The sequence below is a fragment of the Nitrospira sp. genome, assembly GCA_024998565.1.
GTDB lineage: Bacteria > Nitrospirota > Nitrospiria > Nitrospirales > Nitrospiraceae > Nitrospira_A.
This window is the reverse complement of the sequence record JACOEM010000002.1, coordinates 403,701-460,991: the sequence shown is the minus strand read 5'-3', so window position 1 is coordinate 460,991 and position 57,291 is coordinate 403,701. Positions and strand designations below refer to the sequence as shown.

Genomic DNA, 57,291 nt, shown 5'->3' with positions numbered 1-57,291 from the left:
GTCAGGGTGACCAAGAACCTCCGGTCTTCCCACTTCATGACATTGCTCAGATAGTTCCGCCAAAACTCGAGATCGGTCCGCTGCTGGTCCGGTCCGGCATAGAGTGTATGACTAATTGTCAGGCACGGCAGCGGTGTGAACGTCAGCCCAAGGCCGTAACTGGGGTGGTCGTTTGGCCGGGACAGATGGGCATAGCCGTTCACGATGAAGCCAGTAAGTGTCACACTTTTGTTCATGTGATAGACGGCGTTGACGCCGAACATCGCATAGGGGCTGTAGTCCGAGGTCCAGGCCCGGGTGTAGTGGACGTTGTCCTTCGCGTAGAGTTTCTCGGAGCCGAGAACACTGCTGAACAGGCCCGCGGTCAACGTGAGGCCTTCACCTTCACCCTTCGGGACCCGGTACGACACGTTCGCGAGGCCAACATGGCGGAGTGTGTCGGCGCCGGAAAGTTTCGGCTCGCCCGGAAGGAACGCGAATTCCCGTGAGTCGTAGCCGCCTTGCACCGCTAATTCCATGCCCCATTCAGAATCGGGGGATGCCTTCTTACGCACATAGGCCATCCCCATATTCGGGCTGAGTTCGTTGTGACGTGGCACGGTGGAGCGGTTTCGCCAGAGATGGTTCTCCGGGAAATTGAAGTTGAGCGGGTAGCTGACATCGAGAGAGGCTCCATACTGCCAGCCATCCGTGGACGCGCAGGAGATGGACATGCACTGCTCATCGGCCAACGCCGGCAACCCCATGGAAGTGTAGACTGCCGTGCAGAGCGTCCAGGTCAATACCGTGACGCGGGCAACCCAAGAGCCGTTGGCTGGAGTAGCGGTTAGGGTGATCACAAAGGCCAATTTCTGAATGGTTTCATGCCTTACCGCAACCATGCTGCACAGGTCGTAGCTTGGAAAGTGCCGCGGAATCCAGGATACTATCGCACGCGCTGTTGAGGGTTACGCGTCAGAGATGTCTCGGCAAGAGGCGTTGCTCAATCGCCCAATGGGTGAGTGCGACTGTGTAAAAGTCCATTGACTGATTCCACTGACCAATGTCAGATGCAGTCGGTGCATGACGAGGCGGGACGGTAAACGGGGCGAGGGGCAATGTCAAGAACCTGTTCCCTGATTCTCTCGGCCAATGGCCGCAGAGGCAGAACGGAGGCTCCACACGCCAGATCAAGAGCCTGCAGCGGGCAATGATTCCAACTCGGTGTTGAAAAGCCTGTTGTGTCAGAATAAGGAAGCGCAACGGCAGGCACTATCCTCGGCAGAGCTCCGCACATTCTCGCTAATACTCAACTTTCGCAAGTAGAACGGAACGATGCCGGTCTGCAGAATACGCCGATGAAGCAGCGTGGGGAACATTGACAAATGGTTGAACATACGCAAAAATCACGCCCCAGCGAGCGATCAGTCAGTGCGTACTATGCTGGGCAGTATACTCAAACATTAGGCGTCACAACTGAGTTCTCATGTCGCGAAAACTGTATTTCGCTATCATTATCGGCTCCGGCGGCGGCGCCATACTGGCAATAGTACTGGCCAGCGCTGTGCCCAATCCTTGGCAATTGCTGTCTGCTGGCCTGTCCGGTGCGCTCGCATCGCTTGCCGCATCGACTGTAATTCAGTCGTTAGCGTCCGCCGAGCAAGATCAGGCCTTGCGCCAGATGGCCTCCGACCAGGAAGCCATGATCCGCTCGATCACTTTGAGTGTTTCTGGCATTCATGCAATACCGAGAGATTTCCTCAGCCTGCAATGGATAGCGTATACAACTCAAGTTGCATCTAACGACGCAGATAAATCCGCTGTCGGCCGATTCTCCCCATTGCGAAAGGTCCGAGTCGTTGGCAAACATCTCGTTGAGTACGAATTGTTGGCTTTGAACCCCAGCAAGAGGGAGGTACCTTACAACTGCACTTTTATCGGGCTCGAGAATTGCGTGGTTGGCATTGTCGCGAAAGACGGCGAAACCACCTCAGTAATTGTCATAGACGCGCCCGTTCCTGATGTCGAGTACTATTTCGGCGCCGGCTACGTGACTACGTGGCTGGGGGGACGATCAACCAGCTTTCAGGTGGTAGGAACTACTGCGTTGCCGAAGAGCTTCAGAGACTTTCCAGTCGCCGAACAAAGAAGGTTCAACCAGTGGTTCGGCAGAGTTGAATGGAATGTTCGCGATGCTCACTCTTTGTTTGCAGAGCAGTGAGGCTTACTCCGCGGGCCAGTTAGCTCGCACGTTAGCGGGTGATACCAAGAGATATTTGTGACGAGCATATAGGGTCAGGTCTTGCAATCGCACATTCTCCCTACCGCCGTAGAAACTCACACCAGGCACCGTTATCTCGTCCTTGCCCGGTTCATTTTCCAAACGAGAACGGCAGCAACCATCGTGAGCGGCACCAGGAGCAAGAGCCCGATTGAGAGACTGTACACGGGCGCGCCGAGCAAGCCGGAGTTTCGGGAATCGTGATAATCGACCCCGTTGGCCGCGATAAACGAGGCGACCAGCACACCGACAGACGAAACGACCACCACGCGCAAGAACCAGCACCAGCCGCCCCCTCCCGGCAGATAAGCCGTCAAAAATGTGAGGGGAATCCCGGCTAACGGAATCGCGAGCCAGAGTGTCTCGAGCAACTCGTTGCCTGCAGGTGTCGAAGGGTCATTCCCCGCCGCAACGAAATAGACCACAAGGCTGATGGCGATCCACAGTCCTTCGGGCCCAAGCAGTATAGAGACGACAGGCCGCATCACCACCTCGGGGCGGCACCCCGGCTCCGCGACCAGGACACTCGTCTAGCGTCGTCCGGCCTTCCGGACCAATTCTTTCTTGCCGCGCGGCAGGTGAAAGTCGCACTGCAGCCGGCGGAAGAACTCCACTCCTTCCAGCCTTGCGAGGGCCACCGGTATCGCGACTTCTTTCAACGACTGCCCTTTCATCGGCTCGAGCCGGATATGCACCGGCTTTCCCTTGTGATCCTTACCGGGGATAAGCACGCCTCCCCCCACGATCGCCCCCTTCTTATCCGTCAACACATGCATGGTCTGTTTGGCTTTCACTTGCGACCTCCTTCGGAACGTCTATCAGGATGCGGAAAAAGTCCGCCGGCGGCGTTCACAAACGTGACGCGCGTTATTCCGCGCGTCGTGAACCTCAGCGGCTCACCGTACGGCCACGAGACAAGAGCCTGTCTTGGCAGGCTCGGGGTGGGCGGGTATGAAGTACAATTCACCCCTTCGCTTGCTGCGGTCTTGCCGGACGGGCTTTTGCGCATCCTGCGGGTTCTTGTCAAATCGACACGCCGCATGAGTGGATCGTAATGTATTGCGTTCCCATCGAGTTTTTCCGCAGCCTGCTATACGTTGCCCCCGCCTTGAATAGTAAAATGGGCCAGTTCCTCGCCGATGTTCGTCACGGTCACAGAATAGACGATGGGGCTTGGCGAACCGGGATGCAAGCGAATGGGTTTCTTCTCTTTGGTGTGCTGGCTGACCATGAGCCGCACCGGATTGATCCCGACCCCATCGGCCATAATCCATTGTGCACCGAAATCGTGCCCGCCCCATTCCGCCTCATTCACCAGGCCCCCAAGGGCGATATGAATACGCGTGGATTGACCGGGCGCCAGCCAGAAATCTCCGACCTGATTAAATGCCATAAAGCACCTCCCTCCAAGAATTCGGGCGCATTATAGCGAACGGGTATGCGCAGGGGAATCCGAATTCCCGTCGGACATGATCGTTCCGACTCTGCAGCGATCTTCCGTCATTGGGAACGTCGCGAAGTAGCCTCGTCGTGATGCCTCCGACTATAATGAGGTCGCGGAAAGTCCCGTGAGGAAAGACAGCGCATGGATATCATCTCGCATGGTCTCTGGGGAGCGTTCGCGTTTGGACGTCGCAACCGCACAAGCTTCTCCCTCGCCTTTGCGATTGGGATGGCGCCGGATCTGTTCTCGTTCGGCATCCTGTGGGTGGCGGCCACACTGGGTCTGTCGCCGACGCCCGATTTCAGTCACGGCACACCGCCGGAATCCACCATTCCGCCCTACGTTCATTATCTCTACAATGTCACCCATAGTTTCGTGCTGTTTCTCGCCGTCTTTGCCTTGTTCTGGCTCTGGACGAAGCGGCCGGTCTGGGAACTCGGCGCCTGGGGCTTGCACGTGTTGGTCGACATTCCCACCCATTCCTTCGCCTTCTTTCCGACGCCCTTTCTCTGGCCTCTCTCTGATTGGAAATTCGACGGGTGGCAGTGGAATCAGTCAGCCATTCTCATCCCGAACTTCACGATGCTGTTTCTGCTCTATGCCTGGTTCCTCCTGCAGCAGGGACGTCCCGCCCTCAGGCCGGAACGGGTGCGCGAGTGAACTGACCTGATTCCGATCCCACGTCCCAGCCGGCCATTTCCCCCACTTCGCACCGACCACAAATCCGCAGGCCGAACCTCTCGCTCGCACTCATTTCGCCGGACTGGAATGACGTGGTGCAAGCGCTCTCGACGATCTCAGATGTATAGCGGGGAAGGCAGTATCAGACGCTGATCGAGGTGGAACGGCTCAAGATGGACGCGTTCGTCGCCGCTGAAATGACGCCCAACCTGTGAGCTGCCGGTGTGACGATGCCCGGACCCATGATGCGAGTGCTGAAGGATGCCCGGACGAGACATCCCGAGAACGCGTAGGGGACCATTGGCCGAAGCTCCACCGATGAACGGCTAGGCCGGAGTCGGGTCCGCCTGGGACGGCTTACGACGCCGCCTGGCAGCCACGAGGTGCGCACCGAGCACACTCATCCCAGAGGCCGTCACAAGGAGAGCCGGCCATATTAAGGACTTCAGCCAACCGGAGCTTGAGATGGTCGCGGGCCACAACCAGGCCACCCAGGGTAACGCCGGGCCCACGAGGGAGAACGCCGCATGAATCGGAGGCAGGCGGAAGAGCCACACGAGGAGCGCTCCCGATAGCGCATACACAGGAGGCAGGAACAGCAGGAGAACAAACACGCCGTTAAACATGGCCGCGAAACTGAGAAAAAACCAGAGGAAGCCTGTCAGAAACCCGGCGAACATTCCCACGCCTGTCCGCCCGCCCCGCTGGTGCCGGCTGTCCATGGACCCAGTGTAGCTCCGGACCGGAAGAGCACCAAGGAGTTTTACGTTCGACGCCTATTTCCCCGCATGCGCGCGGCCCGACTGTTTCGTTCAGCCCGTGCCTTCGACACTTCGAGCCAGGCAGCGGCTGCCGGCGAGGCCCTGGAGGACGGCTTTGGCCGCCGCATCGAACCACGTCTGCCGTGCGGCCTCTCCGATCCTTCGACGTCCATCACCACATTATGCGCGGCGAGTTCCTGCAAACAGGACTCCAACGCCCCCTCCAGCGCCAATGCGGGAACCTTGCCTCTCTGCCTGAGCAGAGACGTCTTGCACGACCGTAGCGGTTTCACTAAGATCCGCCCATGACGCCACCGTCCCTACCTCTCCCGCATGACCATCCAGAACGGCCGTCGACTCACGGTGCACCCGCCCCCCATCCCGATGCGCCTCGCCCGAGCGAGGCAGAACTCGATCGAGTTTTCGAGCTGTCATTGGACATGCTCTGCATTGCGAACGCGGAGAGCTATTTCACTCGCCTGAGTCCCGCGTTCACGCGCACATTGGGCTGGAGCCTCGAGGAATTGATGAGTCGACCGTTCCTCGACTTCGTCCATCCCGACGACCGGGCCAACACGCTCCAAGAGGTCGAGCGTCAGATCGGCAGGGGCGAACCGGTCCTGGAATTTCAGAACCGCTATCAGCACAAAGACGGCTCCTGGCGATTGCTGTCGTGGAAGTCCTCCCCGCACCCGGATGGCAGGCTCTATGCCATCGCGCGAGACGTCACCGACCGTGAGCTGGCAGCGCAGGCGTTACGACGCTCCCATGAAGAGTTAGAGCGGCGCGTGCGGGAGCGCACGGCAGAACTCCAGCAGCGCAATCGTGATTTGGAAACCTTGCTGTACGTGAGCTCTCACGATCTGCGTGAGCCCCTGCGCTCGATCTCGAACTTCTCGCAACTGGTACGTGAACGATACGGCGCATGCCTAGACGCAAAAGGCCTCGATTACATCGATCGCGTGATTCGGGCGGCGCAACGGATGGATCAGCTCATGGAGGATCTGCTCATACTCTCGAGGGCACAACGCATGGAGATGCCCTACGAAGAGGTCCGTGGCGAGGACTTGGTCAAGGCAGCATTGGCACAACTCGATGAGACGATTCGACGCACGAGAGCACGCATCCAGGTGGCCACCGACTTTCCCTCGTTCCGCGTCAATACAACCTGGGTCACGCAAGCGCTCTACAATTTAATTGGGAATGCCTTGAAGTTTCATCGGGCCGGCGAGGCCCCTGAGATCGACCTGGCCCCTTACAGCCTCATGGAGGGCTCGGACCACCGGGTCGGCCTCGTGGTGCGGGACCGGGGAATCGGGGTTGAACCGGAACAGGCACAGCGGATCTTCCATCTGTTTTACCGGGCGGTAGGGCGCGAGGTGCACGGCACCGGCGCGGGACTGGCCATTGTCCAACAAGTTGCGCATCGGCATGGAGGCCGGGCCTGGGTGCAACCACGGGAAGGCGGCGGATCTGAATTTGTGCTGCTGTTCGGCAGCCACTCGACCATCGACACCAAGCCTACGTAACGCACTCACCAAATACGGGGTCAGGTCTTGCAATCGCACATTCCTCGGCGCACCGCGGGCCACTCCTCCCCCTTCCACCTCATTCGGTCTCGTTCCCCGATCGACTCACTCGGCAGCTCGGCCTATGGTTTCCCCTGCTCGCCCGCCTCATCTCCCGGTCCATCCGCTGCTTGAACAACTTGTCGGCGCATGGTCGCGTCCCATTCGATCTGCTTGCGACTGTCCGGCTGCCCTGTAGAACGGCAACGTAGCCCGGCACGGGTTCTGAAATTGGAGCATCGTCCATTCTTGAAAGAAAAGAAATTTAATGAGACGCCCATACCGTGTATAACGTTTTCCCGAGGACAGGGAACATCGGCTTCATTCACATCATAACCGGAGGAACCCGGCATGCCTGAGAACAATCACAGCAGCGCTCCGCTGCCACCCCCGCACGTCCAATTGATACAGATGGCCATGGCCCACTGGGTCTCCCGCATTGCCTACGTCGCCGCCAAACTGGGATTGGCCGACCACCTCGCGAGCGGGCCGAAGACTGCCGACGACCTCGCCGGGCCCACGGGAACCCATGCGCCCTCGCTTTATCGCCTGATGCGGGCACTCACGAACCTCAATATCCTCACCGAGGACGCCACGCACCGCTTTGCCCTAACGCCGCTCGGGGAGGCGCTCAAGACCGGCGCGCCGGGATCTGCACGGCCTTCGATCCTGACACTGGCCAGCGACTGGATGTCGCGAGGCTGGGAGCAATTGCTCTATTCGGTGCAGACCGGGGACTGTGGATTTGAGCAATCGCTGGGGATGCCCCTGTTCGACTGGCTGGCCAAGCATCCCGAGGATGCGTCGTTGTTCAGCGAAACGATGATGGGGTTTCATGGCGCGGAGCCGGCAGCCATCACCGCCGCCTACGATTTTTCCGGCTTGTCGACCCTGATCGACGTGGGCGGGGCCACGGGACATCTCCTGACGACGATTCTCACCGGCAATCCCGCATTGCGCGGTATCCTTTACGACCTGCCTCATGTGGTTCGCGACGCACCGGCGCTGATTCAGGCCCGGGGCCTGGCGGATCGCGTGACGATCGAGGCCGGTAGTTTTTTTGACCGGGTGCCGGGCGGCGGCGATGCCTATTTGCTGTCGCACATTATCCACGATTGGACCGAGGCCCAATGCCTCACCATCCTCGGCCACTGCCGCCGCGCGATGCCACCCGGCAGCCGCTTGTTGATCATTGAGATGGTGCTGCCGTCCGGTAGCGCTCCGCATCCGGGCAAGATGCTCGACATGATGATGCTCGTGGGTCCGGGCGGACAGGAACGCACGGAATCTGAGTACCGTGAGCTGCTCGGCAAAGCCGGATTCCGTCTCACCCGGCTCGTGCCGACGGACACAGCCGTGAGCGTCGTCGAAGCGGTGCTCGCATAAAGTCACATCCGACGTGAGCGAAGAGTACGGCGACAGACAGGGCTCCCGCCGTACTCCTGGCGCTTTTTCGACTCAGGACGTCCCCTCCGGCTCAGTCGATGATGCGACTGGCCCGCAGGTCGCCCGGCTGATTCGGCAGCAGCATGATACAGTTCGGATTGAACCCCTGCGCCTTCAACGTATCGATGTTCCCCAGGACTGTATCCGACTTCAGATCGATCACCGTGATGGACCCATCGCTCATGCCGTCCAGATTGAGAAAGCTGTTCTGGACGAACAGGTAGCGCTCGTCCGGCGACAACACGCTATGGTGCGCACCGCCCGCGGCTGCAATGGTCTTGAGAAACTTCGGTTGCCGGGGATCGCTGTTGTCGTACAGATTGACGAAGCCAGGTTTGGCAGTCGTGACAAACAGTCGGTCCCCTTTGGCGTTGTAGAGCATTTCGAGCGGCATGCCCTGCTGGCGGGGGCCAAAGTCATCGACCTGATGGAACGAAAACGCTTTGCTCGCCGGATCCCACACCCCGGCCCACAAGGTTCCTTCGAGCATATTGGTGATATGCACGACAGGCGGATTCGCATTGGGGCTGAACATCACTTCCACGGGAGCCGCTTTGGCCGGAGACGGTTTCGACGAGACCTTGTGCGTCGAGAGCACCTTGCCGCTGGCGGCCTCGAGCACCGTGATCGAATCACCCGCATCAGACAGATCCGGCTTGACGGTACTGGTCACGAGCAGGCGATCGATGCCGTTGTGAATCGCAATGCCGTGCGGATACCGGATCGTCGCCACAGACGGCTCCGTGGCGCTGACCGCTTTGATCGGCGTATCGAGAAGCGCGTCTCCTACAATGACGTTGTCCGAACCCATGCAGGTCAAGTACCAGGTCCGGTTATCCTCCGACACGGCGAGATCCTCCCCCATCTGACAATCCGGCACGTCGATCGCCTGAAGCCGATAGGGAAACGTCCTGAGATTCACGACATGCAGAATGCTTTTCCCCAGCGCCGTGATATAGGCTTTGCTCCGATCGCGATTGAAGAAAATATGGTGCGCCACGAGATCGGGCGGCAACGGAATCTCCATCAGAATCTTCCCGAATTTCCCGGACTCGGGATCGATGTCCATGATGGCAATCCCCTCCCGTCTCACCGGCTGGTCCGGCTTACTCTCATAGTTGAGCAGGGCCAGGATTTCCGCCGAGGCGAGCGTGGAGCATGCAAGCAACAACCCCAGAGTGAACACAAACAGTCTAGATGGTTTCATGATGGCCTCCTTTTCAATGGTCGACATTGGACTCACTTAGGCTGAGTACGTTGTCCAGGCATATGCACGGCCGGCTCTCTCGGCCCGCCGCCCCCCTCACATTCACTTCATCGCATGTGTGCCATGGGTGATCGCCCCGCCGGCGCGCAAGGCCGCTGCCACGAGCACCGATTCAGCGATCTCCGGGGCCGATGCACCATACTCCCTGGCCTTGTTCACATGCAGTTCGATGCAGTAGGGACATTGCGTCGTGAAGGCCACGGCCAGCGCCATCAACTCCTTGTACTTCACCGGAATCGCGCCGGCCGCCAGCGCGGCCCGATCGAACGCCACGAATGCCTTCATCGCCTCAGGTGCGTGCGTCCCCAGATCCTTCATCCTCTCCAGATTCGTCATGTCATATAGGCTCGTCGTCTGATCCATCCCGGTAGTGGTCGCGTTCGTCATGATGCGTCTCCTTTATATGAGCAGTGGGGGTTTACGCTCGAATACCGACGACTTCCAAATATTCGCCGTACACCGTCGTGCAATCCGGCCCTGCCTGATTGTGCGCTGTCCAGAGCGTTTCCAGATCCCGGCGCAAGTGCGCTTGCCCCTCGGCGTCGAGGGACGCAAAGGCTCGGTTGGTCGGTCCGTAGTACAGACGGAAGAATTCCACGACCTCTGAGGGAGGAAACGGATAACTGAACAGATACTGCCGCCTGATCAGGCTCAGCGTGGACAATCCATGACCGAGCCGTTCTTGCACCGTGGCCTCGTTGCCCCACAGCACCGGCGACGGCATGCCCGAGGGCCCGATGAATTTCGCGACGTTCTTGAACATCTGCCCCACGAAGCCCTCCGCCGTCCAATTGGCCATCGCAATGGTCCCTCCCGGGACGCAAACCCGCAACAGCTCCTTCGCCACCAAATCGGGCCGCGGAGCAAACACCGCGCCGATCAGGCTCGCGACGACATCGAACCTGCCCGCCTCAAACGGCAGCGCTTCGGCATCGGCGACTTTGAATCGGGCATTCACCCCTTCGGCACGAGCCCGCGCTTGCGCCCGCTCCACCCAATTGGCGGCGATGTCCACCCCCGTCACCTCCACCCCATCCTTGGCGGCCAACAACGCGAGTTGGCCCGAGCCGCATCCCACGTCCAGCAGCCTACATCCCGGCGCAATCTGGAGACGCTCGTAAAACTCCCTTGCGCCGCCTTCCATGTAGCGCGAGAATCGATCGTAATCCCCTGCCGTCCAAATGGTATTGAGACGAGTCTTCAGACCGTCCATTTCCGATACCACCGTGTGCGTCGTCATGGCCTCCTCCTTCCTGTGTGTGTCCTGCGCGCCGGTTTCCGACGCCGCGTTCTGTCTGGTCGCACTATAGGGCAGAGGCCGTTTCGAGTCTTATCAGGGCGTCTGGCTCTCTTATCAGGAGCATGCTAAGCTGCAGTTCGTTTATCCGGGCGTCCGGATGGCTTTGCTCAGCATCCGGCCTCGCCGAGGAAATTCCTATGGACGTGCTGTCCGAAGTCCTCAAGGCCGTGAAACTCGACGGCGCAGTGTTTTTTCACGGGGAATTTGCCGCACCCTGGTGCGCTCGAGAGCCTGACGCCGCGACTATGGCGGCATATCTGCCCACTCAGGCCGGCCACATCATCATTTTCCATCTGCTGCTTGAAGGACAGGGTTATGTTCGCCTCGAGCAGGAGGACCGTGCCGTGCCGCTCACAGCGGGCGACATCATCATTCTCACGCATGGCGATGCGCATCTCATGGGTAACGGCCCACCCGTCACACCGGTGGACACTTCCCTGCAGATGCGGCAAATCCTCTCGGAGGGACGCATGCTGTCCCAACTCGCCGGGGGTGGTGAAGTCACGAAGTTGATTTGCGGGTACTTGACCTGCGACGCGCAGCTCTGTCGGGTCGTCCTGGCCGGGCTGCCTGCGATGCTCAAGGTCAATATCCGGGATACCCCATCGGGACAGTGGCTGGAGAATACGCTCCGCTATTCAGTCGATCACGCGGAGGCTTCCGGTCCCGGAGGCGCGGCGGTCATCGCCAAGTTATCCGAAGCGTTGTTCGTGGAGACGTTGCGCCGCTATATCGCGCAGTTGCCGCACACCCAGACCGGATGGCTGGCCGGGGTGCGCGACCCGGATGTGGGCAAAGCGCTGGCGGTCCTGCATCAACGGCCGGCTCAGCCATGGACCATCGCCACGCTCGCTGCTGAGGTCGGGGTTTCCCGATCCGTGCTTGCCGAACGGTTCCAGCATTTCCTCACGGACACACCGATCGGCTACCTCACCCGCTGGCGGTTGCATCTCGCTGCGCAACTCCTCACCTCCACATCCAAGAGCGTGGCCGAAGTCGCCGGCGATATCGGCTATGAGTCCGAACCCTCCTTCAACCGCGCCTTCAAACGCGAGTTCGGGCTTCCGCCTGCCCGCTTCCGCACTCAGGCCAAATCGCCCAAGCAGTCGTCAGTCACTCGCGACGCCACGACCGCCGAGTTGAAGCCCATCCAGACGACATGACCGGTGATCGCCGGCCTTCGTCAGACGCACACCCGGCCGGCTCCGTTTTTACTGAAACATGATGCGACCGTTCTGAGTCCGATCGCGGATGCAGGGCGGGATGCGCACCCGGGAGTTACGTGCGAGATTGATCGAGGTCGCGGGCCGGGATGTCATTGCTCAACTGATTGAAGCAGGCCGATCGACAGGGGGCGGTAAGATTCGCGGCAGGTCTCGTGTTTACATCGTTGAGCCACGATTGAAACTCCGTGAACACGCGACTCTGCATCCCCACCTGCCAACTTCTACTCATGAATCTCCGCTTCGACCAGTTTCGCGAGAAGGATCAGCGATTCCTGCCAGCCCAAATAACAGGACTCAGGAGGAATCACGTCGGGAATCCCTTCCTGCACCACCGTCATCTCAGTCCCGCATGATACTTTCTTCAACGTGATCGTCACCTGGATCTCTCCGGGAAGATTCGGATCGTCGAACCGATCCGTATAGCGCAGTCGTTCGTGCGGCACCAGTTCCAGGTACGTCCCGCCGAATGAATGAGTCTGGCCGGTGGTGAAGTTGGTAAACGACATTTTGTACGTGCCGCCTACTTTGGCGTCCAGATGGTGCACCTTCCCGGTGAACCCGTTCGGCGGCAGCCACTTCGCCTTGGCATCCGCGTCCAGAAATGCGCGGTACACACGTTCCGGCGTTGCCCGAAAGACGCGGTGAAGCCGGACGGTATTCGTGGACATCTCTCACACTCCTTTCAAGGCACATTCAATGCGCAGGAAAAATCCCACCACGCGAGATAGGTTCCAAAGGATGCCGCATTCATATCCGGATGTCTAGACGCCGGGCTCGCCAGCGACGGCCGCAAGAACGAATGGAACAAGCCTTTCCGGTCTGCTAGAGTACGAAAGTTGTCGGCTTCAATCGGCCGACTGCTTCGGGATGCTCACTTACACTGACGGTAGCACTCACTTCCCGGGTCCACTGCCCGGCTGCATCAACCGCATAGACAAGGATGGCACCATGCACTGTTCGAATCCCCTCGTCTCCCGCAGACTGATCTCCTTCTCGCTGACCTGCGCGCTGCTCTTCTCCGGGCTGATCGGGTCCGGGTGCCAGACCGCCTATTATGAAACGATGGAAAAACTCGGCTATCACAAGCGCGACCTGATGGTCAGCGACGTGAAAAAGGCCCGTGACGCTCAACAGGACGCGAAGGAGCAATTCAAATCGGCCCTCGATCGCTTCACCAAAACCTTGAATATCCAGGGCGGCGAATTACAGGACAAGTACGATGCGCTGAACGAGGAATATCAGCAGAGCGAAAAGAGAGCCCAAGCCGTTCGGGATCGCATCGCGTCGGTGGAGAACGTGTCCGACGCATTATTTGATGAATGGACCGCTGAATTGAAGCAGTATTCCAACGCCGCGCTGCGCCAAAAAAGCCAAAAGCAACTCACCCAGACGCGCAGCCAGTACGCGCAATTGATCAAGGCTATGAAACGGGCGGAAGCGAAAATGGATCCGGTCCTGGCAAAGCTGAAAGACCATGTCCTCTTTTTGAAGCATAACCTCAACGCGCAGGCCATCGCCTCGCTCAAGAGCGAATTGGTCACGGTCGAAGGCAACATCGACTCACTGATCAAGGATTTGAACGCATCGATTCAGGAAGCGGATTCCTTCATCTCGTCCATGGAGAAGGATAACGCGTGATCGCGGGAGATGGACGCGCTGCCAGCCGCTCGTTCGGTGTTGATCGACGACAGCAGGCTATCAGCGTCAGGTCGTCGCCGCGCAGATCTTCCGGACATGGCCCCGCAGCCAGCGATGCGCGAGATCGGCGTCCAGCCGCGGGTGCCAGAGCAACGATACCGTAAACTCCGGCGTGGAGAAGGGCAGCGAAAAGCTATACGTTCCAGTGCGCAAAATTCCGGTATGTCGTTCGGGGACCGTGGCAATCAGATCTGAAGCACGGGCTAGAGCAATCGCCGTCGCGAATCCACCGACGATCGTGACAATGTCCCGTTCCAGTCCAAGCCGCTGCAAGGCTTCCTCTATCGGTCCCTTCCCCTGCCCCTGCCCCTGCCGCGAAACGGATATGTGCTGTCCCCCGGCATAACGGGAAGGCGTGATCCTGCCTTTTACCAGCGAGTGCCCCGTTCGCACGACGCCGATCAGACGATCCCGGAACAAAGCTTGAACACGCAACTCCTGCGGAGTGGTCTTCTCAATCACCCCGGTTTCCAGATCGACAGTGCCGTCGCGTAGCGGCGCGCTATCTTTAGTCGCCTTCTGAAGGAAATGCAGCCGCACCCCAGGAGCTTCCTCCGCAACACGCGCAATGAGCTCCGGCCCGAAGTTTTCCACGAAGCCTTCGCTGGTTCGCACGGTGAACGTCCGGACGAGCCGTTTCAGATCGAGCTTCTCCGCAGGGCGGAGAACCGCTTGTCCCTCTTCCACGACATGACTGACCCGTTCACGAAGTTCGACCGCTCGCGGTGTGGGGACGAGACCGCGGCCGGCCCGCACCAGGAGTGGATCGCCGGTCGCCTCACGCAATCGCGCGAGCGCCCGGCTCATGGCCGACGGGCTCAGACGCAGCCGCCTGGCGGCGCGAGCCACACTGCCCTCCGCCAATAAAACATCCAGGGTGATCAGTAAATTGAGGTCGGGGGTGGACATGCGCCGACCATACCATAGCTTGACCGTGATATGGCGTCTCGCGCACGAATACAGTGCAGAGGATGCGCCTTCCGCCCTATCGTGTGGATGGGTATACTTCCGACAGTTCGATGACGACTCCGCCCGGACAACAAGCGGGTGCGACGTAACTCACAGAAAGGCCACTGACGATGGAACCACAATTTTGGCATGACAGGTGGGCAAAGAATGAAATCGGCTTTCACAAAAGTGAGGCCAACCCGCTGTTAGTGACGTATTTCAAGGAGCTCGCCCTGGCGAAAGGCAGCCGGGTTTTTGTGCCCTTGTGCGGGAAGACGCTGGACATTCCGTGGCTGCTGTCCGAAGGCTATCGCGTTGCCGGAGCCGAATTGAGCTCACTCGCCATCGAGCAATTGTTTGCAGAGCTCGGAGTGAGACCGACGATCACCAGAAACGGTGGAATAGATCACTACCATGCGCGCGACATCGACATTTTTGTCGGCGATATCTTCGAGGTGACGAAAACGATGGTGGGACCGGTCGATGCGATTTATGACCGGGCTGCGCTGGTCGCCCTTCCGGAGAACATGCGGAGTCGCTACACCGCGCACGTCACAGACATCACGGAACACGCGCCGCAGTTGCTCATTTGTTATGAATACGACCAACGCGCGGCGGAAGGCCCTCCGTTCTCAATCAGCCACGAGGAAGTCCGTCGACACTATGCCCATCGGTACCAGTTACGGCTCCTCACCAGTGAAGATGTGCCCGGTGGACTCAAGGGAAAATGTTCGGCAACCGAACATGTGTGGCTGCTTCGGAAGGACTGAGGACGATCATGCGATTCACGCCAAGACGAGATGTGGCACAAGCAGGAACGACGGATCTGACACCTTCGATTCGGTGGATACTCGCCGGCCTGTCGTTATCCATGTTGTTGTCCTCGATCGGGACGAGCATCGCCAATGTGAGCTTGCCGACGTTGGCACAGGCGTTCGATGCCTCGTTTCAACAGATCCAGTGGGTCGTCATCGCGTATCTGGTGACCATCACCACCATGATCGTCAGCGTGGGTCGGCTCGGCGACATGACCGGTCGCCGACGGCTCCTTCTGATCGGGATCTCTGTGTTCACCGTCACTTCTATTGTCTGCGGTGTGGCTCACACGCTCTGGCTGCTGATTGCCGCCCGCGCGGCGCAGGGTCTGGGAGCGGCCATCATGATGGCCCTCACCATGGCATTTGTCGGTGAGACGGTTCCCAAGTCACAGGTCGGCAGCGCCATGGGACTGCTTGGCACGATGTCTGCGATCGGCACCGCACTCGGCCCATCGCTCGGCGGCATGCTGATCTCCGAATTCAGTTGGCGGACAATCTTCCTGATCAACCTGCCGCTGGGTCTGCTGATTTTTCTTCTCGCGTATCGATTCCTACCCGTTGATCGTCCGCGACAGCAAGTTGATCGGCTCGGGTTCGACCATGCGGGTACGCTGCTGCTTGCGCTGACGCTTGCCGCTTATACGCTCGCCATGACAATGGGACGCGGCAGCTTCGGGCCGCGCAACCTGGCGCTGCTGGTGGCCGCCCTACTTGGAGCCGGCCTCTTTCTGTTTGCCGAGACAAGGGCTGCATCACCCCTGATCCGATTGACGATGTTCCGCAATCCTCTGCTGAGCGCAAGCCTTATCATGAGCGCACTCGTCTCGACGGTGATGATGGCGACGCTGGTGGTCGGGCCGTTTTATCTTTCGCGCACGCTCGGGCTCAACGCGGCGCTTATCGGACTGGTGTTGTCGGTGGGCCCTCTTTGCGCCGCGCTGACCGGTGTGCCGGCCGGTCGCCTTGCGGACCGCCTAGGCCCCCAACGCATGACCGTCCTTGGGCTTCTCGGAATTGCCGCCGGGGCCTTCCTCCTGTCCGTACTACCGGCGACGCTCGGGATCTACGGCTACACTGCCCCCCTCATTGTCATCACCGTCGGTTATGCACTGTTCCAGACTGCCAACAATACCGCCGTCATGACGGATACTCGTCCGGAGCAGCGGGGCGTCGTGTCCGGGCTGCTCAACCTCTCCCGCAATCTCGGGCTGATCACCGGGGCTTCCGTCATGGGGGCTGTGTTCGCAGCCGCGGCATCGACGATCGACCTCACAACGGCGCCTCCCGATGCCGTTGCCACCGGCATGCGGGTCACATTCGCAGTCGCGACGTTTCTGATCCTCCTCGCGCTCGCCATCGCCGTAGCAACGTACCGCCGTGATGTGTACGACTGGGTCGTCGCTCCGACAACAGAGTCATAGGCGGACAACCACCATCCCGTCCGCGCCACCTGCCATGTCTCGCTCCTCACGAGTGCCAACTATTCCCAGCCAGACCTGAAGGGCACCTCACCGGCTCGCGATAGACTCGACCGGCGATACCACGTAGAATAGCCCCGGTTCTTCTCGTCATCCCCGCGCAACACGGCATCAATTGGTCGGCTGCCGCTCAGCCCTAAGCAGAAGCGGCCACTGCCCCAAGGGAGCTCCATGCAAAAGACTCGCATCATCTGCACCATCGGCCCCGCCACAGAATCCTACGAGATGCTGCACAAGCTCTACGAGGCCGGGATGAGTATCGCCCGTCTCAACATGTCCCACGGCGACCACGAGTCTCACGCCAAAGTCATCCAGCACATCAAATCCCTCAACCGGAAGGTGAAGTTTCCCATTCCCATTCTCCTGGACACGCAAGGTCCGGAGATCCGCACCGGCGATCTCTCCAACGAGCTCGACCTGCGGCAGGGCGATATCGTCTCGGTTACCACACGCGGGCCGATGAACGTCGAGGAAAGCTCCATCCACATCAACTATGCCGACCTGCTGGAGGCGGTCAAGGTCGGAGACCGGATCACCGTGGACAACGGGCTGATCAACTTCGAGGTGCTGGAGAAGCACGAACGTCACATGCAGTGCCGCGTCCTGGACGGCGGACTTCTGAAGAGCAAGCGCCATGTAAATCTCCCCGGCGTCCGCGTCAATCTCCCGTCGATCACGCAAAAAGATATCAAGGATATCCTTTTCGGTTTGGAGCGGGATGTGGACTTCATCGCCCTGTCGTTCGTGCGCGAGGCCGGAGATATTCAGCAGCTCAAAACGTTGATGGGCGACAAGGTCGGGCGGGTGAAAATCGTCGCGAAGATCGAGGATCAGGAAGGGGTCCGGAACCTGGACTCCATCATCAAGGAGTCGGACGGCATTATGGTCGCGCGTGGAGATCTCGGCGTGGAAATCAACCTGGAGGACCTACCGAACGTCCAACGCACGATCGTGCGGCTCTGCGCGGAGTACGGCAAACGCGTGATCGTGGCGACCCATCTCCTGGAATCCATGATCCACAACCCGCATCCGACCCGGGCCGAAGTCACCGACGTCGCCAACGCGATCTATGAGGAAGCCGATGCCGTCATGCTGTCCGGCGAAACCACGGTGGGAAAGTATCCGGTGAAGTGTGTCGAGTTTCTCCGGAGGATTGCGCTGAAATCCGAAACGATCCCCGGCCTGCAGTTTGCGAAACACCTGCGCAACACGGAAAATAAGCAGCAACTGGCGGCGGCGGCGGTCCAACTCGCCGAGGGGGTCAAAGCCAAAGGCATCGTCGTGATCACCCGGCGAGGCATCATGGCCGATCTCGTCGCAAACTGCCGCCCGTTCGCCGTCAACATCTACGCCTTTACCAACATGAGCCAACCGCGACGGACCATGATGCTCAATCGTGGCGTCCTCCCCTTCAAGATCGATTTCAGTTCAGACCCCGAAAAAACATTACAAACGGCGTTTCGAATTCTGAAGGACCGCGAAGATTTTAAGGTTGGCGACAAGGTCGTCATCATCTCGGACGTCCTCGCCCAACAACGGGTCGACTCGATTCAGATTCGCGATGTTCCCCCGGACGACCTCATTCCGTCTGACACAACTTCAGCGACTCACTGACCGAGTTCCACATCCAGGATGTATGCGAAGGGCGCACGAGAGTCTTTTGCTACTGGACCGAGGCTGGAACAGTGGAAGGAACCGGTTCCGGCGCGTTTGGCCAGATGAATACTCCTCGACTTTTTAAACCCCTTGACGGAACTTCCTGACGCGAATACAGTGAGATGCGCGGAAAAGCTACAGCCTGCCTGGTGAAATCAAACCTCTTGCAAAACTCAACACACTTTCGTGTTCTTCCCGGCCTCCCCGGCTATGGGCCGCCGCCATTGCAGTTCAGCGCAACTGGTCAAGGAATTCATCGCGAAGGGTTTGTCGTGGAGTTCACCCCGCCGAATGCACCACCTTGGGTCGGAAACTTTCAACCCGGACTCAGCTCGTTCTGCGGGATCGTGAATGATGTCACAGCGCATGACATCATCGTGGTTTCAAGCGGTCAAGCATATGTCGTCTCGCTAGCCACTGGTGAACTCGTACGTTCATTTGGCGGATGCATTGAACTACTCTTTCCCATCCACGATCTTCAAGCCGTTCTGATGTCCAATGGCTTGTGGTTTGAACTTTGTCGCGGGGAACTGGAGCTATGGCGCACAAAGCGACTCTCCTGGGACGGCATCCGCAATGTGACCATGGTTGCGGGCGTGCTGCATGGTGAAGGCTGGAGATACGATGAGTCGTGGCATCCGTTTGAGATTGATCTCTCAACAGGAGCAACTAGAGGCGGGGCATACGATGAATCTGACTTTTAACGAGACATCCCTGCTGGAGAACGCGGAGTCCCGCTCCACTCCCTAATACAGAGCAATTCATGCGCACGCAGGCACACTACGACGAGGCCCTACCCACGCGGAACACGGTATCGCAACTCAGCGAAGCCGGGCCCGATCGCACGAACCGACTCAAGGATGAGGGAAGGCGACGTGATCCTGCGCGGCAGGAGCGGCTTGCCTGATCCGAGGGTGACCGAACCAACCTGCACGATCAGTTCGTCGAGGAGTCCGGCGTCATAGAACTGCCCGACCAGTTCGCCTCCCCCGACCAGCCACACGTTCCGGCCACGCGCCGCTTTCTTCATGTCAGCATGAACCGGGCGAACGTCCCCGCTTACAAATCGGATGTCTGTACCTTCCACGGGGGGAAGACGACGCCTTGAGAACACCCAGGTGGGCTGAGCATAGGGCCAGGCGACCGGTTCACGCCCCGTAACGTTGATGACGTGGCGCAGCATCCACTCATAGGTGGCAGACCCCATTGCCAAGGCGCCGACCGCCTTGATGAAGGACGGATACCCCGTCTCGTTGATATCGCCAAGGGGAAAGAGCCAGTCGAGAGAATCGTCGAGCGTCGCGATGAATCCATCGAGGCTTGAGGCCGTGTAGTACTGGGTGGTCATGGGCGATACATCTCCTTGCCGGCACTCACCTATTCAGCTTGTTCGGCAGCACGAGGCAGGCCGAAGAATTCGTCGGACGGCGCACCTTGCGATCGCACAATTCGCACGCTCACCCTTGTCGCCAGGATGACCCGCCGAATGCGCGGACGGCCAAATAGGCCACGTTGCGCTTCCAGTACGCGACCTTGCTCCGCGTCATCAATTCCAGAAAGAGGTCATCGGCCTCCTTCCGATCAAAGCGCTTGTCGGCGGGCATGACTTCGCCGTCAGGCAATGCCACGGTTCCGGCGGAGCCGTAAATCAAATCGTGCACGATAGGCGCAACCAGCGAGAGTTCAAATGACGCGATGAAGCCCCATAACAAACGTGGAATACTTGCCAAATCGGTCTTGAAGCCGCGCTTGGCCGTCACCATGAACCCATCCAATGCCACATACCGACAATCGTCGAGCAAGACCCATTCGGCGTTGTTGTATGTCACAGCCGGTTCGGGTAACTCCAGCGCCAGGCGTAGATTCGCCCCGGAGCCGACGGCTGGTTTCGACGCTGCCGCGTTTGTGAGATGAGATTGAATCTCGCGGGTGGAAATCTTCCGATTCCCTTCACCGATGTCGAAGCTGAACGATTTGGTGAGAGCGGCTACGAGACTCTCGTTCTCGGCCAACGCCGGAGCCTTGCCCGTCGCGGGCCCCTGCGGTGGAGTAGCACGCTCAACGACCTTGTCACGACTGACCGTGAGGGACATCGATCGGTCGCCGTCGCTCATGTTGATGGTGATCGTTTCCCCATTCTCGATTTGCTGGTCGATCCGGGCAAATTGCTCGATGAGTTGCGTGAGGTACGCATTCGTGTGCGTAAATTGCGCGTGGACGATGTCCGGCATAGAGTCTCTCCTTAAGATATCCTCAGCAGGCTGCCGGCGCGTTCCGACGCACTGCCGGCCCACACCGCCCCCGTTCACACGCTCGAAAGGCGGTCTGGCCTCGCTGCGCTGGTTAGCGGGGGAGCGGAAGGGTCAGCAGGATTCCCCCCATCACGTCATGCGGCTTGAAATCTTTCTTTGGACTGTTGGGGTGCGCGTTGTGGCAACTCACACAGGTCTGGGACAGGGCCTTGTCCGGGTAGAGAGCCTGGAAGACGGATCTGCCCCCCTCGGTCGTCACACCGGTATGGGGACGATCAGGATTGATCAGGATCTCGGTCAGACCGGCTCGCTCGAAGTCGGTGGCCGGACGATTCGTCTTATTGATCGCCCAATTGCTGATGAGCCGGAATCGAATGCCATTGCGTTGCTGCGCAACGAGCCGACCCGATTCGAGCAAGAACTGAGCAGGAAGGGGAAGCCTGGAGGTCTCTCTCCAGTTTTCTGCGGCAAAGACGATTCCCCGCAACTGCATCCGCTCCACAATGTCGGTGGTGTAGAACTCCCGATCGGCTTGGATCACGCTATGCACATAATCCGCGACCATATCGGCCGGCAAACAGGGGGCTGTCCCCGCCTCCTTGCTCGCGACACTCATCGTCCCCTGACTCAACAGAACGGTGGCCACGATGCCGACTACGAGACCGGTGAAAAATCCTGTACCCTTCATGCTGCACCCGTTTTTCTTGTCCGCGCGTGGTTGCCTCGCTCCCCGACCGCAGCCATACACCCGCCCGGCCAGAACTTGCGGGTCGCCTCCCGCAAAAGCATACGCCGACACAGTAGAGAAATCGAGATTGTGGACCGGTCTGTTCCTGAACCGGTACAATGCCGGTGGTGAGGTCGTCTGAACAATGTGATTTCAATTCGTGGAGAGAAGAATCAGCAGTCGCCTCAGCGGGAATGCAGCCAATGACAGGCAAATTTGATCCGGAATCTCATGAATGGGCCAGGCACGAGCACGTCGTTGTGTTCGATGGTGTGTGCAATTGGTGCCATGCCTGGGTGAGTTTATTGATCGATCACGATCCCCACGAGACGTTCAAGTTCGGCACCCTTCAATCCGACCAGGGGCAACAGATTCTGCATAGACGGCAGCTTCCGACCGAAGACTTTTCCACCTTCCTCCTGCTGGAGGAGGCCCGCGTCTACACCAAATCCACGGCCGCGCTGAGAATTGTGCGGCACCTCCCTGGCTTCTGGCCCCTCTTCTATCTCGGCATCCTGATTCCACGCCCCCTGCGTGATGCGCTGTACGATTATGTTGCGCGTCATCGGTACCGGTGGATGGGCAAAACCGATGCATGTCGGGTCCCCTCCCCGAACCATCGCAGACGCTTCGTATAGGCCTGCAGGCAGGGAGTTTCTCCGCACGCCATGTACGTTCGTGCCTTGAGCCATTCGCGGGAACGGCGTAGACTCTGCGTTGTAACGACCACGCCGGCATCGGAACCGTTCCCATTCTCATACCTGATGAAGAGGAAGAACCTATGAACCACTTGTTCACGGCATCCATATTTGTCGCGATCGCAATGGCGCTGTCCGGTCCATCACCGGCGATCGCACAAAACTTTCCTCCGTCGGTCACACAAAAAATTCACGCGGCTCGGAAGCAAGTCAAAACGATCGGCCTGGAGGAGTATCGGAAAGTCGTGGAGAATCCTGGCGAGGCATTCATTATAGACGTACGCGAGCCCCAGGAGTTTGCGGCCGGACATGTGCCGGGGGCGGTCAACATTGCCCGTGGGCTTGTCGAATTTCAGATCTGGAAACAGGTCGGGTTTCCAGCCAACCCGGACACGAACAGACCTGTCTACCTGCAATGCCAAAACGGCAACCGCGCGTCCCTCGCGGCCCAGTCACTTGCGGAGTTGGGGTTCACCAATACCACGGCCGTCGTGATGAGCTTCGATGAGTGGCAACAGGCCGGCCATCCCCTGGTGAAGTAAGCCGTTCCTTTTACGCACGATGAGCGCTTCGTGACACCACTCACAGATCCGCCGGCACATGCCGTCTTGCTTGGTTTCTTTAAACGGGAACTGCTTTCCTCTGACACCTAGCAACCGCGTTCGGATGCGTTGCTTCGATTGTGAACGGGCACTGCATACGTCCGGCGTCAGCAGCCGGTGAGTCGGTCGACTGATCCAATCAATGCGAAACGCGGCACGGTTCGGAGAGGCTCAGGACGACCCGATAGGCATCGGAATGATAGAAGTGAGGCAGCGTGAACGAGAGCTCATCATGTTCCACTGAGAGCGCACGATCGAGCGTGACGACAGGCGCTTCGAGGGGACCGGATCCTACATCTGGTATTTGCTCAGCGCAGAGATGCACCGTCCCGCTATGCTGCGAGGAAAACAGACGCCCGATATTCTTCAGCACGACTTGTGTGTCGCCAGGCGAATCGTCCTCGTATTTGCCCAACAAGAGTCGTAACGTGCCGGCGGTCTTATCCAGCGCGGCGAGGGCATGGAGCTTGGGACTATCCGTCATCGCGTACAGCCGGACACCCTCCATCTCCGCATAGGTCTTGTAGACGTGCCACCCCGGCCGTTTCTGCTTCCGATCGACATACAACAATCCGTCCAGCGTAGGGTTATCACAGGTATTTTCCACGTAGCTCCGGCTCATGTCCTGAGGATCAGGCCAACAGGAGCGCATCGCGCTGAGGATGTCCGCCCGCTCATAGGCGGCAATCACCCCCGCTGTATAACCGGCAATTGTCCAGGACTCCTGCCCCAGGATCTCGTTCACTGAAATCGGCCGCGCCAGACCGTGAGCCTTCAAGTAGTCGCGCAAATCATTCACGTACCTGATGGCATCCGATGGATCCGCATATTCATGATAGGCCACGACGTCGGGAAAGACCCCCTGCGAATCACTCCACTCCAGAAAGGGCTTGAGTAGCCGGTATCGACTCACGCTCGGCCCGACGATCTGCGCGCCGGGAATCCGCTGCTTGATGCGCTGATAGGCCAGCCGCCAGCCTTCTTTGAGTCGTTCGTTGTCATTGAGAGGAACCGCTGCAAGATCGGGTTCATTGTAAATATCCCAGATCACCGACAGTTGCCGTTGCAGCACTTGATCGATCACATGATCCACATGCACCAACCAGGGCTGATAGTTCCCGTCGAGACCGATCTGATTGATATCAAAAATCTGTAGGGCGCGATGCTCGAAGACCAGTCCGAGGGTCAGCTGAAACTCCGTCACCCCGGCCTGCTTGAGCCGGTCATAGTTGTTCAACACATATCCGGTGTTTCCGCGAAAACTGGTGGGCTTCAACGGAAGAATCAGCTCCATCGGTGGGTCTGTCGGTTCGATGCTGACCAGATACCCGTTGGCTCGATGGTTCATCGGGCCCTGCTCGACCCCCAGATCGACCCTGATGGAGCCGGCGAGACTCAGGGGCGCGCACAGGAGCATGAATCCGCATGTCAGCAGACCGATGATCGAGGCAAGTCCCACAGGGCTCCTCCTATGAAGCTTTTCAATCACAAAAAAACGAAGATGTTCGGTTGTACTGCCGGCCACGCGCGGGGGTCAAGATGGAGCGGGTAGAATCAGGCCGCGATACAGAGTTCGCGCCATCGTGTGAGCTGAGACTGAAACTGTTCGCGCACCAGGTACTGCTGATCCAGACCTGGGACTTCGATCGTGTTCTCACCTGGCAGGGCCTGTGCTTCAGCCATAGCATTCGCCACATGCACGGCGGTCACGGCGCAAAAGCCGGATCCCTTGTAGTCGTCAGGATGATGGTGATAGGCCACCGCTTCCACGATGCCGTCTCCCAGGCCCCAGATTCCAAGCAGATAGGCCCCGACATGAGCATGATCGGCCCCGAACACCTGCCGCTCGGCTTCCCAATCAGGCATCTGTTTCATCTGCATCAGATCCAGGACTCGCGCGTAGTCGTCGGGTTTGTTAGCCACCAGTACCAATACCCCGACGTCATGGAGCAAGGCGGCCGTAAAGGCTTCGTCCATCACCGCTTGACTCGAACCGGCCTCCTTCGCAATTCGTCGCGCGCAGGTGCCGGCGAGCATCGCATGCCGCCATAACTCATCCAACGAAAACGACGGGAGCTGCGCCTGGTCGAACTGCGCGAAAACCTGACTGGAGAGCACCAATGACTTGATCGTATCGAATCCGAGCAGCGCCACCGCCTGCTCCGGATCGGACACATGGGTGCGAAGGCCGAAGAACGCGGAATTCACCAGCTGCAGGATCTTCGTGACCATGCCGAGATCTTTGGCCACAATGCGGGAGGCCTTTTTCAACGAGGCCTGCGGAGCCTGCATCTCCTTCGTCAACTCCCGGTAGATCGACGGGAGACTCGGCAGCGTTTTGATTTCGTTCGCCAGGCTGCGAAGCGCTGGATTAGCCAGCACGTCCCGCAATGCCTCCGCCTTCTCAATGGTCGCTTTCAACGTGGCGACGTCGAACGGCTTCTGAAGAAATCGATGTGCGACCGACGCGGACCGCAGATAATTGGCAGGGCTCTGGTCGCCTGACAACACGATGCGGGTCGCCTGTGGACAGACCGTGCGCACCTCGCCGAGAAATTGAGCGCCGTCCATCCCCGGCATCGTCATATCCGACACCACCACGTCGCAGGGGGTCTCACGGATGGCGGCCAATGCGGCCGTGGCGGAAGGGTAGAACCCCATCGCCCATTCACCCTGCATCGGGGCCAAGGTCCGTTGTAGATGCTTCAAGATCTCGGGCGCATCGTCCACAAAAACCACACGTCGCATCAGCCTCTCCTCCCGGCAGGATCTTCCTCCTCTTCTCATCGGTCAGCGAGGTCAGAACCTTGAGTCGGTTCAGGGAAGCCCGGAAGGAAGACGGCGTGCGCGAATGTTTCGTCACAACTACCGGGTCAGAGGGAGGGGGACGGCAGGAGGATTAGTTGCGATCGAGATCCCAACTTACAATGTCGGCGTTTTTCCCTTCACCGCCCGGGACCCCGTCGGCCCCAAAGGAAATGATCTCAAACTCGCCGCCCTGTGTGGACGGAGTCGTGTACTTGTAGGGAGCGCCCCAAGGATCGACCGGCACTTTGGGAAGATATCCGCCGGCCTTCCAGTTTGGGGCAGCAGGACCTGACGCAGGTCGCTCGACCAGGGCCTTCAAGCCCTGCTCGGTTGTAGGAATATTGCCGTTGTCGAGCTTGTAGAGTTGAAGGGCACTGTCAATATTCGAAATTTGCGCCTTGGCCGCGGCTCGTTTGGCATCTTCGGTGCGCCCCATCACGCGAGGAATCAACAGCGTCGCCAGGATCGCGAGGATCACCACGACGATCATGACCTCGATGAAGGAAAATCCTCCGCAGGATCTCAGTCTATTGAGCTGAGTGCCCCAAGAATCGGTCACCGTCCCGGTACGACGAGAGCCTGAACTATTCAGATCGTGACGCCATCTCATATGCACGCTGCTCCTTCTGTCGAGAAACCTGGAGGACCCTGTAGCCGCACACACATGCCGAGCCGGAATTGTAACAGGAACTTCGCGCTCACTGTAGCTCAATTCAATGGGACCATTCCATCGCACATCCGTTCAGGGCCGCGCGATCTGAAACAGCATGACGCCGGGCTTCAGCTGCGCGCGGGGAAGCACGCTCTGATGCATCCGAAACGTCGGCAGCGATGCCACCGGCGTGATCGCCTGGACGTGCATCCCGGCGGCTCGACATCCGTCTGCTACCGTCGAAGGGCCGACGATAAACGCGACGGCGCCGGGCAGGAGTTGCCGGGCAAGTTGCTGCATCCGCGCAGCCACTGCATCCGGTTTGTCATAGTGGCTGAAGGGTGTCCACTCGTAGGCGAGATCGTACGTTCTGTTGTTCGGATCGCTGCTCTCATCGGCACGGGCGATCATGCGCACCAGGGAGAACCAGTCCAATCGTTGTGCGCGGGCCCACAGGTTCCATAACATCTGCGCCTGCCGCTGCGCGAACGCCGGGTGGTCGTAGAGCACGGTGCAGGCACGCGGGCGGTCGCTTCCAATACAGGTCGTTATTGCCGCGTCGAATCCGCTGATCAACTGATGACCTGCCCGCCCTACCTGCGCAGCCAGCGGGCGATCCTGCTCGATGAGGTCCTGCAGATAGTCCGCTACGAACGGCTGCGTCGGCAATTCACCGATCTCACGTTCATCGTCCGGATAGAGCAGCACCGCGCCAAACGCCTCGTCCGGCCTCACCACCGGCGCGGCCCCTCCGAATACAGCCGTCCAATCGATGCCAACCCGAGCAGCGCCGACCAGTGGCGGTCCGGTCACAATTCCCCAGCTGTGGCCCAACGGAAGCAGCCGGCGGGTACCTCGATCCACCAACAGGAGCTGCTCCTGCTCAACCGCCACTCCACGCTCGCAGGGCGCCGCGCCTCGCCGGTCGAACGGTTGATAGGAGAGTCCGGCCGGATCATCCCAGCAGGTGGCCTTCAAGATTCGTTGCCCGTGAATCGTCACACAGAGCTTCTGTGTCGCATCGACATGCCGTCTGGGCGTATCCGGCATCGGAAGCCAGGTCACCATGTGCGACCGGGGAGGATCCATGAACAGGGGAAAGGGATCGCCCCCGCCGGGGATCTGCGGGGAGAAAAAGTTGCTGAACAGCCGGTAGGCCGCCTCGGACGGATAAGTGGGGATGCCTCGATACCGCAGAGCCCGTGGCGCGGGTTTCGTCCGGTTCTGATCGTCATACAGCCCGCGAATCAATTCAAACAGCGCCGACCCGGTGCCGGGCAGCAGCGAGAGAAACAGCTCCACCACTGGAAGAAAGTCGATCTCCTCCCAATGCATGGCTCCCATACAGGCCATGAATTGCTTGGAATCGAACGTCCCGTCCGGCAGAAAGTAGATCGCGTCCTTCCGATGCCGGATCGTGGCGGCGCCTTTTTGACCGATGGTCACGTCCTGATCAGTATAAAAGAACCGGACTTCCTCCAGCGGAACCCGCATCGCTTGCGCCGCCATGCCACGAAGATCGTCCGCCCTCAGTCGTTGCCACCCCGGCTTGCGCGACAAGTCCAGGGTCATGGTATTCACCAGGCCACTGGGAGTCAGCCCGACCCACGCGCCCCAGTCAAGATGCACCCTTGCCCGCAGAAGGCGGAGCGCACCATCGACGGGCCCCCATTCACATTCATGCAAGGGATGACCGTCCGGATCGGTGGCACAAATACGGCGGCCATGGCTTCCATAGACGACGAGATGGCCGGTCGGTTGTTGAGAAACGGATCCCGCCACAGCCGTCAGGTGTGGCAGGTCCGTGAGATTGGAGGGAAAGGTGAGCGTGCCGGGACGCCTGAGAATCTCGTGTACCAAGGAATCAGGCGGCATTTACTCGCGGATTTGACCGCTCCCGAGCACCACAAATTTTGAACAGGTCAATTCTTCAAGCCCCATCGGGCCTCGGGCGTGGAGCCGCGACGTGCTGATGCCGATTTCCGCCCCTAGGCCGAATTGGTAGCCGTCGTTCAGCCTGGTCGAGGCATTCACGAGTACCGCGCCGGCATCGACCTCGCGCAGAAACCGCATCGCGCGGGCATAGTCCTTGGTCACAATCGCCTCGGTATGCTGGGATCCGTAGGTGGCGATGTGCTCCAAGGCTTCGTCCATGGTCTTGACCACTTTGATCGCGAGGATCAGATCCAGAAATTCGCGGCCGAAATCGTCGTCAGCGGCCGGCGTCACCTCTGGACACAACTGGCAGGTCTTCGCACAACCACGGACGTCCACCTTCGCCGCTGTGAGTTTCTCCACCAGAAGCGGCAGCCAGGTGCGCGCGATACTGTGGTGGACCAACAGGGTCTCCATGGCGTTGCACGTCGAAGGGCGCTGCACTTTTGCATTCAAACAGATCCGCTCGGCCACCTCGGGATCGGCATCCACATCGACATAAGTGTGGCAGACTCCCTTGTCGTGTTTGAGCACCGGGATCGTCGCATGTTCGGCGATCGTCTTCATCAGCGATTCCCCGCCTCTCGGAATGATGAGATCGATATACCGGTCCTGCTTGAGCAACAGTTGGACAACTTCACGCTCCGCACGATCAACGAATGTAATCGCGCCCGCCGGCACGCCAGCCTTCTCCGCCGATTCGCTCAACACCTTGGCAATGGCCACGTTCGAATGCAGGGCTTCGGATCCGCCTCGCAGAATACAGACGTTTCCGGACTTGAGACACAGGGCGGCCGAATCCGCGGTCACATTCGGACGCGCTTCATAAATGATCCCGATGACCCCGATCGGCACACGCATGCGGCCCACTTGCATCCCGTTCGGCCGCGTCCACATCTTCGGCGTATCTCCGAGCGGATCCGGCAATCGCGCAATGTCACGAATCCCTGCCGCCATCTCCCGGATACGTTCCGCCGTCAGCCGCAAACGGTCCCCCAAGGCTTTTCGCTCCGGCGTGGCCTCGAATTGCTCGAGATCCTTCTCGTTCTCGGCCAACAGCTCCGCCTCATGTTCTTCAAGTCCGTCGGCCATGTCCTCCAAGGCCTGATTCTTGACCGCCGTGGGAAGACTGGAGAGCCGGCCTGCCGCTCCCTTGGCCTTTTTGACCAGTGTCGCGACATACTCTTCAGGAGTGAGCACTTCAACGGGAGCTTCCAGCTCCGGAACCGGGGATTCGGTGAGATCTTGTTCCATGTCGTGAATTCCTGCTGCTGGCCGCAGCGGAGGCCCGATGCCTCAGCGTATCGGCCGATCAAGATGGTGAACGAAGGCGCGACGATCTATGGCAGGACAGGATACTGTGGGGTTCGGAGTCGGGTCAAGGGTTGCGAGCAGGACCAGGCGGCGGGGCGCCAGGAGCAGCCCCTTGCGGCCCTGATTGCATCGGCATTGTGCCGGGAGCCAGGCCCATCATCGGCGGCATCAACATGGACATGGATGAGGGATTGGGATGTTGAAACATCCAGTCGTTATACGTTTTCCGGCCTTCGAAGTGACGGACTGCGAGGGGAAAATCGCGCTCCTTGATCGGTTTCACTTTGCTCTTGCTCCGGACCCCCATGATACCGCCGGTCGGCGCGCGCATATACTCCCAATCCCCGCCGCTCATCGGGTCCTGATAGACCCTCCGCAGATACGGCTTGGGGGTCCGCGTCAACTCCGCCAGCGACTGAGGATAGATTTCGGTGGGCAGGATGCGCCCGATTTTCATGGTATTTGAATAAAGGGCAATGGCGTTTTGAATTTCGATGCCCTTGGCCATGAGATCGGCTTCTTTCTCGCGCTGAACCATGACGGTCCATTGGCGGGCAGCGGCGGATACGGAGATTCCGATCAACACGATCGAAAACATCAAGGCAAGATAGGTAATCCCGTCACTATTTCTGAGATGACGACGCACCCCCATCACCCGCCTAATTCGGTTGCCCCTCAGCCCCTGGCGCATCCGTGACCGGAATCACCTGCGTGATTTTTGAAGCCACATCCTGGAGCGTAATCTCACTCATCGAGACCGCCTTCACCAACACCTCACCGGCGATCACTTCGCCGACCTGCACCACATGCATCTCATCATTCTTCACGACCACGGCCATGTTCTTTTTTTTCTGCGAGCCCCCTCCCACCGCCATAAACCCCACATACCGGAATTGGTTCAATTCCGTCGCAATTCGCAGCCGTTCAATTTCTTCCGGTGTCGGACCCTTGGGCTCTTCGACCGTCGGCTCCTCCTCGTTCTGTGGTGCTTCCACCACCGGTTCTTCCGCAGGCGACGGAGGCTTGGCAGGACCGCGCCCACGACCGCGACGAGGGGTAGGAGGCGGCGCCACGACCGGCTCTGGCGGCAGGAGACTGGCAAAGATATTGCGCGGAGTCGAAAACGTGGCTTCCCGCTGCCCTTTAATGGCGGCCAGCCGTTCAAGATGCACTTGCAGATTGCCGCCGGCAGCGACGGCCGCAGCCGGCGCCTTGCCCACCGCCCGCTGTCCGCTGACATGCGTCAGGGGGACTCGCTCCTGTTCGCTGGAATGGCCGAATTGCCAGACGAGCAACCCGATCCAGAGAACCACGAGGGTCATCAGCAACAACCCTTGATTTTTGCTGACTCGATTCATATGAGTTACGGAGTCGGGGATTGCAAATGTTCCCCGCGCAGATAGGTCGAAATTCGGATATTGAAGGTCAATTGCTGGTCTTGTACGTTCCCCGATCGAATCAAGTTGAGGTCTTCAATGAACAACAGTTCTTCGGCCGATTCCAGATTGTGCAGAAAGCGGCGCAAATCCTCATATCGACCGGTCACCGTCCCCTGCAGGACGGCTTTCGTCGCGTCGGGGACGGCGGTCTTTTCCGTCTTGTAGGAGAGAGCCGGCAACGTCACCTGGTCCCGCTTCGCCTCTTCGGTGACACCCAGCGCCAGCGGCGCGAAATCGCGGAACAACGGTAACACGGCCCATACCCGTTGCAGATCCGCCTTCGCCTTCTTGGCTTCCTTATGCCGACTCAACTGTTGGCGGGCTTTAAGCCAGTCGGCCTCAAGCCGCACCTGCTCCTGCTCTGCCGCCCCCAAGACCAGGGCATGAATGCCGTAACTCAGGACACACAGCCCCGCCACAAACGCCACCCATGGAAGAATGGGCGCATAGGGTTGCCGCCAGGTCAATTGCAGCCGATCGAGTCCTGGAAACATCATGGGTTGCGATTCCGATAGCGTAACGAGAGGTCGAACTCGACCAATCCATTTCCCATCACCCGGTGCTGCCCGAGGACCGGTTCCTTGAACTGAGGATGATCCTGAAACGTGACCGTCAAGGTCGTCACGTCTTCCAGCGCCCGGGCGGAGCCGGTGAGCATGATCGTGGCATTAGCAGGATCAAGCCGGATGCTGTTGACGGCGATGCGTTGGGGAATCGCCCGCTCCAACTCCGTCAGAAACCGGGTCCAGGAAAAACTCCGCTTCTCGATCAGGTGATTGGCAAACTCAATCTCCTTGGGCAGGACCTGCAAGGCGGCCTCAGACAGATCCAAGCCTTCCTGTTGCGCCTCTTTCAATAGGTCCCGATCCCGGTCCTGCACCTGGCTCAGAGCTGACTCCATGGATTGGACATCCTGCCAGACCAACCAGGCCTGCGAAATATCCCACAGCATCGCCAGGCCGATCACCCCGGCCAACAGCATGATCACCAACCGGGCCGGAGCCAGGTACCAGCGATACCGGCTGCTCAGATTGATCGCGAACGCGCCGCTGCGTGCCGAGGGTTGTCCGATACGCAAGGCGACATCACGAATCGCTGAGACGAAGTTATCCAACGACATGGTTTATACGACCCCTGCAATCGCCGGTAATGCGGCACTCGTCCGCGCCCCCGAGATGGTGCCCCCGCCGTACTGCTGCACGCGGTCCCATTCCAGTTCCTGCACCGGCACGCCCAATCCCTTCTCCAACTGCTGCCGCAACCCGGCGCCCATGGCTTCATCGGCGATCAGCACCGCATGGCTGATGGCTAACTCCGGCGTCTGCTGCTGACAGGCATAGATGGAGTCCGCGCACTCTTGTACGATACGATTAAGCGCCACCTGCTCGGAACCCGATGCCAAGACGCCCCCCGATCCGATCCCGCCCTGGAGTTTCGACCGGAGAAAGACCAACGTTCCGTTGTGAAAAATCAACGCCGTGACGCCTCCGTCCGTGGCATTCACCCATAAAAAGTCAGCGGTCGAGCGAGCCGCACGCCCCGTCCCGTGAGCCCACAAGTTATAGAGCCGCAAACTTGCGACATCGACTTCCTGGGGAATCAACCCTGCGGCTTCGCAGACCGCTTCATACTGAGTCAGCACCGCTTCCTGCACCACAACCGCCAGCACAGTACAGGGCCCATCACCGGATCCGCCGGGATCGGACAATACCTGTGAAAACACTTTGGCGCCGCTGAGGGACAACAGCTGCTCCTGCCCTAATCGCCACCGCACCAACGCATCGCGCTCATCGGAGCTCCAGGGAAGGTCTTGCAATCGTAACACCGCCAGTCGTACGGCCAGATCCGGCAGAATGATGGTCGCGGCGCGCGGGACACCCGGAGTGGAAGAACGACCGGGGGCCTGAGTGGTTGCCGACCCGGCAATCGCCCGGATATGTGTCTCCAGTTCGTGTGGAGAGAGGATGTTTTGTTCCAACGGAGACAAGCGAATGAGCCCCTCGGGCAACGCGGACACCACGCACTGATAGCGCGGCCTCCCGCGCCAGTTCCGATGCACCTCCGCCCACGCCAGATCGCGCGCGCCGATTTTCAGGCAGTACTGCGGCCGGCTGGTGATCCAATCCCACATCGGTTATCGCTCTTCGCTGAACGTCACGCGGTTGATCTCGCGCAGTGTCGTCTCGCCGGCCAGCACTTTCTTCACGGCGGATTGCCGCAATGTGATCATGCCGTCCGTGACCGCGCGGTACCGGATCTCGGAGAGTGCGCGATCGGCCAGAATCATTTCCTTGATCTCGTCCGTCAGGTCGAGGAATTCAGTAATACACTTGCGGCCCCGATAGCCGGTGTCGTGGCATTCCGAACACCCTTTCCCCTCATAGAACGGCGCGCTCTTGAACTCATCGTAGTCGATTCCGGATTCCTCAGCGAGTGCCTGGTCAAGCACGACCTGATGCCGGCAGTCGGGACAGATCACCCGAATCAGCCGTTGCGCCAGGACGCAGGTCAACGCCGCCAGAAAGTTGTAGGAATCGATGCCCATCGACGCGAAACGTCCGATCACATCGAACACATTATTGGCGTGCACCGTCGTCAACACCAAGTGACCGGTCAAGGCCGATTGAATGGCGATCTGCGCCGTTTCCGCATCACGAATTTCACCGACCATGATCTTGTCCGGATCGTGTCGCAGAATCGACCGCAACCCTCGGGCGAACGTCAGGCCCTTCTTCTCGTTCACCGGGATTTGCACGACCCCCGGCAACTGATACTCCACCGGATCTTCGATGGTGATCAGTTTATCTTCCTGAATATTCATTTCGCTGATCGCGGCGTAGAGCGTCGTGGTCTTTCCGCTTCCGGTCGGACCGGTCACGAGCACCATCCCGTAGGGTCTCGTAATGGCGCGACGGAACCGCTTGAGGTCCTCCGGGTTGAAGCCCAGACGATCCAGTCTCAGGGTAGACACGCCCGTGGTAATCGCCTCGCGGTCCAGAATTCGGATGACGACGGATTCCCCGAACACGCTCGGCAAAATCGACACCCGGAAATCAACCGTCTTCCGGTCGAGCCGCATGCGAAAACTGCCGTCCTGCGGCACCCGCCGTTCGGCGATATCGAGGTCGGACATGACCTTGAGGCGGGACACCAACGGGGGATGCAGCTTCACATCGAGCGGATCCATCGCCGAGACCAGAATACCGTCCACGCGAAACTTCACCGTGGTGGCCCGATCCGTCGCCTCAATGTGAATGTCGCTGGCCCGGCGCTGCATGGCGCTCAACATGATCGTGTCGAGGAGTTTGACCACCGGGCTCTGGTCTTCACCGAAGTGATCGACGGTCAGGACTTCTTCGCCCCGCTCGTCTTCCTTCACCAGGACCGATCGGTATTCCGCCTCCAATTCACGCAGCGCCTGACTCGAGCCTTCGCTCCGTTCCAGCGCCGATTGGATGGCGCTTCGCGAGCTCACCACATAGTGGAGCGGACGATTGAGCAGAATCTCCAATTCATCCAGCGCCAGCAGGTTCTGCGGGTCGGAAATCGCAATCGTCAACGCGCCGGCCTCGTCCTTCACCGGCACGAAAGGATGTCGCCGCATCAACTTGACGGAAATCGTGTGATAAAACTCGGAGTCCACGCGGAACCCGGTGAGCGGGTCATAGGGTAATCCATACTGGGCTGCCAATGCCTGCGCCAATTGCGCCTCGGAAATGGTCCCCTCTTCGACGAGCGTCTGCCCGAAGGCGGTGGTGCTGCCTCCCAAACGGGCAACGACCTGGTCCACGGTCCGTCTCGGCAAAATGCCCTCGCGCACCATCACATCGGCGAGCGACGGGCGAGTGAGATGGCGTTGCATCAGCATATTCAGTCCCTCCGACTTCGGCACGGGTCACGACGCGTCGGGCACAGGGTCCCGCCGTATCGTCGGATTATTGAATCGTCCCGGCCATCTGGAAAATCGGCAAATACATAATGATGACGATGCCCCCGACCAGGAGCCCCATCACCAGCAACAACACCGGCTCAATCCAGGTGGTCAACTGACTGAGCCGTACATCGAGGTCCCCTTCATAAAACTCGGCCACATCCCGCAGCATCGGTTCCAGCGAGCCGGTTTCTTCACCGACCGACAACATTTCAATCGCGAGCTTGGGCAGGATCTGCGGCCGCTCAATGGCCGCCGCCAGCGTGCTGCCTTCGCGGATTTCGTTCACCGCCGACACCAACCCGCGCGACACGAAGCGGTTCGAGACCGCACCACGCGCAATTTCAAGCGCTTCCACTAGGGGCGTGCCGCCGGCTAACACCGTGGCCAGCGTGCGGGTCAATTGGATGGTGTGGTGCTCGACAAGAATCATCCCGAGTAGCGGCAATTTCAACAGGTTCCTATCCACGGAGAATCGACCGGCGGAGGTTTGATACCACGCCCGTCCCATCACCACCGCCACAACCGCCACGATCGCCACCGGAATCAACTGCGCCTCACCCATCTGGATCACCGAGATGAGCATGCGGGTTGCCGTCGGCAAATTAGCGGACGATTCACCATACACCGAGATGAATGTCGGCATCACGTAACTCAGCAGAAACCCCACCACCGCAACGCCGACAACGACGAGAAAGGCCGGATAGGCCAACGCCTTGGTGACTTTCTGGCGAAGGCCGATCATCAGCTTCAGATACGCAATGTAGCGTTGCAACACCTCCGCCAGATTCCCGGACTGCTCACCGGCACGAATGGTGGCGAGGTACAGATCCGAGAAATAGGTGGAATGCTTGCCCAAGGCTTCGGAGGCCGACGCCCCGCCGCGAATATCCTGACGGACGGCTTTGAGCGCTTCTCGAAACGGGGCTCGTTGGGTGCGATCGATGAGTAGATCCCAGACCCGTAAGACCGGTAGCCCCGCTTTGATCAGGGCCAACAACTCCTGATTGAACACGAGGAAATCTTGAAGGGGAAGCTTTCCCCAACGGCCTGCCGCCAGACCCGGCACACCGAACCCCGCTCCTCGCCTGGAGAGCCGGAATACCAGCAAGCCGTCCGACTCAAGCTTGGCTCGAACCAGGTGCTCATCTTCGCCTTCGATGTGTCCCTCGAAGGTCGTGCCGTCCGCGCGAGCCGCTCTGTATGCGAATACCGCCATGAGTTCATTCGGGTGGACACATCACGCGCTGCCCCGGTCTCTATCGAACGAGGGTTTTCAGCGAGACCGGCTGCATAGCCGCCTGCTGCAGCCGAGGCTCCGGCAAACGGAGCGTCCGTCCAACAACAATGAGATTCGTCGGCAAACCATTCAGTGATTTCAGCGCTTCCAGGCTGACTTTATGCCGGCGCGCAAGCCGCCACAACGTATCCCCACCCTGCACGACAATCGTCCTGACCGGCTCCGCGGCGATCGGGGTCGACATCGCAATCGGCGAAGCCTGAGGAACGTCTGAGACCGGTGCAGCCTCGCCATCGGCAGGTGAGGATTGTGGGGCCGCCTCCTCTCCATTCTCAATCGGCTTCACGGCCGACTGTTCCTGTGTCTCCGTTGGGGCAGACACCGCTCCATCCTGGCTGGATGAAGCACGCTTCCGTTGAAGGCGAACCCCGATCGGTGACTGCTGGGGCCGGCTGTGCAACGGAGCAACCGTCTGCGCCACCCGCTCCCGTTCTGTGTGAGCCGAAGTCAACTCCTCACGCTGCAATTCGATGACTTGGCGGGCATCCGCCAATCGTCGTTCGGTCTCCCGCAACATGCCCTGCAGTTGCGCCCGCGCCACTTGGGCATCCGCCAATTCCTTCCGCTGCTCCTCAAGCTCCGTGCGCAATTCGGCCGCCGTGCGCTGCGCTTCACGCACCGCCGTCTTGAGGGAGTCCGCCGCAACCTGAAGATCGGTGGGGGTCGATTCCGGACTTGGCGTGACCCGCGCGCACCCTCCCCAGAACAACAGACTCATCGTCGCCACTATCGAGCACCCGAATCGTAAGCCCACGACCGTCCGCCAAACAGGACCCGCTTGTTGGATCATGGTATTCATTGCCTTACCATTGGTTGTAGGGAACTCCGTTGGTGCCGACCAGATCGGACCCGGAAAACACATCGACCATACCGCCTTCCCCTTCGTCGACCATTTCCTGCCAGGTCGTCGTCGAGCCGGTCAACGGATCGGTCGGCACCCGCCGAAGATAGCCGGCCGACACCAACGCCTCGATGGTCTCGGGGTACTTCCCTTTATCGGCACGGTGCTGGTCGATCACATCGCGCAGCGAAAATAAATCCTGGCGCAGCGCCCCTTCTTTCGCCTTAATAATCGCCGCATGGTAGGACGGCACGGCCAACGTGGCCAAAATTCCGACGATCGTCACCACAATCATCAACTCGATAATCGTAAACCCATGCGGTGACGAGAACGGCCATGAGCGCTTACCAGTCGCGGTATTTCGTGCCATCCAGTGCCAGCTCTTGACTATTAGTCGTAACATCGTACACATCTTCTCCGCACCAGTCCTTCACACTGGCGGGATCTCGGTAACAACGCAGGCGCCAATCGGCGGCTCCGGTCACGGGATCCAAGGGAATCGATCGCAGGTATCGCTTGATCGTCGTCCCGCGCACCGTTGCCTGCTCCCCCGTCAGCTTGACTCCCAACAATACATCCAAGGATTTCGGGTAGCCATAGGGCCCGGTGACGTCTTTGCAGCTCAACTTGTTCTTAACGCATGCCGGCCCCGTCAGGGTGTCTCCGTCACGCGACCATTCCAGGTGAAACGTATCGATCGCGGCCCGGATCACCCTCAAGTTCTGCCGCAGTTCGATCTCTTTCGTCCGCTTGGTCGAAACCTTGGTGAACGGCAGGGCGACTGTGGCGAGGATGGTGAGAATGGTCAGGGTGACGAGCAGTTCGAGCAACGTGACGCCGGACTGTTTCACCGCACTCTCACCACTCCCACGGCTTCACCGGTTCCCTCGGGACTGTCGAGATCGTCATGCTTGGCCATCTGCAGGCGCAGGGACGACACTCCCGGAGATTTGGCGAGAAACGTCAATCGCAACAGGCGACCCTCATCTTTTGTGGCGCTTGCGGACCGATGCAGGCGCAATTCGATCAGGCCCTCGGTAGAGGATGGCGTCGCCGTTACCGCGGCTTTACCGGCTTCGGTCCCCAACACCTCGCCGAGGGTGGCATCCCGAAACTCGAGAATCTTCGGATCGAATTCCAGCGTAAAGGTCTCGGTATCCAACCCGCGGGCCTGTGTCGCCAACACGTCCACCCGTAATTCCTTATTCATTTGAGCCGTGACGTCTGCAGGCTGGATCGCCAGCTGAAGTTCGAGAGGAACAAGGTCGGCGCTCGCCGCCGCCCCCTTGGATTGTTTCAAGGCGCCTTTTTCTGCGAGCTTGCCGGAACCGCTCAACGTGGACATTCGTGCCGAAATCTTTTTTGGCTGCATGGCGAACAAGGGCGACGTGGAGTAAACGGATTCCGTTCCGGACCAGAAGGCCTGCCCCTGCGGACCCGGAAGCCGCAACGAATTCACGATATGCGGGGTAATCGTCAGAATCACTTCCGTCGTCACCCGTTGGGTCTTGAACGAACTCAACAGATTGCCCAGGAAAGGGATGTCACCGAGCCAGGGAATCGTCACCTTGGTCCGACGATCTTCTTCCTGCAGCAGGCCTCCCAGGACAATGGTTTCGCCGTCGCGCACATTCAACATCGTCTCGGCGGACCGGTTGCCGAACTTGAATTGCGTGATCGGGGGAGATTGTTGCAACAAGACGACATCACCCAGGCGAATTACCTCGATCTTCATTTTCAACGAGAGTTCATTCGCCAGGTGGATGTTCGGCTCAACCGTCAGTTTGACGCCGGTGTCGCGAAACTCGATCGATGTGACGGTTGAAGTCGTCGGAACGGCGCCGGTTGCGGCCTGCCCGGGCAACACGTTCGTGGTGGAGAGCAGGATCGGTTGCTTGTCACCGATATTGACCTCGGCCTTCTTGTTGTTGAGCACGCGCACTTTCGGCGCTGCCAGAGTCTTGGCGTCGGTGACCTGCTTGAAGAAATCCAATTGCACATTGGTGGGAAGCTTGAACAAATAGCTGTCCTGTCCCAGGCTGGCCAGGTTCCGATACGTGAACTGCTGCGCGATATCCCCGGCAATCGCTCCCGTAAATCCGGGCGGGACCAGAGCAGCGCCGATTTGTTTGGGATACGACAATCCATAGGTCTGATCGACGGTTCGATTTACTTCCAGCACTTCCACATCGAAGAGGACCTCTGAATCTTCACGATCGTTCGCCTGGATAATTTTCTCCGCCAATTCCACCTTTTCCGGCTGGTCCCGAACGACAATGGTATTCAGCGCTTCATTGCCATGAATGTGCTTCACATCCAGCATGGACTTCAGCAGCGCCACCATGTCCTTCGCCTTCGCGGATGACAGGTAGAATGTCCGGATCATCAGATCCTGATACTGTTCCTGCTTCTGTTTGGTGTTGGGGCTGATGATATAGAGCGTGGGACCGGCCTTCTGGGCAAACAGACTGTTGCTGTTCAACACCAGCGACAAGGCCTCATCGAAGGGCTTATCCTCCAACGAGATGGTGACGGGATCGTTACGCACATCCTTGTCGAACACAAAATTGACATGCGCCGCCTTCCCTAATGCCTCCACCACTTCCTTCAGCCCGGCATTGCGGAATTGCAGCGTCACCGGCTGCTTCTGCCGGTCATCGCGATCCACGGCATGCTGTTCTGCCGACAGCCTGGCCACGCCCTCCAGCGCTTCTTTATATGTGGGATCGAGTTCCACGGCCCGCATATAGACCGCCATGGCCTCGCTCGCCCGACCCAATTGCGCCAGACGCTCTGCCTCGCGATACCGCTCACGCGCTTCCTTGAGTCGCAAGGCTTCGGTCAATCCGGCCTCGTGTTCCTTACTTGTCGGCTCGATCGCCAGAGCGCGTTTGAATTCTTCGGCGGCCTGATCGAACTGGTGATCCTTCAGCAGCTGCCGGCCTCGCTCATCGTGCGCCGCAGCTGCACGCTCCCGGGCTATCGAGTATTTGTTTTGTAGTGACGGTTCGAACGGATCATCCTTGAGCGCCTGTCGATAGGCGACACTGGCCTCTTCCCAGTTTCCAGCCGCGAGATGCTGATCGCCGCGTTTGACGTCAGGAGAGACAAACGTGCCACAGCCGGTGATCAGGAGACCACACATAACCACCGCCGTCGAGATCAGAACCCGACAGCACCAATGGTCTTTCGTTTCGACGTGTGTCGTGCGGAAGGATGAACGCATAGATCGGATGAACAAGATGGTAACCTCTTTGGTATATCAAACTGACACAGACGCGACAATCAGTTTCTCGCTTTGGACGGCAAGTGCCATGCCATCGTCTCGCACCTCTTTCGGCAGATCTGTGACGAGGCATTAGTCGGTCAGCACTATGGAGTCAGCTGGAGGGCCCCTGAGGCCGGACGATCTGTCCGGCCTCAGGGAGAGAGAAGGATCACCAATGGGATTTCGGCAGACACTCTGGAGCGCGGTTGAGGAGTCTCCGTCTGATGATATCGACGCAGCCTAGAGCCTCCAATACTTGACCGACCCAGGCAAACTGTCCGGGTTCAACACACTCTTTACGTCGACCACCACATTGTTCCGCTGCTTGCGCAACGGCTTCAGTAGTTCTGAGACGCTCATCTGCATGTACTCCCGATGGGCGACAGCCAACACAATTCCGTCCAGTTGTTTGAGCTGATCCCACGGCGAAAGGCGCAGGCCATACTCCCCCACCGCCTCTTCCGGTTCCGCGAGCGGATCGTGCACCACGACCTGAATGCCATACTCCTTCAGTTCGTTCACAATATCCGGCACCCGGCTGTTCCGCAAATCAGGAACATTTTCCTTGAAGGTCAGCCCCAGGACGCCGACGCGTAAGTCGCTGACGGGTCGTTCCACCTGACTCAACAGCTTCACGGTCTGCTCGGCCACATACTTGCCCATACTATTGTTGATGCGCCGACCGGCTAGAATCACCTCCGGGTGATAGCCGACGGATTCGGCCTTAGCGGTCAGATAGTAGGGATCGACTCCGATGCAATGGCCCCCGACCAGGCCTGGGCTGAATTTGAGGAAGTTCCACTTCGTTCCCGCCGCCTCCAGAACGGATCTGGTATCGATTCCCAAGCGATGGAAAATCAGCGACAACTCGTTCATCAGCGCGATATTCAGATCTCGTTGGGTGTTTTCGATCACCTTCGCCGCTTCGGCCACCTTGATGCTGGACGCCCGATGGATTCCGGCCTTCACCACCATGGCATATGTCTGCGCGACAATCTCCAAGGACTCCTCATCCTGGGCAGAGACGACCTTGATGATTCGTTCCAGCGTATGTTCCTTGTCTCCCGGATTGATGCGCTCGGGCGAATATCCGATTTTGAAATCAATGCCGCTCTTCATTCCGGATGCTTTTTCAAGTATCGGGAGGCAGTCTTCCTCTGTCGCACCAGGGTACACCGTTGACTCATACACGACGATGGCCCCCGGAGAGAGATTGGACCCAATCAGTTCAGACGCCTTTTTCAAGGCCGTCAAATCAGGCTGAAGCGCCTCGTTAATGGGGGTAGGCACCGCCACGATGATAAAATCGGCGGTTTTGAGATCACTGGGCTCGGAGGTATACCGGACGCGACTGGCCTTTAAATCTTTGGATGACACCTCTCCGGTCCGATCAATTCCTTTGCGCAGCTCATCGACCTTCGCCTTATTGATATCGAACCCAATGACCGGAGCAGACTTCCCGAACGCCACCGCGATCGGCAATCCCACATACCCCAACCCCACGACTGCAATCTGCCGCTGCATCTTCTTCGCCATGTCACTCCCCTCGTCAGTCATCGCCGCCACGTCACCGATGTCGTAAAAAAGAATGGCAGAATATCTCCCATCCGTCAACGATTTCCCATAAGCGCCGGGGTGCGCGGAAGGCAAACACCTCACACAACATCTCTGGCCGGAAATTCATCAACTGCTGTTCGAATGGGCAGGCTCAACCATTTCCTCGTTGTCTGACCGATGGACGGTTTCGCCACCTTGCCAGCAGAATTGCGTCATCTGGTTGCCTGCACGAGCACGATTTTGACCGGTACTGACCTCTTCCCCCCACAGCATTCATGCCTAGGAAGGATAAGAGGCCAATGAGTCGCCCTAACCGAGCCCCCATGAATTGTGAAAGCATTTGCAAGGTTATGTGAGCTATTGCTATGGTAGGAGCCCTAAAGGCTGGGGCAGGCACTAATCTTGCTCAAACAAATGGACTAATAGACTCAGGATACTCGTAGGACAGGAAGTCGATTCAGTCAGGACCTCCACACTCGCCTCACGAGAGACGCACAGCCGAACGGATGGAGTCACATGACCACAAGACCATTTCATACACTGTACACCACCAACAAGAGGGCAAACATGGATGGTAATTCGACGTCTCAGGCCTCTAAGAGGTTGGCTACATTTGTGGCCGTGCTGACTCTCTGTGCGGGATTAGTCGGGGCTCAGCAGAGTCATGCTGCAGGGGTCTGGACCAACGAACCGGCGGGGGCATCAGTCGTGATGGACTGTCCCTTCAACAGCGTGGGCGGATGCGGCATTTTCGATGCCTACTCCTCATCTCAGATTGCATCCGATTCGTCTGCTCCCATCTCACCCAGCAGCGCAGTCAAGTCCTCAATTTTCCCGGGTAATTCGGCTGGCGGCATGCAACTCAATTATCAGACATCGCAGCTGAACCGCGAGATGTATGTCGGCCTGATGTGGCGTACCAATCCTCAATTTCAGGGACGACCCGTGGGAAATAAGACGTTCTTCATTCGCGGCCCCGGCAGTAACGGAGTGTTCCTCTTCAATAACGCCGCGCTGAATAATGGATCGGGAGCCATGATTTTTGCGCATAATACAGGCGGGTTGGATAACAGCCACGCCTGCGCACTCGATAGCGGGCTCGCTTGTTATCCGAACGTCGGCCCTGGTATCTTGACCGTTGGTACCTGGACGAAACTGGAAGCCTACATCAAGGCGAGCACCACTTCGACCTCTCGGGATGGCATTGTACGCTGGTGGGTCAACGGCGTCCCTGCCGGCAGTTACACCAATCTGAATTATGGCGCCGGGGGGTTGAATGAGTGGGCGTGGTCGGAAACGTGGGATGGGTGGGTGAATCCGCTTCCCACTGTTGAGTGGAACCACTTCATCGACCACCTGCATGTATCGGTCGGTGGAGGTGGTGCATCAACAGATCAGCCTCCTGGACCTCCCGCCAATCCGACAATCAGGAGCGTGACCATTCCTTGAAAGAGGATCCAACTCGTTCAGAAAGTGGCACCATACAGAGATCTGCAACGTAGATTGAACTCTAGGTCTCAGCGCAGGGAATGTGTGAGAACGATCAACCCTGGCTCCTCGCCCACTCGCTGAACCGGCAACTCATGCTGCTTCCGTTACGAAGGAGCCCCGTCAAAGTACCAAACCCAAGCGGCTCACGATGGTCCAAGTGACTCGTCTCTCCCTCACACTTCACTTAGCCATCCGGTAGCGAAAAATACTGTGTAATATTTCCCGTCTCGTGTATTCTACCTGTAACCGACTCAGGCTGACACACTGAAGCTCATCGTTTCAGGCTCCGAACCGTGATATCTGGACGTTTAAGAGGCGGACCTATCTCTATGCGAAACTGATTGAGCCCTACCACCACCAGGGCATCACATGCTCGCACAATCTGTCACTCAATACTTGACCATGTTTACTTACCGAGAGAGCCGCACGCACCAGAATCACCCGCTTGGCCATCCTCGAAGTCGACCGATGTGCACCTCACCTGAGCACTCAACGAATCCATGAATTTCTCTCTATTGCGCGTACTCTTCTGGGGACTCGCCTACTTGTTGCTCCTGGAAGGGGTATTGGAGATCCGCGCCCATTCCCGTGGCTTTGATACGATTGCCCTCGGAACCTTTCAACGCCAGAACGTGGCAAATACCGACACTCCTCTCCCTGCTACAACTTCCCTCGCCGCCATCCCGTCAGATGCACCTGAGAAAATAACAGGAGAAATGCGCTATTGGATCGCTTCATCCTCCCATGCGGAAGACAGCTACCTGAGCCGAGACCTGATCTTTCCCTCCCGCTTGGAAGCATTACTCAAGAAATCCGGCTCACCGACAACCGTCATCAATGCCAGTCATGCAGGAATGGACATTGAAGCAAACCGCGCAGATCTGGAGTCTCGTGGCGCCCGCGAAAAGCCTGATGTGGTGATCCTGTATCAAATGTCGACTCAAATCACCAAACTCTCCAAACAGCTGTTGTCCGGTAAGCAACCAAGGTCATCCACGGCAAAGGAATCGAATACCCAGAAACCGACGCCTGAGGCGAGCTGGATTGCCCAGGTCTATGAGCATACGTCACTCTATGCGTTGCTCAAGGGGAACATCTCCAACAGACTGACAGGACAGCGAGTCTTAGCTGACGCCTTAGGTGAGCAGGCAGACCGGGTGTTTGAAACAGAGGTGAAGGAATTCGTGCATTCAGCCAGGAAAGTCGGCGCAGAACCGGTCTTATGTACCTTTGCCACTAGTCACACCAAGGAGAACTTGCCGGACGTGCCCGGAGAGGTCACGGACTTTCTATTCCGGTACAACGTGTACCTGTCTCTTTCTGGATGGTTTGAGACCATCACCCGCTTTAACCAGACGCTCAAACGGGTGGCCGATGAGGAACATCTCCGCCTCGTCGATTTGGATTCAGTCGTTTCGGGACACCCGGAGTATTTTCGTGATTTCGTCCACTTTACCCCTGAAGGACACCGGAAGGTGGCAGAAGCCATCTATGCGGGGCTTCACACCGAGCTCCCTCAGAGGTTCGCCAGCGAGACATCAAATGCGCACTAGAGAAATCTCGTGAACTTTAATTCGATTGAATTTTCAGCATTTTTCATCTGTATTCTGGTTTTGTATTCCGTCGTTTTTTACCGCGAACGATGGCGCGACATTCTTTTGTTAGGAGCCAGCTATTTTTTCTACATGAGTTGGAACTGGAAGTATGCCGGGTTACTGGCGTTCTCCACGATCGTCGATTACTCGGTTGGACTCGTCCTGGCACGGGAACAACGGCCTCGAGCGAGGACGTACATCCTGATCATCAGCCTGACCTCCAATCTCGGCCTGTTGGCCCTCTTCAAATACTACAATTTTTTCATCGATCTCTCAGGGCCTGCGATCGCGATGTTCGGGTGGGACCTTTCCCTCCTGCGACACGAACTCCTGCTGCCGGTCGGCATCTCCTTTTATACGTTTCAAACGATGAGTTACACGATCGACGTGTACCGCGGAGAGCGCGTTCTGGAACGAAACTTCCTGAAGTTTGCCGTGTTTGTGGCCTTTTTCCCTCAATTGATCGCTGGCCCGATTGTGCGGGCGAAGCAATTCCTCCCACAATTGCACCACCTCCCTAACGTAACGACTCAGCGATTTCACGATGGACTCTTTCTGGTCTTTAAGGGTCTTTCCAAAAAGGTTCTGATCGCCGACCTCCTGGCAACCCTGGCGGTCGACAACGTGTTCGCCCATCCCCTCACGTTTTCATCCTGGGATCTGTTGATCGGTCTCTATGCGTACACATTCCAAATTTACTATGACTTTTCCGGCTACAGCGATATTGCCATCGGGCTGGCAAAGATGCTGGGCTACGACCTCCCGCAGAACTTCAACCGACCCTATCTTTCACAGAATGTGCGTGAGTTTTGGACTCGCTGGCACATCTCCCTTTCTACCTGGCTGAGGGACTATCTCTATATTTCACTCGGCGGCAGCCGGGTAGCGCCATGGCGAGTCAAAATGAACCTGATGATCACCATGTTCCTGGGGGGGCTGTGGCACGGAGCTGCGCTTCATTTTATTTGCTGGGGTGTGTACCACGGCTTGCTTCTTATCCTGGCCAGGCAGGGACCTAAAACCGATGCCATCCGCACCACAACCCAAAAAGTGATGTTGCAGATTGGATGCTTCCACCTGATCGCCTTCGGCTGGCTCCTGTTCCGAGTCCAAGACCTGGACAATTTTCTCGATTTTATCCGCGGTTGGAGCCACCTGACCGGTGGCACGAGGCTGAGTGGTGTGTTTTACCTCATCCTGATCCTAGGCATACTGTTTCATGTATTTCCCGCACAAAGACTGGAGCGATTCGCGGAATGGTGGATCATGAGACCTGTCCCGATCCAAGCCGCCACATATGGAACACTCCTGCTGATTTATGCGGGAATGACTCTGGAAGCGCCATCCTTTATCTATTTTCAATTCTAAGGCGGCCGAGATCGACAAGTATCTCAAGTAACGCTCCCCCACCTCCGCTCATCATAAATATGCTCGACCCGTCCCCCAGTAGATTGGTTTACCTGGACAGTTTTCGTGGCCTGGCCATCGCCATGGTAGTTGCCACCCATGCTCTCGGATACGCTCACCTTGATCAGGAAAGTGAGCAACTCCTGGGGTTTCTGTCTCGAACCATCGCGGTGCCGGTATTTTTTCTGGTCGATGGAATTCTGTTCGCGCTGGGCCATCAAAAGCTCGCGGCTTTTGACTATGCGGTTTATATCCGCAAAAGTGCGCGACGCTTACTTTTACCCTGGGTGGTGTTCACCGTTTTCTATTGCGCCCTGCGCATTGCCTTTGAGTACTTCGATAACAGCTCTGTGCATGTCGTGTATGGCCAGACCTGGCAAGAGATTGCCGTAGCCGCCTATCTCTCCTCGTTCTCATCTCAAATGTATTTTCTGCTCTCCCTCTTTCTTATCCGTGCCTTTTCAAAGATCACCTATCACGTGATGCATACACGCCCGATGCATCGGATTGTCGCCACCATTGTTTATGTCGCCATTTTTCAGAGCGCACCGATTCAATCCTACTTTCTCCCCGGGCTCGATCCCATCTATCATGCACTCTGGGGAATGCAGTTCTATCTTGTCGGTCTGTCACTCCAGCCTTTCGCCCCGCTCTGGAGGACCCAAGGGCGCTGGTTATCGGGAACCGCCATCGCATTAGGATTCGTGATCGCATTCTTCTTTCAAGGCATGGCTCTTTACAGCCAATTCCTGTTGTTGCTGGGCTGCTATCTGTTATTCTTTTCCAACCCTACCCGTTTTCTATTCCTCTCCAGCTTGGGACGAAGATCAATGGGAATTTACCTGGTACACATCCCTCTGATCATGAAAGTATTCTCTTTGCTACTTGCCCGACTGCTGTCCCCAACCTCTCCAATGTTCTTCGTCGTGCTTTCAACCGCAACCTTGTACACTTCTGCCTTCCTGACAAGCGTACTTCTTCAGCATTCCTATGGCCGGATCATACTGGGTGAACCATTACAATCGTCCTCTAGCGTTGACCTCAAACAGTAGCCATATAACTCGGCCAACGTTCCTCTGAATTTCACGATACTTCCTGCCCTCGGGGAGTGGATCCGGATAATCCGCAAAAAACGAAACCGTTTGATTACAGAGTCGACACGTAAGCTCCCCTTAGATCGAGACCGACGTCCCCCCATCTTGAGTAGCAGCTACGTTTGGAGTCCGGGGGCAACTGTATTCGATTTTTTGGCCAAGTGCCTCGCATAGGCGGCGGGCGTCTGACGTCTCCCCCGAAAACGACGGCAGGTCAAAACGAGAGTAGAATGGCAGCTTCGACGGTCCTCGACGAAAGGAGTGGATCGATGAAGCGGTCGAAATTCTCCGAAGAGCAGATCGTCTATGCCCTCCGCCAAGCCGACAGCGGGACCCCCGTCGGCGACCTTTGCCGGCAGCTCGGCATCGCCGAGCAAACATGGTATGCCTGGAAGAAGAAGTACGCGCATCTCGGCGTGAGCGAACTCCGCCGACTGCGGCAGGTGGAAGAGGAAAACGCCCGGCTCAAACGCCTGGTGGCCGACCTCTCGCTCGACAAGCACATGCTGTCGGAGGCCTTGCGAAAAAAAGTCTAAGGCCCGCACGCCGTCGAGAACTGGCCGCGTGGTTTCAGGACACGTTTCAGGTCAGTTGCCTGCGGGCCTGTCGCTTGGCGCAGTTTAGTCGAGCCGCGTGGTATCGCCGGAGTCGAGCGAAGGATCAATCGGCGCTCCGCCTGCGCATTCGAGATTTCGCCCAGGCTCGACCGCGCTTTGGGTACCAGCGGATCTGGGTGTTGCTGCGGCGAGAAGGCTGGCTCGTTGTCAACGCCGATGCTAGAAGTCCTAAAATCGCCGACCTGAAAAGTCCTCTGAACACCGATCACAATGTCCTTTCACCGATCAGCCAGACGGAGGAGGGACGGATGCTGCGAAGGGAGGACTTCATGGTGATTCACGCGTTGGCTCAACGGGGACTGTTTCTCTGCGACATTGCCAAACAGGTGGGGGTGCATCCACGGACGGTGCGGCGGGCCCTCGACCGCGGTGGGGTACCCGTCGCCCGAACCAGCCGGCGGGGCAGTCGGCTGGATCCCTATCGGGCGGACATCGACCGGCTCCTGGCCGAAGATGTCTGGAACGCCGTGGTGATCTTTCGGGAGTTGCAGGCCAAAGGGTATACGGGCCGGATCTCGATTCTGCGGGACTACATCCGGCCGAAGCGGGCGTTGCGAATCCGGCGGGCGACGGTCCGGTTTGAAACGGCTCCGGGACGGCAGCTGCAGAGTGATTGGGGCGAGCAGCGGACGTGGATTGCGGGCGCCGAGACCACGGTCCACGTGATCGTCAACACGCTGGGGTTCTCCCGGCGGTTTCATTTCTGGTGCACGGACGGCCAGGATGCCGAGCATACCTATGAAGGGCTGATCCGGAGCTTCGACTGGTTCGGCGGCGTGCCGGGCGAGGTCCTGGTGGACAATCAGAAGGCGGCGGTGCTCGAGCATCCGCGCGGCGGCCCCGCTCGGTTCCATCCGCGGTTTGTGGATCTCGCGGGCTATTATGGGTTTGTGCCGCGCGCCTGTCGTCCGGCCCGGGCGCAGACGAAGGGCAAGGATGAACGGATGGTGGGCTACATCAAGCACCACTTCTTTGTCCGCTATCGCCAGTTCGAGAGTTGGGCGCATCTCAATCAGTTGGCCGAGCAGTGGTTGCGAGAGGAGGCGGATCAGCGGTGTCACGGGACGATGCACGAGATTGTCGCCGAACGGTTCGCCCGGGAGGCCCCCACGCTGCGCCCCGTACCAGCCGCGCGCTATGACACGGCCTACCGCGAGGTGCGGCAGGTGAGCTGGGACGCCTACATTGACGTGCGCGGCCGCCGCTACAGCGTGCCCGCCCACTTGGCCGGCCGCCCAGTCCAGATCCGGCTCACGCTCGAGGGGGACCTGGCGGTCTATGAGGGCGAGCATGTGGTCGCGAGCCATCGGGTGGTCGCCGGGGAGTTGGGCTGGGTCACAGTCCCGGCACATCATGAGGCCCTGTGGGCGCAGACCCTGGAAGTCGAACGGCGGCCGCTGGCCGTCTACGAGGAGGTGGCGCCATGATGGAGCTGAGTGTCCTCCTCGAACGTCTGAAGATGGAACATTTGCTCACGCAGCTCGACGGCGTCTGTGAGCAGGCCGCCAAGGGCGACCTCGACTATCAAGGGTTCTTGACCCACGCCCTGGACGCGGAATGGCGCGGGCGGCAACAGCGCGGGATCGAAAGTCGCCTGCGGCTGGCTCGGTTCCCGTGGATCAAAACCCTGGACCAGTTCGACTTTGAGTTTCAGCCCTCGCTGGACCGCAAGGTGGTGCGGGAGTTGGCAGGGGTGAGCTTCATTGAGCGCACGGAGAATGTGGTCCTCTTGGGGCCCCCGGGGGTCGGCAAAACCCATCTCGCCATCGCCTTAGGCATCAAGGCGGTCGAAGCGAGCTGCTCGGTGCTCTTCCTGACCTTGGAGAGTCTCATGGGCCGCTTGGTGCGCGCCCGCCATGAGAACCGCCTCGACCGGACATTGCAACAACTGGCCTACCCACGCCTCCTGATTCTGGATGAACTCGGCTACCTTCCCCTCACGCGGGAAGAAGCCAGTCTCTTCTTCCGCCTGCTGGTGCGCCGGTACGAGCGGGGCAGCCTCATTGTGACCAGCAACAAGAGCTTTGCGGATTGGGGCGAGGTCTTCAACGATCACGTGCTCGCCACCGCGATCCTCGATCGACTCCTGCACCATGCGACCACCTTGAATATCAAAGGCGAGAGTTATCGGCTCCGCGAGAAAAAGAAGGCGGGGCTCTTCGGCCGACGGCCGGCCACCGAGCCGGGAGAGGTGACGACAGATGTGGCACTCTGAACCGAAGAACCGGACAATCTCATCGGTGAAAAGTGGACATCTCACATCGGTGATTGGTGGACAACCAACTTCGGCCTTGACACTCGTGAACCGAAAGCGAGTCCGTCGGTTGTATCGCCTGGATGGACTTCAGTTGCGGATGCGGGTGCGGCGGCGCAAGCACAGAGCCTTGCATCGCGGCCCCGCGCCGATGCCGACCGGTCCTCGCGAGCGATGGAGTATGGATTTTGTACATGATACGCTCGCCGATGGGCGGCCGTTTCGAATCTTGACGGTCATCGATAACTGGAGTCGCTCCAGTCCAGTCGTGGAGGCGAGGGGGCGGATGTCCGGGGAGATCGTCGGCCAGCTCCTCGATCGCGTCCTCGGCGAGGCGACGGGGCCCCGCTCCATCACGGTCGATCATGGGACGGAATTCCAATCGCGCGCACTGGAAGACTGGGCCTATCGGCGAGGTGTCCAGCTCGACTTTATTCGACCAGGCAAACCCGTGGAAAATGCCTTCATTGAATCCTTTAACGGGCGGTTGCGCGACGAGTGTTTGAACGTGCACCAATTCGCCTCACTCGACGAAGCACAAGCGATCCTCGAAGCCTGGCGGCTCGACTACAATACACGCCGCCCGCATAGCTCACTCGGCCACCTGACGCCGAGCGAGTTCGTCAGCCAACGTCAGGAAGAATGGATCGTCGAAGAAGTCGTCTGCTCTGGTTAAGAGTTGTCTCGAACCGGGGGCAACGTCAGAAGCCAGAAATTCTCCCATGACACTGTCTTCTTGACGGGGGAGCTTACGGACAGACAGGATAAGGACGCTGGCTTTAGCAGCGTTACGTACCAGGAGTATTGCGCCGAGTTGCAGAATCCCGGAAGGTTCGGCCCCAACCTTTTCGACCAAATCCGAGGAAGCCTAATATTTCGATTGAGAGTCGCCACGGAAGAAACACCGCAATATAAGGAATTCCAGCTAATGTTTTTAAGGGTGACTGCGTGTGCATCGCGCCCAGAAGGAAGTACCCACCCAATGATCCAAGCACTCCTAGCGACCAAGGAAGAAGAAATCCCCATGCCGGTTCCTGGCTCAAGAAGAAGCTGCAGACAAGAGCGAAAAGAGTCATGGAGGCCTGGCTCGAATAATTAGGAGCGGCCAACGTCACGGCCCCGTCAATGAGATTCACATTCCCGAGTTTCAATCCTTGCAAGAACAGGCGGCGCGCCCCGTTTGTCATGACCGCATACTTACCGGTCGCCCATCGCAGCCGCTGGCGGGAAGCCTGCTTGAGCCCTTTAGACTCCCTGGCAAAGACACGAGCCAAGGGGTTGAAATGAATCACAACATCATTCAGCAGCAGTGACACCGAGAACTCCCAATCTTCCGCAACCGAGAACGCCGACCATCCATGCTGATCCACAACGGCCCGACTCAAACACATCCCCGTTCCGCTCAACATTGCCGAGCAACCGATTGCCTCTTTTGCTCCATAAAACAGGAAGTTTCGCAGCACACTCGTGACCGCAATCACACGGGTAAACGGAGTTTCCCATGGATTCGAGAGATAATTGTACCCCTGCTGGACTTCATGCCCTTTTGCAAGAGCATCATCAAAAGCCTCTAACAAACGGGAATCTACAAGACAGTCTGCGTCAACGATGACGAGCGCATCGAACACCACACCTTCCTTCCGTAGCACCTGCATGGCCCAGGACATTGCGGCACCTTTTCCACCAGGGCCTTCATTGCGTTCCAGACACTGGGCACCACCCGCTCGCGCAACCCTTGCCGTGTCATCCGCACAGCGATCCGCAATCACCACGATATGTACGAGGTACTTTGGATATTGCAGGGTAGCCAGACTCTGTAGAGTCTCCGGCAATCCATCCTCCTCATTGTGAGCCGGGATAAGAATCAAAAAACGAGTCGTACGGGCTTTTCTAGGGTCAGAGGGAACAGCCTTATACAAAATCGCGATGATTGCATGGCCCAGTTGGTAGAGGGAGAAAAATGAAATCACTCCCAACACGATGAGACAGATGGTTCCAAAGAAGTTTGTCATGGTGTCAGCTTACCGGGTTGCTGTTCAGGACAACATTGCCCAATACCTTTTCATACAGTCCTAGCGTTTTTTCAGCCATAATACGCGCATTAAACTCTTCTTCTACACGAGTTCGTCCGGCCTTACCAAGACGAGCCCCCTTAGATTGGTCCACGATTAATTGTAGAATGCACTTCGCCAGGGACAACGCATCCGCTGGTTCCGCCAACAAGCCCGTTTCTCCATCGGTGATGACCTCCGGAATTCCACCCACGCGAGTCGCCACGACAGGTCGCCCTAGGGCCAGTGCTTCAAGCAACACCATCGGAATACCTTCATGCAGCGATGGAAGGACAAATACGTCCATCATGTTGATGAAATCATAGGCCGGTGAGTGGTGCCCGGCGAATATTACGGATTCCTCCAAACCCAGTCGTGCAACTTCTGACTCAAGTTGTGCGCGCAAGGGACCATCTCCAACCACTAGCAGCATCACATTACGATCGGACCCGCGTACAATTCGCAGCGCCTCCAGCAACACAACATGGCCTTTTACAGGAACAAGCCTGCCGACGGTTCCGATCAGCGTTACCAGGTCATCTACGCGCCATTCTTTACGCTTCTGAGGTCTCGAAGAACCGCTCTGAACGGCTTCTAAATCAATACCATTGTGGATGCGTACCACATGCGCCGCACCGTAGGTCTCGATTAGCTGCTTTTCGATATCCGATGAGACGGCCACCAGCTTATCGATGAGCCACCGGCTCACGAACCTGTCAACCGTGGTGTAGAGAAGCATTCGCAAGTTTCTCAATCCGTTGAATGGTTCAGGCATTCCATGCACGACCCTGACCGTGTGAGGCACTCCCACATACCGCGCGACGCTGGCGCCAATGATGGAGTCTTTGTACTTGTGGGTATGCACGATATCAGGCCGAATGTGTCGAAAGATCTTTAGCAACCGACTCGCTATCGTAATAGAAGTATGATTCGCCTCAGGAATGACTGAGACTGAAAGCGGGAGCTTGCGAAGTTCTTCAGCTAATCTACCCTCATTGAACAAAATCACAGTCCATTCAAATTCATCCGACCGTACCAGGTAGGTCATCAGTGCTAATAACTGGACTTCCGCCCCGGCCCATAAATCGCCCATCGCCACATGACAGACCTTCACACGGGGTCCTTGCCTCGTTCTCTGTTGCTTGCCGGCTTCCGTCATCATGACGTCCATTCTTTCTCATTGGAAGCGACATCCCTGTAATACATTCGCTCTCCAGCTCTCAGGTCATGCTATGGATTCGACCGCAGACATTTATCGTAGAGCGATTGATATGCATGCACCATGGTCTGCAAGCTGAATTGCTCTTCGGCGCGACGTTTGCCTCTCGCTGCAAATTGGGCCGCCTGTTCCTTATTAGTCAACAGCGTTACCAATTGGTCCGCTAAGGTCTGACTATCACGCGGCGGGACAAGAAAGCCCGTCTCACCGTCGAGCACGATTTCAGGATTGCCGCCGACCCGGGTAGCAATCACAGGCTTTCCTGCCATCATCGCCTCTAAGATTGCCATCGAAAGTCCCTCAGATAACGAGGGAAGAACGAATACATCCAGCAAAGCAAGAATTGTCGAGACATCTTGCCGCAACCCGAGAAAATGTACTCGCTCGTCCAGGCCAAGCCGGTGGACTTGATCTTTCAACTCCTTTTCAAGCTGTCCCCTCCCGGCAAAGACGAAGGAGGTATTAGGACATTTCTTCAGAACTGCGGGGATCCCCTCGATCAGATATTGGTGTCCCTTCACGGGATACAAATTTCCCACGACACCAACAATCTGGTCCCCCTGGGGTAAGCGCAACTCTTTTCTGCACGCATCAGCCTCAACCTGGTTTGGGGGCGTTGGCACATCCACACCGTTGTAGAGAACTGTAATTCGTTCCGGACAAGCCCCCACCTTCTCCACAATAAACTGCTTCAAATCCTCTGAAACCGCCACCATGGTCGCTTGCCGACTGACCCATCGATACGCAAGGCAGCGCCTCCATTTCTCCCAGAAGTAGTGTTTTCCGTGGACGGTTGCTACCAGAGGAGTCCCGGAAATGGCCGCGACGAACGCCCCCTGCACATTTGCATCAAACTCATGGGCGTGAATCAGGTCGACATCCTCCTCCTCCAGCAGCCGTCTAAATCGAAGTGCCCAGCGCCAGTCTGTCATCCCGCACGTGGGAATAATATGAGTGCGAACTCCCCGACTTTCGCTTCGTTCTTGTATCCATCCCTGACGAAACAAACAGAGGACGGCCCGATATCGCGCAGGATCGAGGGACGTAGCCAGGTTACTGATGACTCGCTCGGCTCCACCTGGCCCACTACTGGTCGAAAGAAACAGAATTGTTTGAATCATTTTACGGTGTACTCTACACGCACCGCGGATCGCGAAGACTCACAGAGGGGACAACCCAGCCTCTTCGGATCGCCTCGCACAGCCCGACGATCAGTGCCGTAATCTTACAGGTCTTGGCCGATCCCAAAGAGACACTTTCGGCGTAAAAGTTGAGGCGGCACTAGTGCCAGGCTGGCTGACAGTATACGCCTGAGTTGAATTTCGAAGGGCCACGGCCAGCCCCATCAGGATCCAAAAGGTTGGGTAATAGAGAGTGGAGATGAAGGCGCTGGTCGTGAGATACCCTATCATGCCGCCTAAAATCGCGTTCCCGAATAAGATGGCTCGTGCCACTTGAGGGTCCTTTGCCTCTTCCTTGCCGTTCCGTCCAGCCATACCACGAGCCGCAACGGGCAAGAACTGACTCACCCTGGTATCTCGATAGTTGAGATAGACCATCGTGCCGAAAATAATCACTCCGACAAGTCCGAGTTCGGGCAGCAGTGTAAAGTAGAGGGAATGCGCCTGGCGGCCAGCCAATGATTTGGTTTGCCAAGTGCGCCCTCCCATGTACTCACCGATTGTCCACGGGAAGTTTCCCTGACCGATCCCGAAAATAGGATTAGCAGTAAATATCTCCCACCCGATGCCCCAGGTGAACATCCGCTGCCCTGCCGTACCGGTTTCCATAGTATTATCATCGGTGATGGAACTGATGCGATCCCAATATTCCTGTGGCGCAGCGACGAGGACAAGGCCAACAAGGCAGATGCCCAGGAGCAGCGACATGACCTTTCTGGGTGAGTACAGCCAGCAATAGGTTCCTAACGCAAGCAAACCAAGAAATGCACCTCGCGAAGATGTCGCGACCACGGACATGACAAAGAGGCCCAACAACACCATATAGAGCAACTTCGACCGCTGGTTTGTTGCCGCTTGGTACATGAAGAATGCGACCGGAACTGCCACATTCATTTCCATCCCGAAATCATTTTCGTCTCCTAGCCACCCACCAACTCCTTGCCCATGATGCAAGATTCCATTTATGCCAAGAACGGCATGCACGCCTAGCCACATGAATATCAGCTTCTGCATTCGGCTGGTGGTATTCACGAAGGTGACAATTCCCAAATAGAAAAAAAAGTATAACGTCATCTCTTTGAACGTCATGAACGCCCAAAAGTTGTTGTTAGCAAATGGAACCCACATCGCCATGAAAACGAGGAGTCCCATCCAAAGCTTTGTTTGCAGGTTAGAAAAAGTCGCTCTGCCGGAAACCAAGACCGCAATAAGAACGGACACGTCTAACAAGGTTGGAATCGGGATCGCTTTGAGCGGAGGGAGTACGTCCTGCGGCCGTCCAAACTCAAAGAGCATTGCCAACATGACGAGATAGAATCCGACCTTGGACTCCTTCGGAACTGGCAAAGCTCGAACCGTAGCCCCAAATCGAGGTCCACCGGCCATCTGTTGATTGGAATGTATCATTGAGCAGAGGTCTCGGTCACAGCACTGGAAATGGTCCCTGCCACGTTATGCCGCTTTTCTCAGTGCCACAATCATATTTGTTCGGAGGTTTCGGAAAGGCTGGGTCATGAGCAGCCGTATCCACAGTAACTCAACGGCCGCCAGCGGCGGAAGCATAGCAAAGATGGCATCCGTGGCAATCAAATCAAGCTGCAGAACCTCAAAGCCATTTGCTTGAGCAAGCGCCCTGACTTGAGTTTCAGTATTCGCCTTGTAGTGCGTGGGGAAAACATCATGCTCCTGGCGACCCTCTAACAGATAAATAAGCTTGCCCTTGAGCCACTCAGGCACGACCTTGGACAAGATAACCCCATAGCCGAATGCGTTCGGGGTGTGAAACAAGAACACGCCTTTCGACTTAAGGATGCGCCCAATCTCTCTAAACTGTTCGTCTGGATTGTCAAGATGCTCGACCACCATATTTGCGGTTACCAGGTCGAACGCTTCGTTTCTAAAGGGCAACTTGGTGACGTCGCCGCGCAGCTTTTTGGCGATATTGGGATGCGCTTTGAGAGACGGAAGATCATAGTCGATGCCGAATATTGCCTTACAGGTTCTTACCAACTGGAGCTCTTCATTCGCTCGCCAGCTGGGAAGGATGGAGTGTCCACACCCTATCTCCACCCATTCAACTGATGGCGTCACATAGCGTTTCAGCGATTCCTCGTACGAGTACTGGGAATATCTCAGCTTCGGCACAATGGCGCCCCGTAGCGTCCAATAGATGTTGAACAGTCTTGTTCGCAAGCTCATGTCGATGCCGTGCCTCCCCTGCTCTTTGCCATCCGCACTCGTGCTCCGATCAAATCAACTCGATCCTAATCTTCCTTGCCCGAGGGCAACATCTGCATGACCAATACATCACAGGCCTGCTTAATCATCGAGAAGCAGGTCTGAAAATCTTCCAGCGTACCACTGTAGGGATCCGCAACCTCTCGCACTGAGTGATCGTAAAACTGACGAAGCAAAAACACCTTCTGCTTGGCCTGAGGGTATAGCTTGAGCACGCGGCGTCGCTGCCGCCACTCCATGACCAAAATGATGTCCGCCCGATCAACCTG

Annotated in this window: 56 protein-coding genes (2 of these 56 running past the window's edge); 20 read left to right on the top strand and 36 right to left on the bottom strand. The window is 58.0% G+C overall.

Features of this window, described 5'->3' with window-relative positions; translation table 11 throughout:
* Window positions 1-746: the 5' portion of an outer membrane beta-barrel protein gene (locus tag H8K11_05770; protein ID MCS6263249.1), read on the bottom strand. 397 nt of this gene lie to the left of the window's left edge; 746 of the gene's 1,143 nt are visible here — the first part of the coding sequence; its start codon is at window positions 744-746; its stop codon lies off the left edge, out of view.
* A 719-nt stretch (window positions 747-1,465) separates the two neighbouring features.
* Between H8K11_05770 and H8K11_05765 the strand changes: the two genes are divergently transcribed.
* Window positions 1,466-2,200 carry a hypothetical protein gene (locus H8K11_05765; GenBank protein ID MCS6263248.1) on the top strand — a complete coding sequence of 245 codons (735 nt, stop codon included), beginning with the start codon at window positions 1,466-1,468 and terminating at the stop codon, window positions 2,198-2,200.
* A 131-nt stretch (window positions 2,201-2,331) separates the two neighbouring features.
* Here H8K11_05765 and H8K11_05760 read toward each other — a convergent pair whose 3' ends face one another.
* From H8K11_05760 to H8K11_05750, 3 genes are all read right to left on the bottom strand, one after another.
* Window positions 2,332-2,745, bottom strand: coding sequence for a hypothetical protein (locus H8K11_05760; protein ID MCS6263247.1), 414 nt, complete (start codon window positions 2,743-2,745; stop codon window positions 2,332-2,334).
* Window positions 2,746-2,790: 45 nt separating this feature from the next.
* Entirely contained in the window at window positions 2,791-3,054 is a 264-nt protein-coding gene (locus tag H8K11_05755; protein MCS6263246.1) for a hypothetical protein, read from the bottom strand.
* Between the two features lie 296 nt (window positions 3,055-3,350).
* Window positions 3,351-3,653, bottom strand: a complete 303-nt coding sequence (locus H8K11_05750) for a hypothetical protein (GenBank protein MCS6263245.1) — start codon at window positions 3,651-3,653, stop codon at window positions 3,351-3,353.
* Between the two features lie 192 nt (window positions 3,654-3,845).
* Here H8K11_05750 and H8K11_05745 point away from each other — a divergent pair, with 192 nt between their 5' ends.
* Window positions 3,846-4,364: a hypothetical protein gene (locus tag H8K11_05745; GenBank protein ID MCS6263244.1), complete on the top strand. Its 519-nt coding sequence runs from the start codon at window positions 3,846-3,848 to the stop codon at window positions 4,362-4,364.
* Window positions 4,365-4,711: 347 nt separating this feature from the next.
* Here H8K11_05745 and H8K11_05740 read toward each other — a convergent pair whose 3' ends face one another.
* Window positions 4,712-5,107 (bottom strand): hypothetical protein, encoded by a 396-nt coding sequence (locus tag H8K11_05740; GenBank protein ID MCS6263243.1) that lies wholly within the window; start codon window positions 5,105-5,107, stop codon window positions 4,712-4,714.
* A gap of 344 nt (window positions 5,108-5,451) precedes the next feature.
* Between H8K11_05740 and H8K11_05735 the strand changes: the two genes are divergently transcribed.
* Together H8K11_05735 and H8K11_05730 are read left to right on the top strand one after the other, a co-directional pair.
* Window positions 5,452-6,675: a PAS domain S-box protein gene (locus H8K11_05735; protein MCS6263242.1), complete on the top strand. Its 1,224-nt coding sequence runs from the start codon at window positions 5,452-5,454 to the stop codon at window positions 6,673-6,675.
* Window positions 6,676-7,065: 390 nt separating this feature from the next.
* A complete protein-coding gene (locus H8K11_05730) occupies window positions 7,066-8,100 on the top strand; it encodes a methyltransferase (protein ID MCS6263241.1) in 1,035 nt (344 codons plus the stop codon).
* A 91-nt stretch (window positions 8,101-8,191) separates the two neighbouring features.
* Here the strand turns inward: H8K11_05730 and H8K11_05725 are convergent, their stop codons facing one another.
* From H8K11_05725 to H8K11_05715, 3 genes are all read right to left on the bottom strand, one after another.
* Window positions 8,192-9,367 carry a YncE family protein gene (locus H8K11_05725; protein ID MCS6263240.1) on the bottom strand — a complete coding sequence of 392 codons (1,176 nt, stop codon included), beginning with the start codon at window positions 9,365-9,367 and terminating at the stop codon, window positions 8,192-8,194.
* Window positions 9,368-9,469: 102 nt separating this feature from the next.
* Window positions 9,470-9,814, bottom strand: coding sequence for a carboxymuconolactone decarboxylase family protein (locus tag H8K11_05720; protein ID MCS6263239.1), 345 nt, complete (start codon window positions 9,812-9,814; stop codon window positions 9,470-9,472).
* Between the two features lie 31 nt (window positions 9,815-9,845).
* Window positions 9,846-10,667 carry a class I SAM-dependent methyltransferase gene (locus H8K11_05715; protein ID MCS6263238.1) on the bottom strand — a complete coding sequence of 274 codons (822 nt, stop codon included), beginning with the start codon at window positions 10,665-10,667 and terminating at the stop codon, window positions 9,846-9,848.
* 197 nt (window positions 10,668-10,864) lie between these two features.
* Here H8K11_05715 and H8K11_05710 point away from each other — a divergent pair, with 197 nt between their 5' ends.
* Entirely contained in the window at window positions 10,865-11,890 is a 1,026-nt protein-coding gene (locus tag H8K11_05710; protein ID MCS6263237.1) for an AraC family transcriptional regulator, read from the top strand.
* 284 nt (window positions 11,891-12,174) lie between these two features.
* Here H8K11_05710 and H8K11_05705 read toward each other — a convergent pair whose 3' ends face one another.
* Window positions 12,175-12,621, bottom strand: a complete 447-nt coding sequence (locus H8K11_05705; protein ID MCS6263236.1) for an SRPBCC family protein — start codon at window positions 12,619-12,621, stop codon at window positions 12,175-12,177.
* Between the two features lie 280 nt (window positions 12,622-12,901).
* On the opposite strand from H8K11_05705, the gene H8K11_05700 reads away from it, so the two are divergent.
* Window positions 12,902-13,591: a DUF2959 domain-containing protein gene (locus H8K11_05700; GenBank protein MCS6263235.1), complete on the top strand. Its 690-nt coding sequence runs from the start codon at window positions 12,902-12,904 to the stop codon at window positions 13,589-13,591.
* Between the two features lie 66 nt (window positions 13,592-13,657).
* Here the strand turns inward: H8K11_05700 and H8K11_05695 are convergent, their stop codons facing one another.
* Entirely contained in the window at window positions 13,658-14,560 is a 903-nt protein-coding gene (locus H8K11_05695; protein ID MCS6263234.1) for a LysR family transcriptional regulator, read from the bottom strand.
* 170 nt (window positions 14,561-14,730) lie between these two features.
* Between H8K11_05695 and tmpT the strand changes: the two genes are divergently transcribed.
* From tmpT to H8K11_05675, 4 genes are all read left to right on the top strand, one after another.
* The gene (gene tmpT, locus H8K11_05690) at window positions 14,731-15,369 is read left to right on the top strand and encodes a thiopurine S-methyltransferase (GenBank protein MCS6263233.1); all 639 of its coding nucleotides are present in this window, start codon (window positions 14,731-14,733) and stop codon (window positions 15,367-15,369) included.
* Window positions 15,370-15,377: 8 nt separating this feature from the next.
* Window positions 15,378-16,838: an MFS transporter gene (locus tag H8K11_05685; GenBank protein ID MCS6263232.1), complete on the top strand. Its 1,461-nt coding sequence runs from the start codon at window positions 15,378-15,380 to the stop codon at window positions 16,836-16,838.
* A gap of 228 nt (window positions 16,839-17,066) precedes the next feature.
* Window positions 17,067-18,509 (top strand): pyruvate kinase, encoded by a 1,443-nt coding sequence (pyk, locus tag H8K11_05680; protein ID MCS6263231.1) that lies wholly within the window; start codon window positions 17,067-17,069, stop codon window positions 18,507-18,509.
* A gap of 206 nt (window positions 18,510-18,715) precedes the next feature.
* Window positions 18,716-19,255 carry a hypothetical protein gene (locus tag H8K11_05675; protein MCS6263230.1) on the top strand — a complete coding sequence of 180 codons (540 nt, stop codon included), beginning with the start codon at window positions 18,716-18,718 and terminating at the stop codon, window positions 19,253-19,255.
* A gap of 89 nt (window positions 19,256-19,344) precedes the next feature.
* On the opposite strand, the gene H8K11_05670 is transcribed toward H8K11_05675, so the two are convergent.
* The 3 genes from H8K11_05670 to H8K11_05660 form a co-directional block, all read right to left on the bottom strand.
* Window positions 19,345-19,899, bottom strand: a complete 555-nt coding sequence (locus H8K11_05670; GenBank protein MCS6263229.1) for a dihydrofolate reductase family protein — start codon at window positions 19,897-19,899, stop codon at window positions 19,345-19,347.
* Between the two features lie 109 nt (window positions 19,900-20,008).
* Entirely contained in the window at window positions 20,009-20,782 is a 774-nt protein-coding gene (locus H8K11_05665) for a DUF1353 domain-containing protein (protein MCS6263228.1), read from the bottom strand.
* 112 nt (window positions 20,783-20,894) lie between these two features.
* Window positions 20,895-21,491: a DUF3365 domain-containing protein gene (locus H8K11_05660; GenBank protein ID MCS6263227.1), complete on the bottom strand. Its 597-nt coding sequence runs from the start codon at window positions 21,489-21,491 to the stop codon at window positions 20,895-20,897.
* A gap of 242 nt (window positions 21,492-21,733) precedes the next feature.
* Between H8K11_05660 and H8K11_05655 the strand changes: the two genes are divergently transcribed.
* Window positions 21,734-22,168, top strand: coding sequence for a thiol-disulfide oxidoreductase DCC family protein (locus tag H8K11_05655; protein ID MCS6263226.1), 435 nt, complete (start codon window positions 21,734-21,736; stop codon window positions 22,166-22,168).
* Between the two features lie 143 nt (window positions 22,169-22,311).
* Entirely contained in the window at window positions 22,312-22,770 is a 459-nt protein-coding gene (locus H8K11_05650; protein MCS6263225.1) for a rhodanese-like domain-containing protein, read from the top strand.
* 199 nt (window positions 22,771-22,969) lie between these two features.
* Here H8K11_05650 and H8K11_05645 read toward each other — a convergent pair whose 3' ends face one another.
* The 17 genes from H8K11_05645 to H8K11_05565 form a co-directional block, all read right to left on the bottom strand.
* Window positions 22,970-24,289 carry a hypothetical protein gene (locus H8K11_05645; protein MCS6263224.1) on the bottom strand — a complete coding sequence of 440 codons (1,320 nt, stop codon included), beginning with the start codon at window positions 24,287-24,289 and terminating at the stop codon, window positions 22,970-22,972.
* A gap of 95 nt (window positions 24,290-24,384) precedes the next feature.
* Entirely contained in the window at window positions 24,385-25,578 is a 1,194-nt protein-coding gene (locus H8K11_05640) for an HDOD domain-containing protein (GenBank protein MCS6263223.1), read from the bottom strand.
* A 151-nt stretch (window positions 25,579-25,729) separates the two neighbouring features.
* Window positions 25,730-26,248 carry a type II secretion system major pseudopilin GspG gene (gene gspG, locus H8K11_05635; GenBank protein MCS6263222.1) on the bottom strand — a complete coding sequence of 173 codons (519 nt, stop codon included), beginning with the start codon at window positions 26,246-26,248 and terminating at the stop codon, window positions 25,730-25,732.
* A gap of 132 nt (window positions 26,249-26,380) precedes the next feature.
* A complete protein-coding gene (locus tag H8K11_05630; GenBank protein MCS6263221.1) occupies window positions 26,381-28,165 on the bottom strand; it encodes a hypothetical protein in 1,785 nt (594 codons plus the stop codon).
* Entirely contained in the window at window positions 28,166-29,479 is a 1,314-nt protein-coding gene (locus tag H8K11_05625; protein ID MCS6263220.1) for a glutamate-5-semialdehyde dehydrogenase, read from the bottom strand.
* A 124-nt stretch (window positions 29,480-29,603) separates the two neighbouring features.
* A complete protein-coding gene (locus H8K11_05620; GenBank protein ID MCS6263219.1) occupies window positions 29,604-30,191 on the bottom strand; it encodes a type II secretion system protein in 588 nt (195 codons plus the stop codon).
* Between the two features lie 7 nt (window positions 30,192-30,198).
* On the bottom strand, window positions 30,199-30,861 hold the full coding sequence (locus H8K11_05615) for a hypothetical protein (GenBank protein MCS6263218.1): 663 nt from the start codon (window positions 30,859-30,861) through the stop codon (window positions 30,199-30,201).
* A 41-nt stretch (window positions 30,862-30,902) separates the two neighbouring features.
* On the bottom strand, window positions 30,903-31,475 hold the full coding sequence (gene pilO / locus H8K11_05610) for a type 4a pilus biogenesis protein PilO (protein ID MCS6263217.1): 573 nt from the start codon (window positions 31,473-31,475) through the stop codon (window positions 30,903-30,905).
* Window positions 31,472-32,098: a PilN domain-containing protein gene (locus H8K11_05605; GenBank protein ID MCS6263216.1), complete on the bottom strand. Its 627-nt coding sequence runs from the start codon at window positions 32,096-32,098 to the stop codon at window positions 31,472-31,474. Before H8K11_05605 ends, pilO begins: the two co-directional genes overlap by 4 nt.
* Window positions 32,099-32,101: 3 nt before the next feature.
* Window positions 32,102-33,109 (bottom strand): hypothetical protein, encoded by a 1,008-nt coding sequence (locus H8K11_05600; protein ID MCS6263215.1) that lies wholly within the window; start codon window positions 33,107-33,109, stop codon window positions 32,102-32,104.
* Between the two features lie 3 nt (window positions 33,110-33,112).
* A complete protein-coding gene (locus tag H8K11_05595; GenBank protein MCS6263214.1) occupies window positions 33,113-34,846 on the bottom strand; it encodes a type II/IV secretion system protein in 1,734 nt (577 codons plus the stop codon).
* 67 nt (window positions 34,847-34,913) lie between these two features.
* Entirely contained in the window at window positions 34,914-36,128 is a 1,215-nt protein-coding gene (locus H8K11_05590; protein ID MCS6263213.1) for a type II secretion system F family protein, read from the bottom strand.
* Between the two features lie 40 nt (window positions 36,129-36,168).
* A complete protein-coding gene (locus H8K11_05585; GenBank protein MCS6263212.1) occupies window positions 36,169-36,999 on the bottom strand; it encodes a LysM peptidoglycan-binding domain-containing protein in 831 nt (276 codons plus the stop codon).
* A 13-nt stretch (window positions 37,000-37,012) separates the two neighbouring features.
* The gene (locus H8K11_05580) at window positions 37,013-37,420 is read right to left on the bottom strand and encodes a prepilin-type N-terminal cleavage/methylation domain-containing protein (GenBank protein ID MCS6263211.1); all 408 of its coding nucleotides are present in this window, start codon (window positions 37,418-37,420) and stop codon (window positions 37,013-37,015) included.
* A complete protein-coding gene (locus H8K11_05575) occupies window positions 37,395-37,901 on the bottom strand; it encodes a prepilin-type N-terminal cleavage/methylation domain-containing protein (GenBank protein MCS6263210.1) in 507 nt (168 codons plus the stop codon). The genes H8K11_05580 and H8K11_05575 overlap by 26 nt, the downstream gene beginning before the upstream one ends.
* Entirely contained in the window at window positions 37,898-40,195 is a 2,298-nt protein-coding gene (locus H8K11_05570) for a hypothetical protein (GenBank protein MCS6263209.1), read from the bottom strand. The genes H8K11_05575 and H8K11_05570 overlap by 4 nt, the downstream gene beginning before the upstream one ends.
* Window positions 40,196-40,558: 363 nt before the next feature.
* Window positions 40,559-41,842, bottom strand: a complete 1,284-nt coding sequence (locus H8K11_05565) for a nucleotide sugar dehydrogenase (protein MCS6263208.1) — start codon at window positions 41,840-41,842, stop codon at window positions 40,559-40,561.
* A 600-nt stretch (window positions 41,843-42,442) separates the two neighbouring features.
* Here H8K11_05565 and H8K11_05560 point away from each other — a divergent pair.
* From H8K11_05560 to H8K11_05525, 8 genes are all read left to right on the top strand, one after another.
* The gene (locus tag H8K11_05560) at window positions 42,443-43,324 is read left to right on the top strand and encodes a hypothetical protein (protein ID MCS6263207.1); all 882 of its coding nucleotides are present in this window, start codon (window positions 42,443-42,445) and stop codon (window positions 43,322-43,324) included.
* 542 nt (window positions 43,325-43,866) lie between these two features.
* Entirely contained in the window at window positions 43,867-44,919 is a 1,053-nt protein-coding gene (locus tag H8K11_05555) for an SGNH/GDSL hydrolase family protein (GenBank protein MCS6263206.1), read from the top strand.
* Window positions 44,920-44,928: 9 nt separating this feature from the next.
* Complete coding sequence (locus H8K11_05550) at window positions 44,929-46,329, top strand: MBOAT family protein (protein MCS6263205.1); 1,401 nt, start codon at window positions 44,929-44,931, stop codon at window positions 46,327-46,329.
* A 59-nt stretch (window positions 46,330-46,388) separates the two neighbouring features.
* Window positions 46,389-47,420, top strand: coding sequence for an acyltransferase (locus H8K11_05545; GenBank protein MCS6263204.1), 1,032 nt, complete (start codon window positions 46,389-46,391; stop codon window positions 47,418-47,420).
* Between the two features lie 311 nt (window positions 47,421-47,731).
* A complete protein-coding gene (locus H8K11_05540) occupies window positions 47,732-47,998 on the top strand; it encodes a transposase (protein MCS6263203.1) in 267 nt (88 codons plus the stop codon).
* Between the two features lie 329 nt (window positions 47,999-48,327).
* Window positions 48,328-49,506: an IS21 family transposase gene (locus H8K11_05535; protein ID MCS6263202.1), complete on the top strand. Its 1,179-nt coding sequence runs from the start codon at window positions 48,328-48,330 to the stop codon at window positions 49,504-49,506.
* Window positions 49,503-50,294: an ATP-binding protein gene (locus H8K11_05530; protein MCS6263201.1), complete on the top strand. Its 792-nt coding sequence runs from the start codon at window positions 49,503-49,505 to the stop codon at window positions 50,292-50,294. Before H8K11_05535 ends, H8K11_05530 begins: the two co-directional genes overlap by 4 nt.
* Before the next feature lie 85 nt (window positions 50,295-50,379).
* Window positions 50,380-51,009, top strand: coding sequence for an IS3 family transposase (locus tag H8K11_05525; protein ID MCS6263200.1), 630 nt, complete (start codon window positions 50,380-50,382; stop codon window positions 51,007-51,009).
* 112 nt (window positions 51,010-51,121) lie between these two features.
* Here the strand turns inward: H8K11_05525 and H8K11_05520 are convergent, their stop codons facing one another.
* The 6 genes from H8K11_05520 to H8K11_05495 all read right to left on the bottom strand — a co-directional run.
* Entirely contained in the window at window positions 51,122-52,345 is a 1,224-nt protein-coding gene (locus H8K11_05520) for a glycosyltransferase family 2 protein (protein MCS6263199.1), read from the bottom strand.
* A gap of 4 nt (window positions 52,346-52,349) precedes the next feature.
* Window positions 52,350-53,555: a glycosyltransferase gene (locus H8K11_05515; GenBank protein ID MCS6263198.1), complete on the bottom strand. Its 1,206-nt coding sequence runs from the start codon at window positions 53,553-53,555 to the stop codon at window positions 52,350-52,352.
* A gap of 59 nt (window positions 53,556-53,614) precedes the next feature.
* Window positions 53,615-54,724 carry a glycosyltransferase family 4 protein gene (locus tag H8K11_05510; protein ID MCS6263197.1) on the bottom strand — a complete coding sequence of 370 codons (1,110 nt, stop codon included), beginning with the start codon at window positions 54,722-54,724 and terminating at the stop codon, window positions 53,615-53,617.
* A 90-nt stretch (window positions 54,725-54,814) separates the two neighbouring features.
* A complete protein-coding gene (locus tag H8K11_05505; protein ID MCS6263196.1) occupies window positions 54,815-56,089 on the bottom strand; it encodes an O-antigen ligase family protein in 1,275 nt (424 codons plus the stop codon).
* A gap of 147 nt (window positions 56,090-56,236) precedes the next feature.
* Complete coding sequence (locus H8K11_05500) at window positions 56,237-56,983, bottom strand: class I SAM-dependent methyltransferase (protein ID MCS6263195.1); 747 nt, start codon at window positions 56,981-56,983, stop codon at window positions 56,237-56,239.
* A 65-nt stretch (window positions 56,984-57,048) separates the two neighbouring features.
* A protein-coding gene (locus H8K11_05495; GenBank protein MCS6263194.1) for a low molecular weight phosphotyrosine protein phosphatase crosses the window boundary here: on the bottom strand, window positions 57,049-57,291 show its final stretch. Its footprint extends 300 nt past the window's final position; only the last 243 of its 543 coding nucleotides appear in the window; the start codon falls outside the window, past its right edge; its stop codon occupies window positions 57,049-57,051.

Excerpts from the sequence above, each read along its gene's own strand:
- H8K11_05765 (MCS6263248.1), top strand. The coding sequence starts at position 1,466 with ATGTCGCGAAAACTGTATTTCGCTATCATTATCGGCTCCGGCGGCGGC.
- H8K11_05760 (MCS6263247.1), bottom strand. The coding sequence starts at position 2,745 with ATGCGGCCTGTCGTCTCTATACTGCTTGGGCCCGAAGGACTGTGGATC.
- H8K11_05750 (MCS6263245.1), bottom strand. The coding sequence starts at position 3,653 with ATGGCATTTAATCAGGTCGGAGATTTCTGGCTGGCGCCCGGTCAATCC.
- H8K11_05745 (MCS6263244.1), top strand. The coding sequence starts at position 3,846 with ATGGATATCATCTCGCATGGTCTCTGGGGAGCGTTCGCGTTTGGACGT.
- H8K11_05740 (MCS6263243.1), bottom strand. The coding sequence starts at position 5,107 with ATGGACAGCCGGCACCAGCGGGGCGGGCGGACAGGCGTGGGAATGTTC.
- H8K11_05735 (MCS6263242.1), top strand. The coding sequence starts at position 5,452 with ATGACGCCACCGTCCCTACCTCTCCCGCATGACCATCCAGAACGGCCG.
- H8K11_05730 (MCS6263241.1), top strand. The coding sequence starts at position 7,066 with ATGCCTGAGAACAATCACAGCAGCGCTCCGCTGCCACCCCCGCACGTC.
- H8K11_05725 (MCS6263240.1), bottom strand. The coding sequence starts at position 9,367 with ATGAAACCATCTAGACTGTTTGTGTTCACTCTGGGGTTGTTGCTTGCA.
- H8K11_05720 (MCS6263239.1), bottom strand. The coding sequence starts at position 9,814 with ATGACGAACGCGACCACTACCGGGATGGATCAGACGACGAGCCTATAT.
- H8K11_05715 (MCS6263238.1), bottom strand. The coding sequence starts at position 10,667 with ATGACGACGCACACGGTGGTATCGGAAATGGACGGTCTGAAGACTCGT.
- H8K11_05710 (MCS6263237.1), top strand. The coding sequence starts at position 10,865 with ATGGACGTGCTGTCCGAAGTCCTCAAGGCCGTGAAACTCGACGGCGCA.
- H8K11_05705 (MCS6263236.1), bottom strand. The coding sequence starts at position 12,621 with ATGTCCACGAATACCGTCCGGCTTCACCGCGTCTTTCGGGCAACGCCG.
- H8K11_05700 (MCS6263235.1), top strand. The coding sequence starts at position 12,902 with ATGCACTGTTCGAATCCCCTCGTCTCCCGCAGACTGATCTCCTTCTCG.
- H8K11_05695 (MCS6263234.1), bottom strand. The coding sequence starts at position 14,560 with ATGTCCACCCCCGACCTCAATTTACTGATCACCCTGGATGTTTTATTG.
- tmpT (MCS6263233.1), top strand. The coding sequence starts at position 14,731 with ATGGAACCACAATTTTGGCATGACAGGTGGGCAAAGAATGAAATCGGC.
- H8K11_05685 (MCS6263232.1), top strand. The coding sequence starts at position 15,378 with ATGCGATTCACGCCAAGACGAGATGTGGCACAAGCAGGAACGACGGAT.
- pyk (MCS6263231.1), top strand. The coding sequence starts at position 17,067 with ATGCAAAAGACTCGCATCATCTGCACCATCGGCCCCGCCACAGAATCC.
- H8K11_05670 (MCS6263229.1), bottom strand. The coding sequence starts at position 19,899 with ATGACCACCCAGTACTACACGGCCTCAAGCCTCGATGGATTCATCGCG.
- H8K11_05665 (MCS6263228.1), bottom strand. The coding sequence starts at position 20,782 with ATGCCGGACATCGTCCACGCGCAATTTACGCACACGAATGCGTACCTC.
- H8K11_05660 (MCS6263227.1), bottom strand. The coding sequence starts at position 21,491 with ATGAAGGGTACAGGATTTTTCACCGGTCTCGTAGTCGGCATCGTGGCC.
- H8K11_05655 (MCS6263226.1), top strand. The coding sequence starts at position 21,734 with ATGACAGGCAAATTTGATCCGGAATCTCATGAATGGGCCAGGCACGAG.
- H8K11_05650 (MCS6263225.1), top strand. The coding sequence starts at position 22,312 with ATGAACCACTTGTTCACGGCATCCATATTTGTCGCGATCGCAATGGCG.
- H8K11_05640 (MCS6263223.1), bottom strand. The coding sequence starts at position 25,578 with ATGCGACGTGTGGTTTTTGTGGACGATGCGCCCGAGATCTTGAAGCAT.
- gspG (MCS6263222.1), bottom strand. The coding sequence starts at position 26,248 with ATGAGATGGCGTCACGATCTGAATAGTTCAGGCTCTCGTCGTACCGGG.
- H8K11_05630 (MCS6263221.1), bottom strand. The coding sequence starts at position 28,165 with ATGCCGCCTGATTCCTTGGTACACGAGATTCTCAGGCGTCCCGGCACG.
- H8K11_05625 (MCS6263220.1), bottom strand. The coding sequence starts at position 29,479 with ATGGAACAAGATCTCACCGAATCCCCGGTTCCGGAGCTGGAAGCTCCC.
- H8K11_05620 (MCS6263219.1), bottom strand. The coding sequence starts at position 30,191 with ATGGGGGTGCGTCGTCATCTCAGAAATAGTGACGGGATTACCTATCTT.
- H8K11_05615 (MCS6263218.1), bottom strand. The coding sequence starts at position 30,861 with ATGACCCTCGTGGTTCTCTGGATCGGGTTGCTCGTCTGGCAATTCGGC.
- pilO (MCS6263217.1), bottom strand. The coding sequence starts at position 31,475 with ATGATGTTTCCAGGACTCGATCGGCTGCAATTGACCTGGCGGCAACCC.
- H8K11_05605 (MCS6263216.1), bottom strand. The coding sequence starts at position 32,098 with ATGTCGTTGGATAACTTCGTCTCAGCGATTCGTGATGTCGCCTTGCGT.
- H8K11_05600 (MCS6263215.1), bottom strand. The coding sequence starts at position 33,109 with ATGTGGGATTGGATCACCAGCCGGCCGCAGTACTGCCTGAAAATCGGC.
- H8K11_05595 (MCS6263214.1), bottom strand. The coding sequence starts at position 34,846 with ATGCTGATGCAACGCCATCTCACTCGCCCGTCGCTCGCCGATGTGATG.
- H8K11_05590 (MCS6263213.1), bottom strand. The coding sequence starts at position 36,128 with ATGGCGGTATTCGCATACAGAGCGGCTCGCGCGGACGGCACGACCTTC.
- H8K11_05585 (MCS6263212.1), bottom strand. The coding sequence starts at position 36,999 with ATGATCCAACAAGCGGGTCCTGTTTGGCGGACGGTCGTGGGCTTACGA.
- H8K11_05580 (MCS6263211.1), bottom strand. The coding sequence starts at position 37,420 with ATGGCACGAAATACCGCGACTGGTAAGCGCTCATGGCCGTTCTCGTCA.
- H8K11_05570 (MCS6263209.1), bottom strand. The coding sequence starts at position 40,195 with ATGTGTGGTCTCCTGATCACCGGCTGTGGCACGTTTGTCTCTCCTGAC.
- H8K11_05565 (MCS6263208.1), bottom strand. The coding sequence starts at position 41,842 with ATGCAGCGGCAGATTGCAGTCGTGGGGTTGGGGTATGTGGGATTGCCG.
- H8K11_05560 (MCS6263207.1), top strand. The coding sequence starts at position 42,443 with ATGGATGGTAATTCGACGTCTCAGGCCTCTAAGAGGTTGGCTACATTT.
- H8K11_05555 (MCS6263206.1), top strand. The coding sequence starts at position 43,867 with ATGAATTTCTCTCTATTGCGCGTACTCTTCTGGGGACTCGCCTACTTG.
- H8K11_05545 (MCS6263204.1), top strand. The coding sequence starts at position 46,389 with ATGCTCGACCCGTCCCCCAGTAGATTGGTTTACCTGGACAGTTTTCGT.
- H8K11_05540 (MCS6263203.1), top strand. The coding sequence starts at position 47,732 with ATGAAGCGGTCGAAATTCTCCGAAGAGCAGATCGTCTATGCCCTCCGC.
- H8K11_05535 (MCS6263202.1), top strand. The coding sequence starts at position 48,328 with ATGCTGCGAAGGGAGGACTTCATGGTGATTCACGCGTTGGCTCAACGG.
- H8K11_05530 (MCS6263201.1), top strand. The coding sequence starts at position 49,503 with ATGATGGAGCTGAGTGTCCTCCTCGAACGTCTGAAGATGGAACATTTG.
- H8K11_05520 (MCS6263199.1), bottom strand. The coding sequence starts at position 52,345 with ATGACAAACTTCTTTGGAACCATCTGTCTCATCGTGTTGGGAGTGATT.
- H8K11_05515 (MCS6263198.1), bottom strand. The coding sequence starts at position 53,555 with ATGGACGTCATGATGACGGAAGCCGGCAAGCAACAGAGAACGAGGCAA.
- H8K11_05510 (MCS6263197.1), bottom strand. The coding sequence starts at position 54,724 with ATGATTCAAACAATTCTGTTTCTTTCGACCAGTAGTGGGCCAGGTGGA.
- H8K11_05505 (MCS6263196.1), bottom strand. The coding sequence starts at position 56,089 with ATGTTGGCAATGCTCTTTGAGTTTGGACGGCCGCAGGACGTACTCCCT.
- H8K11_05500 (MCS6263195.1), bottom strand. The coding sequence starts at position 56,983 with ATGAGCTTGCGAACAAGACTGTTCAACATCTATTGGACGCTACGGGGC.